General features: G+C 32.8%; 54 protein-coding genes (2 of these 54 cut by a window edge). 17 read left to right on the top strand and 37 right to left on the bottom strand.

The window, feature by feature from the left end; all coding sequences use genetic code 11:
- The 7 genes from AST02_RS12260 to AST02_RS12230 form a co-directional block, all read right to left on the bottom strand.
- On the bottom strand, window positions 1–896 hold the 5' portion of the coding sequence (locus AST02_RS12260) for a DUF418 domain-containing protein (RefSeq protein ID WP_069818017.1). 244 nt of this gene lie to the left of the window's left edge; the window shows 896 of its 1,140 coding nt (coding positions 1–896); its start codon is at window positions 894–896; the stop codon falls past the left edge of the window.
- Between the two features lie 23 nt (window positions 897–919).
- Entirely contained in the window at window positions 920–4,579 is a 3,660-nt protein-coding gene (gene addA / locus AST02_RS12255) for a helicase-exonuclease AddAB subunit AddA (protein WP_176721531.1), read from the bottom strand.
- Window positions 4,573–8,040, bottom strand: coding sequence for a helicase-exonuclease AddAB subunit AddB (gene addB, locus AST02_RS12250; protein WP_069818015.1), 3,468 nt, complete (start codon window positions 8,038–8,040; stop codon window positions 4,573–4,575). The genes addA and addB overlap by 7 nt, the downstream gene beginning before the upstream one ends.
- Window positions 8,041–8,336: 296 nt before the next feature.
- Entirely contained in the window at window positions 8,337–8,912 is a 576-nt protein-coding gene (gene lepB, locus AST02_RS12245; protein ID WP_069818014.1) for a signal peptidase I, read from the bottom strand.
- 18 nt (window positions 8,913–8,930) lie between these two features.
- Window positions 8,931–9,449, bottom strand: coding sequence for a signal peptidase I (gene lepB, locus AST02_RS12240; protein WP_069818013.1), 519 nt, complete (start codon window positions 9,447–9,449; stop codon window positions 8,931–8,933).
- Between the two features lie 4 nt (window positions 9,450–9,453).
- Window positions 9,454–10,029, bottom strand: coding sequence for a TVP38/TMEM64 family protein (locus tag AST02_RS12235; protein WP_069818012.1), 576 nt, complete (start codon window positions 10,027–10,029; stop codon window positions 9,454–9,456).
- A 273-nt stretch (window positions 10,030–10,302) separates the two neighbouring features.
- On the bottom strand, window positions 10,303–11,634 hold the full coding sequence (locus AST02_RS12230; protein ID WP_069818011.1) for a glucose-6-phosphate isomerase: 1,332 nt from the start codon (window positions 11,632–11,634) through the stop codon (window positions 10,303–10,305).
- 342 nt (window positions 11,635–11,976) lie between these two features.
- Here AST02_RS12230 and AST02_RS12225 point away from each other — a divergent pair, with 342 nt between their 5' ends.
- The 4 genes from AST02_RS12225 (at window position 11,977) to AST02_RS12210 (ending at window position 16,380) form a co-directional block, all read left to right on the top strand.
- Window positions 11,977–13,182 carry an argininosuccinate synthase gene (locus tag AST02_RS12225; RefSeq protein WP_069818010.1) on the top strand — a complete coding sequence of 402 codons (1,206 nt, stop codon included), beginning with the start codon at window positions 11,977–11,979 and terminating at the stop codon, window positions 13,180–13,182.
- The gene (argH, locus tag AST02_RS12220) at window positions 13,172–14,545 is read left to right on the top strand and encodes an argininosuccinate lyase (RefSeq protein WP_069818009.1); all 1,374 of its coding nucleotides are present in this window, start codon (window positions 13,172–13,174) and stop codon (window positions 14,543–14,545) included. The genes AST02_RS12225 and argH overlap by 11 nt, the downstream gene beginning before the upstream one ends.
- A gap of 334 nt (window positions 14,546–14,879) precedes the next feature.
- Complete coding sequence (locus tag AST02_RS12215) at window positions 14,880–15,869, top strand: glycerophosphodiester phosphodiesterase (RefSeq protein WP_069818008.1); 990 nt, start codon at window positions 14,880–14,882, stop codon at window positions 15,867–15,869.
- A gap of 130 nt (window positions 15,870–15,999) precedes the next feature.
- Window positions 16,000–16,380, top strand: coding sequence for a YbaN family protein (locus tag AST02_RS12210; protein WP_069818007.1), 381 nt, complete (start codon window positions 16,000–16,002; stop codon window positions 16,378–16,380).
- A gap of 512 nt (window positions 16,381–16,892) precedes the next feature.
- Here AST02_RS12210 and AST02_RS12205 read toward each other — a convergent pair.
- Together AST02_RS12205 and AST02_RS12200 are read right to left on the bottom strand one after the other, a co-directional pair.
- On the bottom strand, window positions 16,893–17,435 hold the full coding sequence (locus tag AST02_RS12205; protein WP_069818006.1) for a GNAT family N-acetyltransferase: 543 nt from the start codon (window positions 17,433–17,435) through the stop codon (window positions 16,893–16,895).
- A 106-nt stretch (window positions 17,436–17,541) separates the two neighbouring features.
- On the bottom strand, window positions 17,542–18,744 hold the full coding sequence (locus AST02_RS12200) for an MFS transporter (RefSeq protein ID WP_069818005.1): 1,203 nt from the start codon (window positions 18,742–18,744) through the stop codon (window positions 17,542–17,544).
- Between the two features lie 317 nt (window positions 18,745–19,061).
- Here AST02_RS12200 and AST02_RS14635 point away from each other — a divergent pair, with 317 nt between their 5' ends.
- Window positions 19,062–19,160: a winged helix-turn-helix transcriptional regulator gene (locus tag AST02_RS14635; protein ID WP_141714382.1), complete on the top strand. Its 99-nt coding sequence runs from the start codon at window positions 19,062–19,064 to the stop codon at window positions 19,158–19,160.
- A gap of 180 nt (window positions 19,161–19,340) precedes the next feature.
- Here the strand turns inward: AST02_RS14635 and AST02_RS12195 are convergent, their stop codons facing one another.
- The 5 genes from AST02_RS12195 to AST02_RS12175 all read right to left on the bottom strand — a co-directional run bounded on the left by AST02_RS12195 (window position 19,341) and on the right by AST02_RS12175 (window position 25,167).
- Window positions 19,341–20,585 carry a Glu/Leu/Phe/Val family dehydrogenase gene (locus tag AST02_RS12195; protein ID WP_069818004.1) on the bottom strand — a complete coding sequence of 415 codons (1,245 nt, stop codon included), beginning with the start codon at window positions 20,583–20,585 and terminating at the stop codon, window positions 19,341–19,343.
- Between the two features lie 110 nt (window positions 20,586–20,695).
- On the bottom strand, window positions 20,696–21,886 hold the full coding sequence (locus tag AST02_RS12190) for an ornithine--oxo-acid transaminase (protein WP_069818003.1): 1,191 nt from the start codon (window positions 21,884–21,886) through the stop codon (window positions 20,696–20,698).
- Window positions 21,887–22,465: 579 nt separating this feature from the next.
- Window positions 22,466–23,599 carry an NADH-dependent flavin oxidoreductase gene (locus AST02_RS12185; RefSeq protein WP_069818002.1) on the bottom strand — a complete coding sequence of 378 codons (1,134 nt, stop codon included), beginning with the start codon at window positions 23,597–23,599 and terminating at the stop codon, window positions 22,466–22,468.
- 168 nt (window positions 23,600–23,767) lie between these two features.
- Window positions 23,768–24,169: a S1 domain-containing post-transcriptional regulator Ygs gene (gene ygs, locus AST02_RS12180; protein ID WP_002508137.1), complete on the bottom strand. Its 402-nt coding sequence runs from the start codon at window positions 24,167–24,169 to the stop codon at window positions 23,768–23,770.
- A gap of 395 nt (window positions 24,170–24,564) precedes the next feature.
- The gene (locus AST02_RS12175; RefSeq protein ID WP_069818001.1) at window positions 24,565–25,167 is read right to left on the bottom strand and encodes a peptidylprolyl isomerase; all 603 of its coding nucleotides are present in this window, start codon (window positions 25,165–25,167) and stop codon (window positions 24,565–24,567) included.
- A gap of 67 nt (window positions 25,168–25,234) precedes the next feature.
- Here AST02_RS12175 and kapB point away from each other — a divergent pair, with 67 nt between their 5' ends.
- The 9 genes from kapB (at window position 25,235) to AST02_RS12130 (ending at window position 32,853) form a co-directional block, all read left to right on the top strand.
- The gene (kapB, locus tag AST02_RS12170) at window positions 25,235–25,615 is read left to right on the top strand and encodes a sporulation phosphorelay system protein KapB (RefSeq protein ID WP_069818000.1); all 381 of its coding nucleotides are present in this window, start codon (window positions 25,235–25,237) and stop codon (window positions 25,613–25,615) included.
- A gap of 126 nt (window positions 25,616–25,741) precedes the next feature.
- Window positions 25,742–28,159 carry a Na+/H+ antiporter subunit A gene (locus AST02_RS12165; RefSeq protein WP_069817999.1) on the top strand — a complete coding sequence of 806 codons (2,418 nt, stop codon included), beginning with the start codon at window positions 25,742–25,744 and terminating at the stop codon, window positions 28,157–28,159.
- Window positions 28,140–28,568, top strand: coding sequence for a Na(+)/H(+) antiporter subunit B (locus tag AST02_RS12160; RefSeq protein WP_141714378.1), 429 nt, complete (start codon window positions 28,140–28,142; stop codon window positions 28,566–28,568). The genes AST02_RS12165 and AST02_RS12160 overlap by 20 nt, the downstream gene beginning before the upstream one ends.
- The gene (mnhC1, locus tag AST02_RS12155; protein ID WP_057512733.1) at window positions 28,568–28,915 is read left to right on the top strand and encodes a Na+/H+ antiporter Mnh1 subunit C; all 348 of its coding nucleotides are present in this window, start codon (window positions 28,568–28,570) and stop codon (window positions 28,913–28,915) included. Before AST02_RS12160 ends, mnhC1 begins: the two co-directional genes overlap by 1 nt.
- Window positions 28,902–30,398: a Na+/H+ antiporter subunit D gene (locus tag AST02_RS12150; RefSeq protein WP_069817997.1), complete on the top strand. Its 1,497-nt coding sequence runs from the start codon at window positions 28,902–28,904 to the stop codon at window positions 30,396–30,398. The genes mnhC1 and AST02_RS12150 overlap by 14 nt, the downstream gene beginning before the upstream one ends.
- Window position 30,399: 1 nt before the next feature.
- The gene (locus AST02_RS12145; RefSeq protein WP_069817996.1) at window positions 30,400–30,879 is read left to right on the top strand and encodes a Na+/H+ antiporter subunit E; all 480 of its coding nucleotides are present in this window, start codon (window positions 30,400–30,402) and stop codon (window positions 30,877–30,879) included.
- Entirely contained in the window at window positions 30,879–31,172 is a 294-nt protein-coding gene (locus tag AST02_RS12140; RefSeq protein ID WP_069818052.1) for a Na(+)/H(+) antiporter subunit F1, read from the top strand. Before AST02_RS12145 ends, AST02_RS12140 begins: the two co-directional genes overlap by 1 nt.
- On the top strand, window positions 31,150–31,506 hold the full coding sequence (locus AST02_RS12135) for a Na+/H+ antiporter subunit G1 (RefSeq protein WP_069817995.1): 357 nt from the start codon (window positions 31,150–31,152) through the stop codon (window positions 31,504–31,506). Before AST02_RS12140 ends, AST02_RS12135 begins: the two co-directional genes overlap by 23 nt.
- 183 nt (window positions 31,507–31,689) lie before the next feature.
- The gene (locus tag AST02_RS12130) at window positions 31,690–32,853 is read left to right on the top strand and encodes an NAD(P)-binding domain-containing protein (RefSeq protein ID WP_069817994.1); all 1,164 of its coding nucleotides are present in this window, start codon (window positions 31,690–31,692) and stop codon (window positions 32,851–32,853) included.
- A gap of 35 nt (window positions 32,854–32,888) precedes the next feature.
- On the opposite strand, the gene AST02_RS12125 is transcribed toward AST02_RS12130, so the two are convergent.
- The 6 genes from AST02_RS12125 to AST02_RS12100 form a co-directional block, all read right to left on the bottom strand.
- Window positions 32,889–33,266 carry a hotdog fold thioesterase gene (locus AST02_RS12125; RefSeq protein WP_065339144.1) on the bottom strand — a complete coding sequence of 126 codons (378 nt, stop codon included), beginning with the start codon at window positions 33,264–33,266 and terminating at the stop codon, window positions 32,889–32,891.
- 29 nt (window positions 33,267–33,295) lie between these two features.
- On the bottom strand, window positions 33,296–34,612 hold the full coding sequence (locus tag AST02_RS12120) for a Na+/H+ antiporter family protein (RefSeq protein WP_069817993.1): 1,317 nt from the start codon (window positions 34,610–34,612) through the stop codon (window positions 33,296–33,298).
- 242 nt (window positions 34,613–34,854) lie between these two features.
- Window positions 34,855–36,333 (bottom strand): M17 family metallopeptidase, encoded by a 1,479-nt coding sequence (locus tag AST02_RS12115; protein ID WP_069817992.1) that lies wholly within the window; start codon window positions 36,331–36,333, stop codon window positions 34,855–34,857.
- Window positions 36,334–36,522: 189 nt separating this feature from the next.
- Complete coding sequence (locus AST02_RS12110; protein ID WP_069817991.1) at window positions 36,523–37,731, bottom strand: NAD(P)/FAD-dependent oxidoreductase; 1,209 nt, start codon at window positions 37,729–37,731, stop codon at window positions 36,523–36,525.
- Window positions 37,732–37,967: 236 nt separating this feature from the next.
- Window positions 37,968–38,327: a HesB/IscA family protein gene (locus AST02_RS12105; protein WP_069817990.1), complete on the bottom strand. Its 360-nt coding sequence runs from the start codon at window positions 38,325–38,327 to the stop codon at window positions 37,968–37,970.
- Between the two features lie 12 nt (window positions 38,328–38,339).
- Entirely contained in the window at window positions 38,340–38,576 is a 237-nt protein-coding gene (locus tag AST02_RS12100) for a YuzB family protein (RefSeq protein WP_002512218.1), read from the bottom strand.
- A 454-nt stretch (window positions 38,577–39,030) separates the two neighbouring features.
- Here AST02_RS12100 and AST02_RS12095 point away from each other — a divergent pair, with 454 nt between their 5' ends.
- Entirely contained in the window at window positions 39,031–40,095 is a 1,065-nt protein-coding gene (locus AST02_RS12095) for an NAD(P)/FAD-dependent oxidoreductase (RefSeq protein ID WP_069817989.1), read from the top strand.
- 140 nt (window positions 40,096–40,235) lie between these two features.
- Here AST02_RS12095 and AST02_RS12090 read toward each other — a convergent pair whose 3' ends face one another.
- Window positions 40,236–40,547 (bottom strand): YuzD family protein, encoded by a 312-nt coding sequence (locus AST02_RS12090; RefSeq protein WP_069817988.1) that lies wholly within the window; start codon window positions 40,545–40,547, stop codon window positions 40,236–40,238.
- A gap of 106 nt (window positions 40,548–40,653) precedes the next feature.
- On the opposite strand from AST02_RS12090, the gene AST02_RS12085 reads away from it, so the two are divergent.
- The gene (locus tag AST02_RS12085; RefSeq protein WP_002483816.1) at window positions 40,654–40,896 is read left to right on the top strand and encodes a NifU family protein; all 243 of its coding nucleotides are present in this window, start codon (window positions 40,654–40,656) and stop codon (window positions 40,894–40,896) included.
- A gap of 420 nt (window positions 40,897–41,316) precedes the next feature.
- On the opposite strand, the gene dltD is transcribed toward AST02_RS12085, so the two are convergent.
- The 8 genes from dltD to AST02_RS12045 form a co-directional block, all read right to left on the bottom strand.
- Window positions 41,317–42,462 carry a D-alanyl-lipoteichoic acid biosynthesis protein DltD gene (gene dltD, locus AST02_RS12080; RefSeq protein ID WP_069817987.1) on the bottom strand — a complete coding sequence of 382 codons (1,146 nt, stop codon included), beginning with the start codon at window positions 42,460–42,462 and terminating at the stop codon, window positions 41,317–41,319.
- Entirely contained in the window at window positions 42,459–42,695 is a 237-nt protein-coding gene (dltC, locus tag AST02_RS12075; protein ID WP_057512747.1) for a D-alanine--poly(phosphoribitol) ligase subunit 2, read from the bottom strand. The genes dltD and dltC overlap by 4 nt, the downstream gene beginning before the upstream one ends.
- Before the next feature lie 18 nt (window positions 42,696–42,713).
- Complete coding sequence (gene dltB, locus AST02_RS12070; RefSeq protein WP_069817986.1) at window positions 42,714–43,928, bottom strand: D-alanyl-lipoteichoic acid biosynthesis protein DltB; 1,215 nt, start codon at window positions 43,926–43,928, stop codon at window positions 42,714–42,716.
- A complete protein-coding gene (gene dltA, locus AST02_RS12065) occupies window positions 43,928–45,388 on the bottom strand; it encodes a D-alanine--poly(phosphoribitol) ligase subunit DltA (RefSeq protein WP_069817985.1) in 1,461 nt (486 codons plus the stop codon). Before dltA ends, dltB begins: the two co-directional genes overlap by 1 nt.
- 14 nt (window positions 45,389–45,402) lie before the next feature.
- Window positions 45,403–45,549 carry a teichoic acid D-Ala incorporation-associated protein DltX gene (locus AST02_RS12060; protein ID WP_069817984.1) on the bottom strand — a complete coding sequence of 49 codons (147 nt, stop codon included), beginning with the start codon at window positions 45,547–45,549 and terminating at the stop codon, window positions 45,403–45,405.
- A gap of 409 nt (window positions 45,550–45,958) precedes the next feature.
- Window positions 45,959–46,918, bottom strand: a complete 960-nt coding sequence (locus tag AST02_RS12055) for a 2-hydroxyacid dehydrogenase (protein ID WP_069817983.1) — start codon at window positions 46,916–46,918, stop codon at window positions 45,959–45,961.
- Window positions 46,919–46,928: 10 nt separating this feature from the next.
- Window positions 46,929–47,708 (bottom strand): TIGR01457 family HAD-type hydrolase, encoded by a 780-nt coding sequence (locus AST02_RS12050; protein ID WP_069817982.1) that lies wholly within the window; start codon window positions 47,706–47,708, stop codon window positions 46,929–46,931.
- A gap of 6 nt (window positions 47,709–47,714) precedes the next feature.
- Complete coding sequence (locus AST02_RS12045; RefSeq protein ID WP_069817981.1) at window positions 47,715–48,146, bottom strand: DUF86 domain-containing protein; 432 nt, start codon at window positions 48,144–48,146, stop codon at window positions 47,715–47,717.
- Between the two features lie 148 nt (window positions 48,147–48,294).
- Between AST02_RS12045 and AST02_RS12040 the strand changes: the two genes are divergently transcribed.
- Complete coding sequence (locus AST02_RS12040; RefSeq protein WP_002508165.1) at window positions 48,295–48,561, top strand: DUF3055 domain-containing protein; 267 nt, start codon at window positions 48,295–48,297, stop codon at window positions 48,559–48,561.
- A 221-nt stretch (window positions 48,562–48,782) separates the two neighbouring features.
- On the opposite strand, the gene AST02_RS12035 is transcribed toward AST02_RS12040, so the two are convergent.
- The 8 genes from AST02_RS12035 to sufB form a co-directional block, all read right to left on the bottom strand.
- Window positions 48,783–49,166 carry a YutD family protein gene (locus AST02_RS12035; RefSeq protein ID WP_069817980.1) on the bottom strand — a complete coding sequence of 128 codons (384 nt, stop codon included), beginning with the start codon at window positions 49,164–49,166 and terminating at the stop codon, window positions 48,783–48,785.
- A 166-nt stretch (window positions 49,167–49,332) separates the two neighbouring features.
- Window positions 49,333–50,262, bottom strand: a complete 930-nt coding sequence (gene lipA, locus AST02_RS12030; RefSeq protein WP_069817979.1) for a lipoyl synthase — start codon at window positions 50,260–50,262, stop codon at window positions 49,333–49,335.
- An 81-nt stretch (window positions 50,263–50,343) separates the two neighbouring features.
- Window positions 50,344–51,663, bottom strand: coding sequence for a bifunctional metallophosphatase/5'-nucleotidase (locus AST02_RS12025; RefSeq protein WP_069817978.1), 1,320 nt, complete (start codon window positions 51,661–51,663; stop codon window positions 50,344–50,346).
- Between the two features lie 22 nt (window positions 51,664–51,685).
- Window positions 51,686–52,510: a sulfite exporter TauE/SafE family protein gene (locus AST02_RS12020; RefSeq protein WP_069817977.1), complete on the bottom strand. Its 825-nt coding sequence runs from the start codon at window positions 52,508–52,510 to the stop codon at window positions 51,686–51,688.
- A 10-nt stretch (window positions 52,511–52,520) separates the two neighbouring features.
- The gene (locus AST02_RS12015) at window positions 52,521–53,369 is read right to left on the bottom strand and encodes a DUF72 domain-containing protein (protein WP_069817976.1); all 849 of its coding nucleotides are present in this window, start codon (window positions 53,367–53,369) and stop codon (window positions 52,521–52,523) included.
- 214 nt (window positions 53,370–53,583) lie between these two features.
- A complete protein-coding gene (locus tag AST02_RS12010) occupies window positions 53,584–54,651 on the bottom strand; it encodes an NAD(P)H-dependent flavin oxidoreductase (protein ID WP_069817975.1) in 1,068 nt (355 codons plus the stop codon).
- A 65-nt stretch (window positions 54,652–54,716) separates the two neighbouring features.
- Window positions 54,717–55,736, bottom strand: coding sequence for a hemolysin family protein (locus AST02_RS12005; protein ID WP_069817974.1), 1,020 nt, complete (start codon window positions 55,734–55,736; stop codon window positions 54,717–54,719).
- Between the two features lie 1,167 nt (window positions 55,737–56,903).
- A protein-coding gene (gene sufB / locus AST02_RS11995; RefSeq protein ID WP_069817972.1) for a Fe-S cluster assembly protein SufB crosses the window boundary here: on the bottom strand, window positions 56,904–57,671 show its 3' portion. It continues 630 nt past the right edge of the window; 768 of the gene's 1,398 nt are visible here — the last part of the coding sequence; its start codon lies beyond the right edge, outside the window; the stop codon is at window positions 56,904–56,906.

The raw sequence follows: 57,671 nt of genomic DNA, 5'->3' as shown, positions 1-57,671 counted from the left end.
ACTTTCGCAGTTTTGGCATATTGACATAAACGAACAAAGATCAAAATGTATCCCATCGCAAGAATCGGACCGCCAACCATTGAACTTATGATTGAAAATGTATTGTTTGCATAATCTAAAGCAAATGGAAGTTTAATAAAATAACCGATAATAAATAAAGTACTACCCCAAGTCATGGCACTGCGTGGGTTGTTTTGAATCTTAGTTATCAAACTTAATTTTTGTGCGGCAATACCTATAAGTATGTAAGGTAAAAGATCAAGATATGCAGCTCTTGTAACAATATCTATAACGCTATATTTACTTTCCAATCCATTAACTTGTAAGAATTCAAAGTAATGACCGTTTTGTTTGATATCAACCAATTGTGCGAGTGACTTACCTGAATAATTACTCGCTTCATGTCGTCCTTTATTCCAGTACGCTAAAGAAATTGGGATCATCAATATGACAATTTTCATTATAAATAAACCAACAGCTGATTTAATTAGAGTCTTAGGTTTCAATTTGATAAATAGCACTGCAATCATACCAGTAAAACCATAACCAAATAAAATATCTCCATTAAATAAAAAATAGCCATGTAGTACACCAAAAATAAGTAAAACTACTAATCTTCGATATATAAAAGGATAATAAGACATCCCCCTACGTTTACTATTTTCATACATAATGGCTAATCCATATCCAAATAACATTGTAAATATTGGATAAAATGAACTGATAACGAAAAGTGTAACAACGCGGAATAGCCATTCATCGGCACCATGCAATACGCCAGGTAGATATGTTTCCTCATAAGGAAAACTAAAAACTAAAATATTCATTAATATGATGCCAAACAAACTAAAACCACGTAATGCATCTAATTCAAATAATCTGCGTTGCGGTGACACAATATAGCACCTCTTTTGGAAATTTAAGTATCAATTGAAAGTTGACCAAATTTAAAGAAATATAAATATCCTTTAACTTCGGTTTTTAATATTGTTTCTAGTGTGGTGCGGTAATATTCCATTTGTATCTTATAACGCTCTCTTAATTGAGCACCAATTTCTTCATCTGACATATTCCGACGTCTATTAAATGCGTCTGTCTTATAATCTACAAAATAATATTGATTATCTTTTAAAAATATAAGGTCTATCATACCTTGAATGATTGAAGCATCTTCGTCAACTGTTTTTAAATGATCCACATTGGATTGATTCACAACGAATGGTAATTCACGATATATTTCATCACTGGATGCAATGGTTGCATATAGTTTACTATCAATAAAAGTGTAGATATCCTCATAGCGAATATCGTCTTTCGCATCTTCCGGTATGATATGTTTTTCAATCATGTGATTAATATGTGCATGTAATTCACTTTGTGATAGGCCGTCGCGTTTAAATGGTAGATGTTGCATCACTGTATGCATCAGTGTACCAACTTCATTTGCTTTCCTTTTAGAGCTATGACTTAAAAAGCCAGGTCTTTCATAAGACGATGTTCCTATACGATATTGTCTCACTCTATCATAATTTGTATCTGCTTGTTCCGTGTCTAATTGACGTTTTAATTCAGATACGGACTGCTTCGAAGGTTTATCTATAGCATCTTGATACGGATACGTATAGCTCAGCTGTTGATGAATTTGTGATTTAATTGTTTCATCATTCGTATTCATTGTCTCAATATCTTCTATCGTGCGACGTTCACTTTCTTCTACTACCGCTTCTGATGCAATATCTTGATAAAAATCTGTATTCAATTGAACATAGGGTTTCATCGTTGCATCGATGTCACCAATTGAGCGTTCAAAACGCAATTCAATCGGTAAAGCAGACGACTGATGTTTTGACAATATTGGGTAAATTATATCAATCGGTCTTTGCGCAGTTAGTCGATAACTTACAGGCAAATGGGTATCCGACACAGAAACTTGTTCAAACTGAGTTAATTCCTTCTCAGCCTTAACACGTCCAATTAAAAATAATTGTTCTTTTGCACGTGTGAGCGCAACGTATATGAGTCTCATTTCTTCAGAGACCATTTCTTTTTCTGCAATGGCTTTATACGTAACGGATGATAGCGAAGGGTACGATAAGTTACTTTCCACATCGTAATAAGTCATTCCTAAACCATAAGTTTGATTTAAAATCACTGGTCTATGTAAATCATCTCTTCTGAACTTACGAGATAACCCAGAATATATTACAAATGGAAATTCTAACCCTTTACTACTATGAATCGTCATCATTCTAACCACATCATCATTTGGACCAATAACGTTTTCTTCTCCAAAATCTTTACCACGTTCTATTAATTCATCTATAAAACGTATAAATTGATATAAACCACGGAAACTGGAATTCTCAAATTCTACTGCTTTATTAAATAATCCATATAAATTGGCGCGACGCCCTTTGCCTCCAACAATTCCACTAAAATATTGAATCACATAATGATCATTATAAAACTTATCAATCAGCTGATAAACTGGATGACTTTGGCTATAATGTTGATACATCTCTATATCTTTTAGAAACGCATTTAATTTTTTTACCAATTTTTTATTTGCAACATCATTTGCCATATAATTTTTAATTGATTGATGAAAATAATCATCATTAGGACTAAATACGCGAATATTTGATAATTCATCTTCAGTGAATTGATAAATCACAGAACGCATTAATCCTACTAAATAGATATCTTGTAATGGATTATCAACTGTTCTTAAAAATGATAATATCAACCGTATTTCTACTTGTTCAAAATACCCTTCCTTACTATTCACATGGAACGGTATATTGTGGTCTTTAAACGCCTGTTGAATCTTACGCGCCTGCCCATATGAACGTTCAAGTATCACGATGTCTTTATAGCTTGGTTTACGATATTGCTCTAATTTCATATCATATATTTCATGTTTAGCCATTATTTTTTCAACTTGCTGAACGATATACTCAGCTTCTTGTTCTGCACCGTTTAAATCAGACTCAGCATCTTCTACCAACATATTCATCTGAACATCATGAGGCTTATCATCGTAAGGGGCGCCATAATACAATTGTGCCGCATCATCATATACAATTTCCCCTACTGCTTTATCCATCATATGTTTGAATAAGTAATTAGTCGTCGTCAGTACTTCTTCTCTTGAACGGAAGTTTTGTGATAAATCAATTCTCATACCATTTTCTAAACCATCTAATGAAAAACGATTATATTTTCCTATAAATAAACTTGGATCTGCCTGTCTAAATTTATAGATAGACTGTTTCACGTCACCGACCATGAATAAGTTACCATCTGATTCATTACCTCGTTTAATACACGATAATATTTTCTCTTGAACTCTGTTCGTATCTTGATATTCGTCAACAAGAATTTCTTCAAATTGTTGGCGGTACATGTCCGCAATTTCTGAAGGCGCACCGTCATCATTCATTAACACACGCAACGCAAAATGTTCATAATCAGAAAAATCCAAGAGATTTCTACTTCTTTTTTTCGAATTAAATTGTTTTATTACATCTGCTGTCACTTGTGTTAGATATGATACTCTCGGTGCTAAGCGCTGCATATCATGTTTCAATTCTTCAGCCTCACGTGAAAAATAATCTTCCTGAACTTTTGAGACCAATGCTTTATATTGATCATAGTGTTTTTTACCATCATCATATGCATCAAGCATCATCTCATTTGCTTCTTTAATCTTCTTATTTTTAGCTGGGAAACGCGCTTCAAATTGGTGTTCAGCAATGACTTGCGTATTCAATTGACCGCCTTCCATCGCTTGATTTAAAAAGTGTCGTTCCTTCTCTAATACAGCTACTTGTTTATCTACTTCTTCTAGCATCATGAATAAATCATAACTTTTATTCAACGCTTCTAATGCTGAATTCATAAAAATCATTGCTAATTCATTCAATAATTGTAGTAAATCATCTTGTTGCTCCGCATCATAATAAGGGTCAGCTAAATTTTGCAGCCAAGTTAAAGGATTTGGATTCGCCACACTAAAATAAAACATTTGCTTAATCGTATTTCGTAGTTGGTCATCATTTCGATCAGATGATAACTGTTCCGTTAAATCTACGAAACTTGGATCTAACACATCATAGTGACTTTCCAATACTTCATCAATCGTCTGTTCAAGCAGTAAAATATTTTCCGCTTCACTGCTTGTTCTAAAGTTTGGATCAATATCTAAAACATCGTAATGGTGTTGTATTAATTTCAAACAAAAACTATGGAGTGTAGAAATTTGTGCTTGATGAATTTTGATCCGCTGATTTTTCAAATGTGCATTATCAGGTGATGCCATAGATGCTTCTTGAATACGTTGATCTACACGATGTTTCATTTCACGTGCACTTGCATTTGTAAAAGTTACTACAAGTAAGCGGTCAACATCTATTTCATCTTTGATAATCCGCTGAATAATGCGCTCAACTAAAACAGCTGTTTTTCCTGATCCTGCAGCCGCAGCTACAAGTACATCTTGTCCTTTGGCATAAATACTTTTCCATTGGTTATCGGTCCATCTTGTATCAGCTGGCTTTGCTGGGATTTGACTCATAATTCATCTTCCTCGCTTTCTAACTCCACATTTTGCACTGCTTCTAACGGATTAATCGACTCATCTACAGTACGATAACGTTTGCTATCAATCGCACCATCTACATGACATACAGATTTATAATTACAAAATTCACAAGGCAGCGTTTGATTATATTTCATCGGTGCAACTTCTGTATGGCCATCCATAATACTGGACGCAGTTTCAATAAAGTTCTTTTTATTATGCTTTATTAATTTATAAATTGTTTCTTCATCAGCAACTTTACTGTTACTTTTAATTCCTCCGTCTTTTTTCAATCCAAGTGGTACAATATCAGAATTATAACTTGGTTCTAATCTTGTATCAAAAGCGTCTAATACAGAGTCATCACTATTCAATAACCCACTTAATTTAAATGAATTTATAAACTCTGTATCTCGTTTATCTTCGTTTAATTGGTTCCACGCCAATTTAATACGCGGTTCATGAACATGAAAATATAAAAGCCCTCCTGGTTTAGTCATTTCTGTTAAACCTAGACGTGATTTATTTTGTAACACGATATCCATATACGTCATCATCTGCATTTGCATACCATAATAAACTTTAGTTAAATCCAGTGTCCCACTATATTTTGAAGACTTATAATCAATAATATTCACAAAACTTTGATCACCGTGCTGATATGTATCAATACGGTCAATTTGTCCACGAATGTTGATCGGAACACCTTGTGTTGTCTTCAATGGCTCAGCTAACAATTCACTATTATCACGTGGCTTTCTTCTAAACCCTGCTTCGAAACGTTGTGGCGTGAATTTTGTATGACTGCCTTGATATTTGAGCGCAGTCAATGTTGTCTCAACTATAGCACCGATACGTTGTGATAAATAACGGTAGTAAGCCGTTGAATTCAACAAGTTAAATTGCACTTCAGGTAGTATTTCAGATAAAGCCTCTAATGTTAATTTATGAATTTGCTTCGTGTTTAAGTTTTTAAAATCACCATTCACTTTTTCTGAAATGAATTTCAATACTTGATGGAAAATATCGCCTAAATCAAAATTTTCAAGTTTGTATTTTGTACGTTCGTTAAGTCGTAAACCATGTGATGCGAAATGTTTAAATGGACAAGCCTGATACCCTTCAAATCTGGATACACTTGCATTAATCGTCTTACCATATAAATCTGTTGACAATGATTCACTTAATTGTACTGTTTCATTATCATACGTTAATGCCGACAATAAATAACTCAAACCATCGTTTAAGTTGTCATCGTCTCTCATCACTTGATATGTGTCTAACCATGTGTCAGCGACAATTTCATCATCTAACCATGCTTTTAATGATTCAAATAATGCAATTTTAGTTTGATGTGGATGTTCCATTAATGACAACGGGTTAGCTTGGTGTTGATGATGAATATTTTCAATGTCTAAATTTGTGTATAACTGTTGAATTTGATTTAAAAATGGACTCGGTTCTTTTTCATCTCCACTTGTGCTCATCAAAGAATAAGAAAATGTTACAGCTGCACGGCTTCTTGTCATAGCAATGTAGCACACAAATGCTTCATCCATTTGTAATATATCTGCCGTTGGACTCAATTCTATCGTTGACTGTTCTTGGAAGTATTTCTTTTCATCGTCTGTAATCAAACTCGATGATGAAACGGTTTGTGGCATGACCCCATCATTTACACCGACAAGGTATACATGTACTTTGTTATCAACTTTAGCTAAATCCATTGTCCCTATGCTCACTTGATCAATCGTTTGTGGTATCATCACAAATTCTAATTGCTCTAATCCAATATCAAACAATTCTAAAAAACGTGTTTGAGTCATAGTCTGTTCGCCAAAAACAGTAACTAAATCGTCCAATGTTTGAATAAAACCATTCCATATCTGGTCAATTTCTTCTGCTTTTTTATGTTCACCCTCAACATCTAATGTGTCTCGCTCTGTCATCAATTGACTTGGTAAATCAAATGCTTCTATAGCTTCATAAAAAGCTGTCGCAAATTCAATTGCAGTTGTAGCAGTATTCATTTTTTCTTCAAACATCATCACTTTATCAATAACATCTGTTTTCATTTGAATTACACGTTCAAACGTTTCACGTTCTTCATCAGTTAATGGTTGGCGTTTTAAGCCCATTTTCCTAAATTGTTCAACATGGAAGTATTTTTCATCAATCCAACGTTTGCCATAAATACCCCGTTCAAGTACAAAGTTTTCTAAAATATCAATAAGATAATGACTATCTTTAAACTTTTTAGATAGTATATTTGTCTTAAATAGACGCATGAGTGGATCAAAATTCCAATTCGTTTGTATAACTTCAATGAGTGAGCGTATCATTTCCATAATAGGGTGATGTGTCATAGATTCTTTAATGTCTATATTGTATGGAATATCGTATTGCGGCAAAATCGATTCCATTAAATATGCATAAGATTCATCTCTATATAAAATTGCGATATCTTGAAAACGTCGACCTTGTTCGCGGTTTTCTCTCAATATACGACGCGCTACTTCATTAATTTCTTCACGCATTACAGAGGCCTCTAGAATTTCAATATTACCTTGTACCGGGATTGGCTCGAATTGCAATGCATTAAAGTTATGCTCTAAATGTGTTAAATCGTTATTGTTAAAACGCTTTGTTTCGTTAAAATGTTTAGTATTCACCTTAATATTTAAGTCATTAGCGATGTCTTCAATATGCGTTAAAGATTCAGATGGTTTTCTAAATAAACTAAACATATCTTTGTCTCCATCTGTAGTTAACACCACGGTAACCTTTTTCGCATAACTTACTAAGCTTCGAATAATTTGATATTCTAACGTCGAAAAGTTATGAAAACCATCGATATATATTTCAGCTCGCTTCAACCACTCAGATTGATCCATCATCGTTATAAAGCGTTGAAGAGAATCCTCAGTTGATACATATTCACCATTTATTCTATCTTCTAAATGTTTATAAATGAGCGCAATGTCCTGCAATTTATGTTTCGTGCGTGTTTGTAAGTGATTTGCAGCTATATATTCCTCTAATTGTTCTGGAGAAACTGCATATTTTTTAAAATCTTGTATTTGTTCATAAAGTTTTTCACTAAAACCATAGTATTTAACTTGAGAGCGATAAAGTCTCAACTCTGTTTGATGTTGTTGGATGATATCATAAATCATCATCTCTGTACCTGCTTTTGATAACTGTTGTTCCATCAAGCCACCGACTTCTTGAAACACACGGTAACTCAAACGTTCAAAGTGTAGCACTTCTGTTCTAAGACTACCACTTAGTTCAGGATCGTTTACAAATGCTTGTTCGAGTTGAAAAGTATTTTGCGTAGGAGCAATTAATACAATGGGATCACCTAGTGGATCTTGTTTCATTTTACTTTTAATTTCTTCAATGATTTCATGTGACTTCCCTGTTCCTGCTCTTCCAATATAAGCATTTAATTCCATGGCAAACTTCCACTCCTTTGATTCACATTTTAACATAGAAAAGCTTGTACATTGTGAATCTTTAACCTGATTTCTCCAACTCTGTTAAGTATGTGAACCAGTTGTTTATAAAAACAAAATGAACCTTCATATGTATTTTCAAATTCCCTAATCATCTCTAATTTAAATTATCACTACACCGATGAATGAAACTTATTTAATGTCATAGATTTTTATATAAAAAAAGTGCTAATCCATTAAATTAACAGATTAGCACTTTTTTATTATATTAGGTATCTATACCTTAAATTCAGTTATTATTTATTTTGATCTGTATCAGGATCAAAACCAAATTTCATTTCATTAAGTGGCCAGAAACTAAATGATACTTTACCAACGACTTGATCTTCATCTATTAAACCAAATGAACGGCTATCTTTACTTACTTCACGATTATCACCGAGCACAAGTAGCTTGTCTTCAGGAATTTTATTTTTTCCATCTACTTGGTTTAAATCTTTTGTTTCAAAGCTACCTGTAATATATTCATATTGTTTATTTTTTTTATTTGAATCTAAATATGGTTCTTCTACTTCTTTACCATTTACAAACAATTTGTCTTTTTTATATTCAACGTTATCGCCTGAAGTACCGATAACACGTTTAACATAGTCGCTTTCTTTATTTGCATGAAAAACAATGACGTTACCATTTTTTATATCGCCAAATTTATAACCAAACAAATTGACCATGACACGTTCGCCGTCTTTTAGCGTAGGATCCATGGAATCACCTTTAACAGTATATGGTTTTGCCACAAAATTTACAATTAGTAATACTAACGCTACTGCAACGACAATCGACACAATCCATTCCAATATCTCTTTTTTCAATTTTTACACCTCGTCTATTTAATTAAAGTTCACTGTGAATTTTTCAAATGGAAAATATCTCAAACTCACATTTCCAATAATATCTTCTTTCTGTATAAATCCAGTCGTTCTAGAATCTTGTTTATTTTCACGATTATCATTGAGTACAAAATAAGCATTCGGTGGAATGATATCTCCTTCAGATTGCTTAATATTTCTAAGTGATAAATCATTTATACTATTACTCGCATAAGGCTCATCAACTGTCCTGTCATCTCTATATAACGTCCCGTTCTTATACGCAATAGATTGCCCAGGTTTGCCGATAATTCTACTAAATTGAATTTCATCGGCTTCACGATACATTATAATATCATTATTATCTAATAAGTTAAACGTAGTTTTAATCTTATTTACAATAATTCGATCATCTTGTTTAAGGTTTGGTGCCATCTTATCATCCTTTATGACAGCACCTGTAATTACAAATGCTTGTATCAATAGTACAATAATAATCGCAAATATTATGGAAATCAAATGTTTTAATATAAATCGCACACTGTCACTCCTCTGAAGAATGCATAAAATGTTTCTCGATTTTTCGTCCTACAAACCATACTATTAAAATGACGATGATGATAGTTATCAATCTTATAGGACTTGTGAATAAAGTTGTAATATCATTCCCCAACCAACCTACAAGCCCAATCATTACGAATTTTGAAGCTATAAGAACGGTCAAATAGGCATGTGCTTTAATATGCGATAAACTCGCGACAATATTAACTAGTGCACTTGGTGTAAATGGAAAACACATTAAAATAAAAATTGGAAGGACACCTTTTCTATCAATGAAATGTATCAATCTCTGAACAGAGGTACGTTGTTGTATTTTCTTCATATAACGTGTATGCGTAAGCCTTCTAAAAAATAGGAACACAATATAACTACCAGCTACTGTGCCTATCCAAGCCAATAAAGTTCCGATGATAAAACCGTAAGCATTCACGTTAACAATGACAAATACAATGATTGGCAAAATAGGAATAAAGGCTTCAATAAATGGCAGTAAAAAACCTACAATATATCCTAAGTTTCCGAATAAATCAAACCAATATTGTACTTGTTCTTCTGTCATCTAACCCATCTCCATCATTTCTATTGATTATAATTATAAGTGTAACATCCGGTTTTTAAAACTATAAAGTACTAGATTTAATATAAATCAGTCTCAAGAACGAAAAAAGCATCATGTCAGAGACTTATAGTATTAATGACCATGATATGCTTGAAAAATTATAGTTAATTATTATACGTTTTAGCGTTATAAATATAGAAAAGACCCATTCCAAATTTATCTTTGGAATGGGTCTTTCATTAAATCATCGTTTTAATGCAATAATTTATTATATTATAAACGTTTTTCTAATTCTGCTTTTTTATCTTCAAATCCAGGTTTGCCTAATAAAGCAAACATATTTTGTTTGTATGCTTCAACGCCTGGTTGATTGAATGGATTCACGCCTAATTGGTAACCACTCATTGTACAAGCCAATTCGAAGAAGTATACGATATAACCAAATGTTTCTTCATCTAAACGAGGAATATCAACAACAATATTTGGAACGCCACCATCTGTATGCGCTAATAGTGTACCTTCAAAAGCTTTTGTATTCACTTCATCTATTGTTTTACCTGCTAAGTAATTTAATCCATCTAAATTATCATTATCTTCTTCTATAATAATGTTATGTTTTGGATTATTTACTTTTACTACTGTTTCAAATAAGAAACGACGTCCTTCTTGAACATATTGGCCAAGAGAATGTAAATCCGTTGTATAGTTTGCACTTGAAGGGTAAATACCTTTGAAGTCTTTACCTTCAGATTCGCCAAATAATTGTTTCCACCATTCATTGAAATATTGCATTGAAGGATCGTAGTTGATTAACATTTCAGTGTCATAACCTTTTGCATATAAAACGTTACGGATTGTTGCATATTGATAAGCAATATTGTCTTCTATGTTTTCTGATGACAATTCTTTACGTGCTTTAGCCGCACCTTCCATCATTGCTTTAATATCAATTCCAGCAACCGCAATTGGTAATAAGCCCACTGCAGTTAATACTGAATAACGGCCACCAATATCATCAGGCACAACAAATGTTTCATAGCCTTCGTTTGTAGCTAATTCTTTTAACGCACCTTTTTCTTTATCTGTAGTTGCAAAAATACGTTTTTTCGCTTCATCTTTGCCATATTTATTTTCAAGTAATTGTTTAAACAATCTAAATGCAACTGCTGGTTCAGTTGTTGTACCAGATTTTGAAATTACATTGACTGAGAAATCTTTTCCATCTAAATAATCAATTAACTCTTGTGTATATGTTGAAGATAAATGATTACCTACAAAGACGATTTCTGGATACTCATCACTATTTCTAAAAGAAGAAGTTAACATTTCAATAGCTGCACGTGCACCTAAATATGAACCGCCAATGCCAATTACTACAAACACATCTGTATTTTCTTTGACACGTTTAGAAGCTTCTAAAATACGTGAAAATTCTTCTTTATCATAATCAACAGGAAGGTCTATCCAACCTAAGAAATCACTACCAGCGCCTGTTCCTTCATGAATTGTTTTATGAATTGATTTAACGATATCTTTTTGTTGTTGTAGTTCGTGTTCTCCAAAAAATTCTAAAGTTTTACCATAATCTAATTGAATATGAGTCATTTGATATTGCCTCCAGTGTTTTTAGTTTCAATATAATATTACTAAGTTTATTTTGACTATTCAAACAACTAGCCTATAACCAGTCATAAATTATGACAATTTTGCTAATTATCTTTAGCGCTCCAATTTTTTTATTCATTATTATATACATATAGATAAAACCCTTCAATCAATATTTTTTCAATATTCATAACATAAATACTTCCTTTTATGAATAAGATCTTCTGGATATTTTTGCATATTTATGTATAAAAGTGGTTTTATTTTCATTGGACATCTGCTATACTATTCAATATCAAATAAAAAAACAAATTTTAAAAATATCAATTAGAGGTGGAAATTATGAAAGAGAAAATAGTATTAGCATATTCAGGCGGTTTAGATACAAGTGTTGCAGTAAAATGGTTATTAGATAAAGGTTACGACGTTGTAGCTTGTTGTTTAGACGTAGGTGAAGGTAAGGATTTAGACATCGTTCATCAAAAAGCATTAGATATGGGTGCAAGTGAATGTCACATTATTGATGCTACTGAAGAATTCAGTCAAGATTTCGTATCATATGCAATTAAAGGTAATTTAATGTATGAAGGTACTTATCCATTAGTATCTGCATTATCAAGACCATTAATTTCAAAAAAATTAGTAGAAATTGCTAGCAAAACAAATGCAGTTGGTATTGCACATGGTTGTACTGGTAAAGGGAATGACCAAGTTCGTTTTGAAGTAGCAATTAAAGCTTTAGATCCAGAACTAAAAGTATTTGCTCCAGTTAGAGAATGGGCTTGGAGTCGTGAAGAAGAAATAGATTATGCAATTAAACATAATATTCCGGTACCAATTCAACATGATTCACCTTATTCAATTGACCAAAACCTATGGGGTAGAAGTAACGAATGTGGTATCCTCGAGGATCCATACGCTACACCACCAGAAGATGCATATGACTTAACTAACGCATTAGAAAACACACCTGATGATTCAGATGAAATTGTACTTTCATTTGAGCAAGGTATCCCTACTGCTTTAGACGGTCAATCATATAAATTAAGTGAACTCATTTTATATTTAAATAAATTAGCTGGTAAACATGGTATTGGTAGAATTGACCATGTAGAAAATAGACTTGTAGGTATTAAATCAAGAGAAGTCTATGAAACACCTGCAGCAGAAGTAATTGTAAAAGCGCACAAAGCACTTGAAACAATTACCCTTACAAAAGATGTAGCACATTTCAAACCTGTAATCGAAAAACAATTCTCAGAACAAATTTATAATGGTTTATGGTTCTCTCCATTAACAGATAGCTTAAAAGTATTCGTCGATAGTACGCAACAATATGTTACAGGTGATGTACGTATTAAATTATACAAAGGTAATGCAATCGTTAATGGCAGACAATCACCACATACACTATATAATGAAAAATTAGCTACTTATACAAAAGAAGACGCGTTTAATCAAGAATCAGCAGTTGGTTTCATCGATATCTTTGGCCTACCTACTAAAGTAAATTCTATGTTACATGGTGGATATAACGATGAGCAGTAAAGCTTGGGGTGGTAGATTTAGTGAACAACCAGAAGCATGGGTCGATGAATTCAATGCTTCTATCCACTTTGACAAAGCATTAATTGAATACGATGTCCAAGGTAGTGTTGCCCACGCAACGATGTTAGCCAAACAAGGTATTATTTCTGATTCAGACTGCGAACAAATTATAGATGGTTTAAACGCTATTTTAGCTGATTATGAACAAGGTAATTTAAACTTAGATGTCTCTTTAGAAGATATTCACTTAAATATCGAGCATGAATTAATTAAACGTATCGGTGATGCAGGCGGTAGATTACACACTGGCCGTAGTAGAAATGATCAAGTTGCTACTGATATGCATTTATATACAAAAGAAGAAGTTAACTACTTAATTGAATCCATCACTGCTTTCCAACAAACAATTGTAAAAGTTGCCGAAGCACATGTCGATACCATCATGCCAGGTTATACGCATTTGCAAAGAGCACAACCAATATCGTTTGCACATCATATATTGACGTATTATTGGATGTTAGAAAGAGATAAATCACGTTTCCAAGATAGCTTGAAGCGTATCGATATCTCCCCTCTTGGTGCAGCTGCATTAAGTGGCACGACTTATCCAATTGACCGTCATGAAACGCAAGCTTTATTAAACTTTAGCGCACTTTATGAAAATAGTATGGATGCTGTAAGTGATAGAGATTACATTGTTGAAACGTTACACAACATTTCATTAACTATGGTTCACCTTTCTCGTTTTGCTGAGGAAATCATTTTTTGGTCATCAGCAGAAGCAAATTTCATAACTTTATCTGACGCATTTTCAACTGGTTCTTCCATCATGCCGCAGAAGAAAAATCCTGATATGGCAGAATTAATTAGAGGTAAAGTTGGACGTACGACAGGTAATCTTATGAGCATGCTTATGACACTTAAAGGTTTACCGTTAGCATACAATAAAGATATGCAAGAAGATAAAGAAGGTCTCTTTGATGCTGTGCATACACTTAAAGGTTCCCTACGTATCTTCGAAGGCATGATCGATACAATGACTGTGAATGTGGATCACTTACAAGAAACTGTCTACAATGATTTCTCAAATGCAACAGAACTTGCAGATTACTTAGTCAACAAAGGTGTGCCTTTTAGAAATGCACATGAAATCGTTGGTAAAATTGTGCTTTGGTCTATACAACATAACGTTTATTTACTAGACGTTCCGTTAGAAGAATATCAAAACGCACATGCCAGTATCGAAGCGGATATTTATGATTACTTAAAACCTGAAAACTGTGTAAGTCGTAGAATCAGTTATGGTTCAACGGGACAAGAAGCAGTAAAACAACAAATCAATATAATAAAGCAACAACATTAACAAAAAGAACTGGAAACCGTGCTTAAATAAGCGGTTTTCCAGTTCTTTTTTATTACATATTCTTAAGACGTTATAAACACCCGTATAGTACCCTATGACGCAATGACAGTATTACTAGTTAATAACATTCTAATAGCAGAAACGCTTCTGAGAAACAACTTGTATAAGCTCTACAACATACAGTAACATGCTTCTATTTGTAATTTTTTATTATAAATTGTAATTATATGTTAAACATTATTTAGTTTGAATAAATATGTTGTAAATCCTATTCTTATTTCTGATTTTATTTTGTACTATGAGATTACAGTTCAGATTAAGGAGTGACAACATTATGAAACACGTCAGTAAATTTATCATTTCAAGTATTGCGGTAACATCATTATTGAGTCTTGGTGCATCTCCAGACATTCAAGCTAGTGGTAAAGGCAGTCAGATGGAAAACCAGAATGCTTCTCATTCACAACAAAGCCCTCAATCAAACGGTATAAATAATAAGCAGAACGAATTACATAATTTAACAGGTGAAAAATTCACAACAATCGCTCACAGAGGCGCAAGTGGTTATGCACCAGAGCATACACTAGCAGCTTATGATAAGAGCCATAATGCTATAGGCGCATCATATATAGAAATTGATTTACAAATGACTAAAGATGGCCACCTCGTCGCAATGCACGATGAAACTGTTGATAGAACTACAAATGGTACAGGTAGAGTCGATCAATATACACTTGAAGAGCTGAAAAAATTAGATGCAGGCAGTAAATTTAATGCGGCAAATCCTCAATATGCAAATTCAAATTATGAAGGTGTCCAAGTGCCGACATTAGATGAGATTTTCCAACGCTATGGTTCAGATGCCAATTATTATATTGAAACTAAATCGCCCGATGTTTACCCTGGCATGGAAGAAAAACTTCTAGATACATTAAATAAACACAATTTACTAAATAGTGAATCCCTTGAAAATGGACATGTTATGCTTCAATCGTTTTCACAAGAAAGCTTATTAAAGCTACAAAACCTAAACCCTAATATCCCTCTTGTACGTTTATTAGATAAGGGTGAATTACCTAGTATGACACAACAAGACTTTAATGCGATCAAACAGTATGCAGTTGGTGTAGGTCCCGAACATACAGATTTAACAAAACAAAATGTGCATAACCTCAAAAAAGCAGGTCTTTTAGTGCATCCGTTTACTGTTAATGAAAAAGCAGACATGCAACGACTAAATGATTATGGCGTACATGGCGTCTTTACAAATTATCCTGATTTATATAAGCAAGTAATTAATGAAAATGAAGCACAAGTAAAATAAAAATTTTTTTTACAATAACAAATGCCTATATTAACAACCATAATAAAAACCATCCTGTAAAATGTTATGTTATTTACTATAGTGATGAATTAGTTTATTATTGATAATAGCTATCAATAGGAGTGTTTTTTTGAAATATTTTTTAATTATTATTGGTGTGTTATTTACAGTCATTGGTTTTGCTGGCGTTTTATTACCATTATTACCAACTACACCATTTTTATTAGTTGCAGTACTTTGTTTTTCTAAAAGCTCTGATAAATTTGAAAAATGGTTAGTACAAACAAAAGTTTATGTGAATTATGTTGAAAGTTTTAAAGAAAACAAAGGCTATACGTTGAAGGATAAGTTCAAACTTTTGTTGAGTCTTTATATAGTTATCGGCTTTTCAATTTTCATGATAGACCACCCTTATATAAGATTGGGTTTGTTAATAATGGTAACATTGCAGACGATAGTTTTATTTACTTTTGTGAAAACATTACCAGCAAATTTTTATGACAAAGAATAATTTGCTGGTAAAAATATCAGTGTTGAAGAAAATATTATTATATAATAACCATCCCATTACTGGATATATGGTTTAACTATTGAATTTATTAAAATCATTTACTTAAAAAGTTAGTTTTTAAATTAACTTTTTAGTGTGTGTCGACAAAGCCTGTGACTTTGTTGGCACTTTTTTTGTGCACGCTTTTCTTGGGTAGGACAGCCTAAACCTGTACTCTTTGACTAGTGCTTTATTAAAGAGTAAGGAATCGGCACAATTAACTGCCCTTTTTCAAAAGAAAACAAATTAATATATGTACTGTGTCAGCAAATAGAGACACCTTGAATTTCCAAAAAGAATTAAATAATAAGTTTCATGGATATAGAGTGTTTCGAGGATATAATATCTATAAAAAAACAAATCAAAAGCTTTTCTAGCAATTGATTTGTCTGTGTTTTTAAACGTTAGTTTAAAATCTAAGTGTTTTTTATTTGTGAACTTCGGTAACTATAATCTTCTTAAAAATTTAGTTTTTAATTATTATATTCAGATTTAAGCAAGCTAAATACATAACTATCAACGAATTTTCCATTCAATTTTTCATCTTCTCTTAAAATGCCTTCTTGTTTAAACCCTAATTTCCTGGGAATTTTTTGACTTTTAATATTTTTAGTTGCTGTTTGTATTTCAATTCTGTTCAAATTTATTTCATTGAAACAGTAATCTATTAAAAATTTTGTGCATTTTGTCATTATCCCTAAATTTTCGTAATTTTGATCAATATAATATCCTATAGATGTTTTTTCATTCAACCAATTTATATAATGTAATCCGATGACACCAATCAATTGTTCGTTGTACCAAATACCACAGTGAAACCCATCATTTTCTATAAACTGATTGAGCCCAGATTTTATAAATTGCTTAGTATCTTCACTTGTTTTCGTGAATTTTACAAAGGGAAGCCATTCATTTAGATAGTCTCTTGAATTATCAACTATATTAAAAAGTGCTTGAGTATCTCTTTCTTCTAAAATTTTAAGGCTTAAATTGTCATCAATCTTTGTCTTAAACATAGAATCCCTCCTTTTAAAATCATATAAGTGCGTTTATGTTTTGATATTTTATTTAGATGTAAAACAAATAATAAATGTATTTTCCTTTTCATTTATTATAGATTACTCAAATATCCTTTCTATTTATAATCACAATAATCGAAGATATAAATAGTAGTGTTGCAGCTAAGGTAAATGTGAATCTCACACCAAATAAGTCGGTCAAATTACCTAAAATCAGCGAGGAAACCCCGAAAATTGCAGTTATTAAAGCGTCTTTTGCGGAGTAAATATTAGGTAAAAGTCTATGAACCACACTCTTCTGTACCAAGGTCTCTTGAGCAACATCCTTAATTTGATTTACCAACCCAAATAATAAGGATAATACTAATGCCATCCACGGAGTCGACGTTAAACCAAACATTAGAGTTGTTAAACTAGCTAAGAAAGCTCCAACTAAAATAACTTTGCTGGAAAGTCGATCTACTAAATGTGACCATTTTAAACTTAAAAACCCACCTATCATTAATCCAGAGAAGAAAGTTGCGTTTATATACCCCCACCATTGTTCTCCAGTTTGCAAAACTTGATCTACATACACGTACATAATTGCAGCTGCCCATACCACATTTGCAATAGATTCAAAAAATTCTACGATACTAATAGTACGTAAAGTGGGTGTTTGCCAAATAGTTACCCATCCTTTTTTTAATACTTCCCAATTTGATAGTTTTATTGATTGTTCATCGCTCACTATATTTTTATCAATACTAGGAATTAAAAACATCATAAAACTTGATGTTACAAACAAGAAAAATGTAAACCAAAGAACGTTTACGCCCCCTATAATAGCAACAAGCATTCCTCCAACTGCCCATCCCCCTAAACGAATTGTTTGATCAAGAATAGCAAGAAAACTATTAGCTTTCACCAGAGCATTTTGTTCGACTAATATTGGAATAAAAGCATTTCTCGCTGGATTTGCCCATCCGTCTAAAAAGGAAATGGCAATTACAAAGAAAAAAATTAAAAAAGATGTACTAAAAGAAGAAAAAACTTCTATATAACCTATAAGTATAATTGTAGCTATTGTTTTACCCAATTGGGAATAAGCTAAAAGTACCTTCAACCTGACTCGTTCAATAATTAAAGGAGCGACGATGCCACTTACAAACCTTGATGCTGTTATAAAAAAAGGTACAAAAGCCATATAAGTTACAGAGCCTGTTAATTCGTATATTATTGCTATTAAACCCACCATATAAAAAACATCTCCGCTATTTGCGAGAGATTGACCAATCCATAAAAAACGAAACGATGATTTATTCATCAGATATTACTCCTTGAATTAATTTATTATTTAATTTTTGTTTTAAATTAAAGATAATCTTACATCAGCTCGTCATCCTTTTCTTTATATAGTTTATAAGGTGGAGTTTATTATTTAGCTATTAATATTCTTTTTTACAATAGCATAACTAAAAAAGTTCGACAAGTCTGATAATTCAGAAAATAAATAACATAGCGTTTTAAATTAAACCAATATTAATAACAACTATAAATTTAGTATATATTCATGTGTAACATACAAAAAACTTCAAGGTTTTCACTTTTTAAATGTCTACTTTGAAGAGAATATAAAATACAATAAATGATTATTCATTAACCGAAAGAGGATTAAAGTTTCTACCAGTACTCACAGCCTTAGAAAAATGGGCAATCGAATATCAAGAAATGGATAATTAAATCATATATACTAACCAAAAAATATCGACAAAGTCAAAAGTAGACATTTTAAAAGGAAGTTTGTCTTAAAAAATAACTTGTAATAAATAGAAAGTACCCACTATTAAAAATTAATAGTGGGTACTTTTTATTGTATCTAAATCAATAACTATTCAAACCATTTATACTCTATTCTACGTTTTATGCCCAACCACGGTAACGTGCTGCCTCTGCAGTACGTTTAATACCAACGATAAACGCAGCTAAACGCATATCAATTTTTCTATTTTGTGATAATTCATAAATTGTATCAAAAGCAGTTATAAGTTTTTCACGTAATTTAGTGTTTACTTCTTCTTCCGTCCAATAATAACCTTGATTATTTTGTACCCATTCGAAGTATGAAACAGTTACGCCACCAGCACTTGCTAATACATCAGGAACAAGTAGTACACCACGTTCAGTTAAAATACGTGTTGCCGCTGGTGTAGTTGGACCATTAGCAGCCTCAACCACGATATCAGCTTTAATATCTGCTGCATTATCTTCAGTAATTTGATTTGTAATTGCTGCCGGAATCAGCACATCACAATCAAGTTCGAACAATTCTTTATTTGAAATTGTTTCTTCAAATAAATTTGTTACTGTTCCAAAACTATCTCTTCTGTCTAATAGATAGTCAATATCTAAACCTTCTGGATCATGTAATGCACCATAAGCGTCTGAGATACCAACAATTTTCGCACCCATGTCGTACAAGAATTTCGCTAAGAAACTACCTGCGTTACCGAAACCTTGAATTACCATACGTGCACCTTTTAAATCTAGTCCTCTTCTTTGTGCAGCTTGTTCAATAGCAATTACTACACCTAAAGCTGTTGAACGATCACGGCCTTGTGAACCGCCTAAAACAATTGGTTTACCAGTAATGAAACCTGGTGAATTGAATTTGTCTAATGAACTATATTCATCCATCATCCACGCCATAATTTGAGAGTTTGTAAATACGTCTGGTGCTGGAATATCTTTAGTTGGTCCAACGAATTGAGAAATTGAGCGCACATACCCACGAGATAGACGTTCTACTTCATGAATGCTCATTTGTCTTGGATCACAAATGATTCCACCTTTACCTCCGCCGTACGGTAAATCCACTATGCCACATTTCAATGTCATCCACATTGATAGGGCCTTAACTTCTTCTTCATCAACATCTGGATGGAAACGAACTCCACCTTTTGTTGGTCCAACAGCATCATTATGCTGTGCACGATAACCAGTAAATGTTTTAACAGTACCATCATCCATACGGACAGGAATTCGAACTTCAAGGAATCTCAAAGGTTCCTTTACTAAATCATACATACCATCGTCAAATCCCAGTTTATGCAATGCTTCTTTAATAATTTGTTGCGTAGAAGTAACTAAATTATTATTCTCAGTCATGATTCATTTCGCCTCTTTTTCGTAACTAATGATTTCGCTTTCATGATAATTGTAACATAACATTTTGCTTTTTAAAGAGTTTTCAAAACTTATATTTTTTTACTATAAATTTACTCAAAAACGCTTCTTACTTTGTCTAATGCAAAGTCTAATTCTTCTTTTGAAATAATAAGTGGTGGTGCAAAACGGATCACAGTGTCATGTGTTTCTTTACATAATAAACCTTTTTCTTTTAATGATTCACAATAAGGTCTCGCATCTTCATTTAATTCAATTCCGATAAATAAACCACGACCACGAACCTCTTTGATCGCAGGATGATCTATTTTTTCTAGCTCAGATTTGAAATAATTTCCTAATTCTAATGAACGACCAGGTAAATCTTCGTCGATAATAACATCTAATGCAGCATTTGAAACTGCACAAGCTAATGGATTACCACCAAATGTAGAACCGTGAGATCCAGGTGTAAACACGCCTAATACTTCTTCATCTGCTAATACGACTGAAATTGGTAATACGCCGCCGCCTAATGCTTTACCTAAAATGTATACGTCTGGTTTAACGTCATCCCAGTCTGTAGCAAATAATTTACCTGAGCGACCTAAACCAGCTTGAATTTCATCGGCAATAAACAAGACATTATGTTCATCACATAATTCTCTAATTGCTTTTAAGTAACCTTCTGGTGGAACATTAATTCCAGCTTCCCCTTGGATTGGTTCAATTAAAATTGCAGCAGTATTTTCATTGATAGCACCTTTAACAGCTTCAATATCTCCAAAATCAACTTTATTAAATCCTTCTAATAATGGACCATATCCACGTTGATATTCAGGTTCTGATGATAATGACACTGGCGCCATAGTACGACCATGGAAGTTACCATTGAATGCAATTACTTCTGCTTTATCTGGTTCTATATTTTTAACATCGTAAGCCCAACGACGTGCAGCTTTTAATGCAGTTTCAACCGCTTCAGCTCCTGTGTTCATTGGCAATGCTTTTTCTTTACCTGAAAGTTTACAAATTTTTTCATACCATTCGCCTAGATTATCACTATGGAATGCACGAGACACTAAAGTAACTTTATCTGCCTGGTCTTTCAATGCTTGAATAATCTTTGGATGTCTGTGACCTTGGTTTACAGCTGAATACGCAGATAGCATATCCATATATTTGTTACCTTCTGGATCTTTAACCCAAACACCTTCTGCTTCCGATATGACGATTGGAAGTGGCACATAGTTTTGTGCTCCGTAATGATTTGTTACTTCTATGATTTCTTTTGATCTTGACATGATATCTCCCCTTTGAAAATATTTTAAGAGTCTTTTTAAACTCTAAAACGATACTTGTTCATAGCATAACGTATTTAGAGTTCAACTGAAACCATTTTCTAAAACTGCTCACTTGATGCAACTTATAAGCCGATACATCAACATAAATCAAGCTTTAACATATCTATAAACAACTCAATTTCTATGTAAGCCCTTACATATATAATGACATAATTCCCTACATTTATACAAGATAATTTTGTCTGATTTAAAAAATAAAATATCCTTTATTATTTTTACATAAAATTGTATATTCAATCATCAATTCATGCATTATAACAAAGGATGAATTAATAATTATACACTGTTATTTACTCGTAATTATATATAATTACGGATGAATAATACCTAGCACAATATCTACTAATCAAACAAATCCATAATAATAATTATTAATCTATAACTTTTTTTAGATTTTTTTCGTTTTATTTCATCTAATAACTGCTATTCTTTTATCTTTATTTGTAAATAAAAAAAGTAGTATAACTATCACAATATTTTAAAATGATTGTGATAATACACTACTTGTTAAACTATACGCTATTTATTATCTGTTCTTGGGAGTGGATAGAATCCTTTATTAAACTGTTCCCATAATTTTGGTGGCAGATGATGCTTATCTTTTCTATTTGGATCAAAGTGAGAAATAATTTGATCTTCTTCGCCATTTTTAATTTTACTAACAAAATTGTGATCTAATAATATTTCTCTGCCTAAAGCTACAAGTTCTACATTTGTTGATTCAATCGCTTCAATTGCTTGTTCCGCTGTAAATATTGAACCAATACCAACAAGTGGCATACGACCATTAATCCATTGTAGTAATAATTTGATACGTTCTTGACCTTTATATTGTCCTTCACGTGTTTTCGAATGAATATCCATCAATGAAACGTGTAAATAGTCTAATGGTTTTTCAATTAAATGGTTTACTAACGTTTCTGTAATTTCCATGCTTATTCCTGGTGACTCTGCTTCTTCAGGGGAAAATCTATATCCAACGATAAAATCTTTATTCCCGTGACGTTTAACTGTTTCTGTCACTTCATCAACAACTGCATTCGCGAATTTATAAGGATCTTCGCCCCATTCATCATTACGACGGTTGTAATAAGGTGAGACAAATTGATGGATTAAATAGTGGTTAGCGCCGTGAATTTCTACGCCATCGAAACCAGCTTCAATCACTCTTCGTGTCGCTTCACCAAACGCTTTAATTGCTTCTTCTATTTCTTCAACAGTAATTTCGCGTGCATGGTGTTCTTCCTGTTCTCCAAAACTTTTTAATGAAATGGGACTAGGTGCAACAACATCTCCATTAGGCGTTAAATTAGGTAATGCTTGGGCACCACCATGATGAATTTGAACAATAGCTTTTGACCCATTTTTCTTCATTGCCTCAGCTAAACGTTTCAACCCTTCTAAGTTTGAATCATGTGCTACAGAAGGTTGTCCAGGAAATGCTTTTCCTAAATCTGTTACATTACTAGCAGCAGAAATAGCTAATCCCACATCTTTTGAACGTTGTTCCATATATACTACTTCCTCATTTGAAATCGAGCCATCATCATTTGAAGATACATGTGTTAGCGGTGCTAAAACGAATCTATTATCTAATACAACTTTATTAGGTAATGTAAGCTTTTCGAATAACGGTTGAAATTTTTTATTCATTACAATTAATCCTCCTAAGTAAAATACCTTATCACTTTTTCCACACTATTTAAGTGCTTATTTATTCTAACTATCTAAACTATAAAGATAAATGAATATGCTCACGCATGTAATTTTTGATTATGTCCTCTTCACAATAAAAAAATACTGACATTTCTTATCGAAATGTCAGTATCTTGTTAAAGATGTTTTTTCATCTTTAATCGCGTTTTTGGACTGTTTAATCCAAACCGGCAAGCGTTCTTTAATTGTTTGAAACCCATATTTTTCGGTTTCTTTAATTTCATCTAACACTGATTGCTTTTCCTTCTTACGTTCATAATTTTTAAAATAGTCATTATCTTTTAAAGAAAGATTCAGTTTACCTTCATCATCAATTGAAATCACTTTCGCTCTTACAATTTGTCCTTCTGATAAAAACTTTTTCAAATTATGGACGTAATCATCCATAATTTCGGATATGTGGATTAATCCCTCAGCATTGTCCGGGGTTTCTACAAAAGCGCCATACGGTTGAATACCAGTCACACGAACTTTGATATGTTGACCTACTGTATAGTGATTATTCAACGTGATAACCCCTTATTTCGTTTTACTTAACACTATTATAATAGCATAAATTATAACTTGGTACTAACATTTAATAGAAAAATTTCACATTTTATAGATTTCATACAATAATTTAACAAAATAAAAATGTTAATCTTATATACATGGCAAGTTTCAACTCTCATTTAGCACTTGAAATTACTAGACTAGAAAAATTTTTATACATAAGTATGTGTCTAGACTATTTTTACTACATTTAATTACATTGTTAATTTTTAAGGTAGTTTCAATAAAAAAACAGGCTCAACTGCACACTCAACATAAATTCACTAAATTGGGTGTTCGATTGAACCTGTCTTACACATATTATATTTTACGTACTACTTATAATTGCAATACTACTATTTTATATTCGCTTAGTTTTGTTTTTCTTCGATATCAATTGAATCAATTTTAATATCATGCACTGGTTTATCTTGAGGACCTACTTTTGTATTTGCAATATCTTCTAATGTTGCTTTACCATCAATTAATTGACCGAAAACTGTATGTTTTTGATCTAACCAAGGTGTACCACCATTTTCACCATATGCTTTTACAATCGGTTCTGGCCAACCACCATCAGCTAATTGACTAAGCATTGATTCAGGTACTTCTGTCATTTGTACAATGAAGAATTGAGATCCATTTGTATTTGGACCAGAGTTTGCCATTGATAAAGCACCATATAAATTAAATGCTTCAAGTGAGAACTCATCTTCGAATGGACCACCATAAATACTTTTGCCACCCATACCACTTGCTGTTGGATCGCCGCCTTGTACCATGAAGTCGTTAATTACACGGTGGAAAGTCACGCCATTGTAATAACCATTTTTAGCATGTGTTACAAAGTTTTCTACTGTTTTTGGTGCCACGTCAGGTAACAATTTAAATGTCATATCGCCTTTATTCGTGTGTAATACCATTTTAATTTCGTTACCGTTTATTTCTGAGTTTAACTGAGGATAGTTCGTCATTTTTATTCTCCATTTCATGTTAAGATGATATATGTATTCTAACACAAATGAAGGGATGTATTGAACTATGTTATATCGTTTTGCACATAAAACTGGAAGCTACGGTGTCGTAATAAAGGAAGAAGATGAAAATCAAGTCTTAGTTCAAGTGGAACAAGTAATCAAACACCCAAAACAAGGTGATTTACATAGCCCAAGAGAAACTGAAAATGTATTTTTTCATGAGCGTAAAGCGTTAAGTCATTTTGAAAAACGCTATACAACTAAATCGCATCTTAAACCATTTACTGAGGATGAATTGCCTTATGAGCAATCATTACAACAAGCAATCACTAAATTGGAGATTAAATTAAAAGATCAAGATACATTACATGCAAAGAAATCACTCGACAATTTACAGCAACTTAAGAAGGATTACGCAATTCAATATAAACAAAATTTTGAATAAAAATACTGCGTTTCTTCTTATTTAAATAAACATTTAATTCATGTGTTTCATGGGTTAGCCATGTTTTTCAGAATAGTCTAATTCATGTATAATAACCTTATACTATTTTTAAAGGAGGATAAAATAATGAGTTTGTTACATATAGCGGTTCTTCTACCGTTAATATTTGCACTCATTATTCCATTTGTATATCGGGTTCATAAACGAATACATTTAGGATGGTTTGTGTTACCTATCCCCGTCGTCTTATTTATATATTTCCTCTCATATATTTCTACGACCATGTCAGGAAATACCGTAATGCAGAGAGCAAACTGGATGCCTCATTTTGGTATGAATTTCGATTTATACGCGGATGGTCTAGGATTACTATTCAGTTTGTTAATCACTGGCATTGGTAGTTTAATCGTACTATATTCTATAAGTTATTTAAGTCGACAAGAGCAGTTAGGAAATTTTTATTGTTATCTGTTGCTCTTTATGGGTGCAATGTTAGGTGTTGTTTTATCTGATAATATTATTATGTTATATCTATTTTGGGAGTTAACTTCATTTTCTAGTTTTCTACTCATTTCATTTTGGCGTGACAAACAAGCATCTATTTACGGTGCTCAAAAATCAATGCTTGTCACTGTATTTGGTGGCTTATCACTTTTGGGTGGTCTTATTTTACTATCACTCGCAGGTGGCTCTACAAGTATTCAAGAACTTATTGGGAATGCATCTGAAATCCAAACAAGTCCGTATTTCATTTTATCAATGATATTTGTATTAATTGGTGCGATGACAAAATCTGCTCAAGTTCCATTTTACGTTTGGTTACCGGATGCAATGGAAGCGCCAACGCCGGTCAGTGCCTACTTACACTCAGCTACAATGGTTAAAGCGGGTCTTTACTTAGTAGCACGTATGACACCCATCTTTGCACTTTCACAAGGTTGGATTTGGACAGTAACTGCTGTCGGTTTAATCACTCTGTTTTGGGCGTCATTAAACGCTACAAAACAACAAGATTTAAAAGGTATATTAGCATTTTCTACCGTTTCACAACTTGGTATGATTATGTCTATGTTAGGTATAGGTGCAGTAAGTTATCATTTTGAAGGTGCTGAAAGTCAACTTTATGTTGCTGCGTTCACCGCTGCTGTGTTCCATCTCATTAATCACGCTACATTTAAAGGTGCGTTATTTATGATTGCTGGTGCCATTGACCATAGTACAGGTACTCGTGATGTAAAAAAATTAGGTGGCTTGCTAACAATAATGCCTATTTCTTTTACAATTACCATAATCACCTCACTCAGTATGGCAGGTGTGCCACCGTTTAACGGTTTCCTTTCTAAAGAGAAGTTCTTGGAAAGTATGATTGAGGTCACAAACGTTAACCTATTTAGTTTAAATACGCTTGGCTTATTAATTCCAATCGTAGCAATTATTGGTAGTATATTTACATTTGTATATTCTATAAGATTTATAGGCCAAATCTTCTTAGGTAGCCATAAATCAGATGCTTTACCGAAAAAAGCACATGAAGCTTCTATACTAATGTTGGTTTCACCAGCTATTTTAGCAATATTAGTTATTGTATTTGGGTTCTTCCCTTCTATATTAACGGGATCAATTATTGAGCCTGCTGTTAATTCAATCAGTCAAAGCACTGGAACGCATGCAGAATTCCATATGTTCCATGGTTTTACACCAGCATTTTTCTCTACCATTGGTATATATATTGTTGGTATATTACTGATTTTATCGTTTGGCTATTGGGTTCGCTTATTACGCGCACATCCTACAAAACTTACAATCAATTACTGGTATGATAAGTTCGGTAACGATTCGCCAGGTTACTCAAGTAAGTTCACAAATGCTTATGTGACTGGTTTTACGCGTAACAACTTAGTAATTATATTTATTTCTTTAATTTTAATTACTTTAGCTACATTATTAGTAACACCATTTAGTATTAACTTTAAAGACGTGAGTGAAGTACGTCCATTTGAATTAATCATTGTAGTACTTATAATTACATCAGCTTCTATGATTATATTTGCACGTTCAAGATTGTTCAGTATCATTATGGCAAGTGCTGTAGGTTATTCTGTCGCTATCTTCTTCATATTCTTTGGCGCACCAGATTTAGCCCTTACACAATTTGTAGTTGAATCAATTTCTACAGCGTTATTCTTATTGTGTTTCTATCACTTACCAAACTTAAACAGACATAAAGAGACGCGTTCGTTCAAACTTGTAAATGTTTTAGTTTCAGTTGGTGCAGGTGTGGTTGTTACTGTGCTTGGACTAATTACTTATGGTAATAGACACTTTGGTTCTATCGCTGAATTCTATAAAGAACATGTATATGATTTAGCACACGGCACTAATATGGTAAACGTCATACTTGTCGATTTCCGTGGTACCGATACTTTATTCGAAGCCTCTGTGCTCGGTATTGCAGGTTTGGGAGTTTATACAATGATTAAACTCCGCACAAATAATAAATCAAATGATGAAGGAGGTAAAAACGTTGAAAAGACAGAAGAATAATATCATCTTTCAATATTCAGCAGTTCTTATCTTCTTCCTCATCGTAATGTTTGGACTTTCATTATTTTTAGCAGGACATTACACACCAGGTGGTGGCTTCGTAGGTGGCCTATTACTATCTAGTGCCCTAGTCATCATAGCTGTAGCTTTTGATATTAAAACTATGAGGAAAATCTTTCCTTGGGATTTCAAATTATTAATAGGTGTTGGTTTGCTATTTTGTATAGCAACACCTATGGCGAGTTGGTTTTATACTAAAAACTTCTTCACACACACACCGTTTGAAATACCTTTAGGAATTTTACAACCGATGGAAATGCATACGGCAACGTTCTTTGACTTAGGTGTAATGTTTGCAGTTATCGGTACAGTAATGACTATAATTTTATCGATTGGAGAGAATGAGTAATGGAAATAGTGATGATTTTTGTTTGTGGTATTCTCACAGCAATGAGCGTCTATCTCATTCTTTCTAAGAGTTTGATACGCATCATTATTGGGACTACTTTGCAAACACATACAGCCAATTTATTTTTAATTACAATGGGTGGATTAAAAAAAGGAGAAGTACCGATTTATGAAAAAGGTATATCTTCCTATGTTGATCCAATTCCACAAGCGTTAATTTTAACAGCAATTGTAATTTCATTTTCTGTAACAGCGTTCTTCTTAGTACTAGCCTTTAGAAGTTATAAAGAATTAGGAACTGACAACGTAGAAAGTATGAAAGGAGTGCTAGATGATGATCGAGAGTAATCTCATTATTTCACTACTCGTCATACCAATGTTGACTATTATTGCACTTGTGTTCATTGGTAAGCGCCCTATTATTAAACGATACGTTGCACTAAGTGGGACAGCTGTCACATTAATTTTTGCATTTATTAACTTAAACAACGTATTAAAGCATGGGATTATAACTTTAGAACTTGGTTCATGGGAAGCACCATATAGTATCGTATTAGTGCTCGATATATTTAGTATCCTTCTCGTGATTTCAAGTTTAATCGTAACAATGCTGATTATTTTATATTCTTATCAATCAGTGGGCATAGAACGTGAAACGTATTATTACTACTTCGCAGTAATGTTCATGCTAACAGGTGTCATAGGTTCATTTATCACAGGTGATATTTTTAACTTATTCGTATTCTTCGAAGTATTCTTACTGGCATCTTATATTCTATTAGTTATCGGTGGTACGAAAGTACAATTAAGTGAAACGATAAAATATGTACTTATAAATGTTACATCATCCGCATTCTTTGTTATTGCGGTAGCAATGCTCTACTCTGTAGTTGGTACGTTAAATTTAGCCGATATTGGTGAAAAATTAGGACAACTACCTGCTGCAGATACTGGGATTGTAAATATCATATTCATCATGTTTATCTTTGTATTTGCAACGAAAGCCGGCGTTTTTCCAATGTACATTTGGTTACCAGGTGCTTATTACGCCCCACCAATTGCAATCATTGCCTTTTTCGGTGCATTATTAACAAAAGTTGGTGTCTATGCAATTGCTAGAACATCAAGTCTTTTTATTCATGATACATCAAGCTTTCCGTTCTATATTATTCTTTTCTTAGCACTACTAACCATTATCTTTGGTTGTGTAGGTGCAGTCAGTTATTTTGATACTAAGAAAATTATTATCTACAATATAATGATTGCTGTCGGCGTTATTTTAGTCGGTGTAGCTATGATGAACCAAACTGGTATGATGGGCGCAATTTATTACACGTTACATGATATGTTAATTAAAGCAGCACTATTTTTCTTAATTGGTGTTATGTACAAAATTACTAAAACCCATGATTTACGCAAATATAGTGGTCTCATTAAAGACTACCCAGTTTTAGGTTGGTCATTCTTTATTGCGGCACTTAGCTTAGCTGGCATACCGCCACTCAGTGGTTTTTATGGTAAATTTTATATTGTACAGGCTACCTTCGAAAAAGGTTTCTATTTGAGTGGTATTGTCATACTACTTTCAAGTCTTGTTGTACTTTATTCAGTCATTCGCATATTCTTACAAGGATTCTTTGGCGAATCAAAAGGATATAAAGTAAATCCTAAATTACAATATAAAGGGATACTGGCGATTGCTATGGTCTCAGTTGCAATTTCAGTAGTTTTCGGATTATCTGCTGACTTTCTACATCCAATTATAAAAGATGCTGCAGAGGCATTCTATAATCCTAGTGTTTATATTGATGGCGTATTGGGGGGAAAATAATATGGCAGTCCAAATATTAGTAAATTTACTTTTATCTGTTTTTTGGTTGTTTGTAACAGGGAGTTATACTTTTAATAACTTTATACTAGGCTACTTATTTGCCCTATTATTAGTATACCTAATGCGTGGTATTTTACCTGGAAGATTTTACATTATTACAGTTTATAAAATAGTTAAACTCTTCTTCGTTTTCATCATAGAATTAATAAAAGCCAACGTCGATGTGATACGCATTATTGTTAAGCCAAAGATAGACAACGAACCAGCATTTTTCACTTATAATACAGATTTGAAAACAGACTGGGAAATTGCGTTATTATCTAACTTAATTACCTTAACACCTGGTACAGTCGTGTTAGGCATAAGTGATGATCGTACTGAAATTTATATACACTGCATTGATTTTAGTACTAAAGAGGAAGAAGTGGAAGGTATTAAATCTTCCCTTGAAAAAGTCGTTAGAGAGGTAGGCGAAAAATGATGAACTATAATATAATTTTAATTATCGCATTAGTCATCGTAGCGTTGTCTATGCTAGGTATGCTTGTACGTGTAATCATAGGCCCTTCTCTAGCTGACCGTGTTGTTGCACTTGATGCAATTGGTATTCAACTTATGGCCATCGTCGCATTATTTAGTGTGTTCTTAGGTACTAAATATATGATGGTCGTTATTCTAATGATTGGTATTTTAGCCTTCTTAGGTACAGCAGTATTCGCGAAATATATGGATAAAGGTAAGGTGATTGAATATGATAACGACGATCGTCATTAGTATCGCACTTATTTTAATTATCCTTGGTTCACTCATTAGTGCACTTGCAGCGATTGGCCTTTTACGTTTAGACGATGTCTATTCAAGAGCACATGCTGCTGGTAAAGCAGCTACATTAGGAGCGATGTTATTAATTAGTGGTGTATTCTTGTTCTTTATTGGACGTGAGGGTTACGCAAGTATGCAATTACTTATCGGTATATTATTTATCTTAATCACTGGTCCACTATCAAGTCACCTTATTATTAAAGCTGCATATAATTTAGATACACCTGCTTCAAAACGAACAAAACGTAATGATTTAAAAGATGAGTTAAAAGATACAAAAATCTAATATAAATTGCTTTTTTCTACATTATGAAACACTCAGCTATCATTAAATAGCTGAGTGTTTTTTATTCTTTATAGACGGAGACTAAGACAATTTGACCAGTATGTTTATTTCTATTTGTCATAAGTTAAATTTAATGATATATTAAATCGTAATCATTTCGTTTTAAAAGGAGTTTGAATGCTTATGACAACTTGGACAATTATCGGCGGTGGTTTACATGCAGCTACAATAGCTATCAAATTAAGATCGAAGGGGTTAAAAAGTGACCATTTAAAAATGATAGACCCTCATCATAATCTCTGTGAACAATTCAATAATTATACTAAACGTATAGACATGCCCTATTTACGTTCTCCATGCGTACATCATGTCCATCCTAACCCATTTCATTTGAAACAATATGCTAAGAAAATGCACTATACAAACCCAGCCTATGGGCCATACAAACGACCAAATCGTGACATGTTTATGGATCATACACATGAGCTTATTCATTACTTTGAATTAAACCAAAGTCATATACAAAGTTATGTCAATAAAATAGAAAAAGACGACAAGCAATGGTTAATACAATTAAACAATAGTGAATGGATACATACAGATAATTTAATTATTGCTTTTGGCTGTAATCATGATACATACACGCCTGAACTATTTGTACAACAACCCGATATATCCCATGTGTTCGATGACGATGGATCTTATGATTCAGAAACCTCACATGTCGTTGGTAGTGGTATATCAGCTGCACATCTATGTTTAAGACTATTAAAAGCAAATAATAATAAAATTCACTTGTGGACGAATAAACCCATAGATGTACATGATTTTGATGCAGACCCAGGATGGCTCGGTCCTAAAAACATGACGTCTTTTAATGCGATTCAATCTTCTAAACAAAGATTTGATATTATTAAACGTGAACGACATAAAGGGTCTATGCCTAAAGAACTCGAATTAAGGCTTAAAAAGCACATCAAACAAAACAGATTGAGTATACATGTCAATGAACTTACAGATATTCAACAGCATCACATTTGCACTGAAAATGATTGCTTACACTATGACCGCATTTTATTAGCTACAGGATTTAAAGAATCAATCATGCAACAGCCTATTATTAAGCAACTCACAGATCACTTCCAAGCACCTATAACATCGTGTGGCTTGCCATTTATCTCATCAACCTTAGAATGGTTACCTAACCTGTTTGTCACAGGCGGTTTAGCTGATTTAATGCTTGGTCCATTTTCGCGTAATATTATGGGCGGACGAGAAGCTGCACTTCGAATTGCAGAAGCTTATGATGAAATTGAAAATAAAAGCAAAATAAAAAGATCGATATAAAGTTAAATAACTTTATATCGATCTTTTTATTTTTATTAACGCTTCAAAGGCTTTATAGCAATTGTTCCGCGCATAACACAAATTAATCTATCTGTATCGTCTTTAATATCTATATTCCATACCTGTGTTGTCTTACCTTCATGTATGATAGATGCCGTTGCGTAAATTGTGCCCTCTGTGGTAGAACCAATATGATTTGCATTCATTTCTAATCCTAGCGGTACATATTGATCCGTATCGATTAAATATGCTGCACCCATAGAACAAGCTGTCTCTCCTAATGCTAAACTTGCGCCACCATGTAAATAGCCAAATGGTTGTTTAACTTGATCAGTTACTGGCATTGACATAATTAATAAACCCTGTGCTTCTTTTTCTATTTTCATGTTTAACGCTTCTAACATATTAGTCATTGCTGTCACTCCATTTTCACTTAATAGCTTTATAGTACCATAGCAGCAATTGTACCGAAAATAATTAATGGTATATTGTAAAACATAAAGTTAGGAATACACGTATCTCTAATATGATCATGCTGACCATCAACGTCTAAACCTGCAGTTGGGCCTAGTGTTGAATCACTTGCTGGCGAACCAGAATCACCTAATGCACTTGCTGTACCAATTAAAGCTATAAGCGCCATCGTGCTTAATCCTAATGATTCACCTAAAGGAACAAATAATGTAGCTATAATAGGTATCGTAGCAAATGATGAACCAATGCCTAACGTGACAACTAATCCAATCAAATACATTACGATAATACTTATAAGTTTGTTATCTCCTATCACACCACTAATACCGTTCACTAATTTAGCAATATCTCCTGTTTCATTCATCACACCCGCAAAACCATTTGCAGATAAAATAACGACACCGATAAAGGACATAATTTGTATACCATCTACAAATTTTTTATCTAATTCAGTCCATTTATATGCTCTAGAAATAAAGAATACTAGGACACCTGCTAATGCACCAAAGATCATTGAATCTGTAAACAATTGTACGAGGAATGTTGCAATGATTGAAACTACTGTAACTATAAGTATATAAGGTTTAATTTCAGTTTGAGTTGTATCTTTTACTTCATCACGCTGAATATATTTTCTTGGTTTTCTATAATAGTATATACCTGCAATCAAGCCGACAATATACCCTAGCGACGGGATGAGCATTGATTTCCATATCATACCCATTTCAATTGGGTGGCCTGCTTTTGAAAAACCACTTTGAATAATTTGATGGAAAATTTGACCGAAACCAAATGGCATAAGTACATAAGGAAAACATAAACCAAAGCCTATAATAATCGCTATTTGTCTTCTATCGATATTAAGTTCATTAAACAAACTAATGAGTGGTGGTATAACAATTGGAATAAATGCAATATGTACAGGAATTAAGTTCTGACTCATTATACTTATCGCTAATAATGCAACAATAATAATAATTTTCACTTTTATTCGTGACATTTTACTATTTTCAGCATGGATAGCATCTATAATTTTATTCACTAAATAATCGGTGATGCCACTATAAGAAATAAGTGCTGCAAAACCACCTAACAAAGCATAACTAAGTGCTACTTCAGCACCATCCACTATATTTTTACCAAATACGGACACAATTTCAGTGATATTCATTCCTGAAATTAAGCCACCTACGAGCGCACTTACAAATAAACTTATCACTACGTTTAATCTACATAAACATAAGACAATCATCAGCAAGACTGCTATAACTACTGCATTCATCACAAAGCATAACTCCTTTACCACGTTATCGAACTAAAGCATTACGAGATTTATAATATCAATATCTACTTCAATTGTCAATGACATTTACCCAAAGCGTTCTCATATTTTTCAACACATTAATCATTCATCACCTGCCGTCAAATGATTGTTGAATGTTCTTTTCATATTATAAATAAAAAAATGGAAAACTCTATAAAATGATTTATGAGTTTTCCATTTTAATAATAACAAAAATATTTAAATTACTTTAATGTACGCAACCATTGAACAATGGTTGGTATTAAATAGCCTGTCGGTCCTTTTGGTCCTTTATGTGTGTTGCTATGAGTTGTTGCAGGCCCTGCAATGTCAAAATGTAAATGAGGTGTCTCACCTGCGAAATGATTAATAAATGTAGCAGCAAACAAAGCTTTTCCATGACCATTCGTATGATTAACTAAATCTGCGACTTCACTTTTACGGATTAAACTTTGTTCTGTAGCAGTCATTGGTAATTCAAAAACATATTCGTCTACTAATTGTGCTTTAGCCAATATAGCCTCAAGTTGTTGTTCTGCATTATGTTTAAAAACTGCAGCTTTATCTTCACCAAGTGCGGCTACAGCTGCGCCAGTTAAAGTTGCAAAATCAAGAATGACTTGTGGTTGAAATTGATTTGCATAAAATACTGCATCTCCTAATACTAAGCGTCCTTCAGCATCCGTATTTAATACTTCAACAGATTCACCGCTTAACGCTGTATAAACATCGTCAGGTTTCATAGCTATTTCATTTACCATATTTTCAGCGGCTGCAATAACCCCTACAATATTTACTTTAAGTTCTAATTGACGTGCCGCTTCAATCATTGCGATCACATTCGCAGAACCACACATATCATACTTCATTGTTTGCATACCTACTTTAGGTTTAATAGAATAGCCACCAGAATCGTAAGTGATACCTTTACCTACAAGTGCGATAGGCTCAGCATCCGCATTGCCTCCATTATATGTAAGTGTAATAACTCTAGGACCATGCTTTGAACCCTTACCAACTGCATGTATCAATCCAAATCCTTCACGTTGTACCGTATCGCTATCTTTAATATCGACAGCAACGTCTGTATCTTTAAAGTGGTTTTGAATGCATTCAGCATAATAACCTGGTGTTAATATATTAGGCGGTATATTACTATAATCACGCGCTAAATTAATCGATGAACCAATAATTAATCCTTGCTTAACAAATGTGTGCACTGTTGAACTTTCTGTATGTATATCTAAATCAAGTTGATAAGGCGGCATTTTATTCGTTTTATAACCATCAAATTGGTACGTAGCTTGTTCACTTTGCTGTCCTAAAATTTCTGCAACCGTATCTATCGTGATTACCTGAGAGCCAAACGTATCAAATAAGAGCGAAGCCTGAGTAATTCTGTCTTTTTTTAAATATTGGAATAAGTTACCAAATACTTTTAAAAAATCACTATAGTTCGTTGTTTTTAAATTGCCTAAACCAACTGTGATGAGTTTTAATTTTTTACCATTTAATGAAAACAGTGTACTAGAAATTGTCCCAACATTTGTATTAATAATTTGATTACGTTTTAGTTCTTCTAATTTTTCAATTATATTTTCATCTTCTACAGTTAACTCGCTAATTTGATTCAAGTGTTCCGGCACACCAACTACTAAAGTTTTATTGTTAATATTAGTATTGCTTTGCATTGTTACTTCCATTGCGCATCCCTCTTTTTAAATTAAATTTTTAATGTGTCATTGTCTAACAATTATTTTATTAAAAATGATACTACGGTTTATATGGCTTAATGCTTTTTTATTTAATAAAAAGACCTATCTATATACTAGACAGGTCTTTTTAAGTACAGAATCACATAGTGCATGCGCCTGTATTATTTAATTGATATATTAAAATTTACCTTTTTTAAATGCTAAGCCGACACCGCCAAGTTTGTATACTGCACGTGTATCGATAACTTTTTTCATGAATGCAGCTTTTTTACCTTGGATATCTTTACCGTAAACAACGCCTACACCATCATTAGAACCTAATGAACATACAGTACCACGATCAACATATTCAAATTCTTGAGTTGGTTGACCTTCTAAAATATTTTTAACATTTTTAGCAGTTTGTTCACCTTGTTGCATAGCAATTTGTGCCGTTGTTGGTAATGGACGTTCTTCACCAGCTGGGATAAATGCAGAAACATCACCAATTGCAAAGACATCGTCATAACCTTCTATAGTTAAATCTTGTTTAGTAACGATGCGTCCACGTTTAACACCTTCAAATGATTCTTCCATTAATTTGCTACCACGAACACCAGCAGCCCATACAACTGTATTAGCTTCTAATTGTTGCTCTTCATCGTTAACTTTTACTACGAAACCTTTTTCGTTAGCTGCAACGATTGGAGTACCAATTTTGAATTCTACGCCTCTATCTTCTAAGTAACTTACAGCATGGTTAACTAATTCATCAGAGAACATTGGTAACATTTTTGGAGCAGCTTCGACACAAGTTATTTTAACTTTGCTTTGTTCTACACCATATTTATTACATAATTCAGGGATGCGGTCAGTTAATTCACCTAAGAATTCCACACCAGTAAATCCTGCGCCACCAACAATAATAGCTAAATCTTTGTCATCTTTTTGTTTAGAAGATGCATAGTTAGCAAATTTGTCTTCGATATGACGAGATAATTTACGAGCAGTTAAAACGTTTTCAATTTGGAAAGCATGGTCTTTCATGCCTTTGATACCAAATGTTTCAGTTTCGAAACCTAATGATACAACTAAGATATCGTAATCAAAGATACCAGCGTCAGTTTCTACTTTTTTAGCATTGCGGTCGATTTTTGTAACTTCTGCTTTAACAAAGTTAACTTTGTCTTTGTTTACTACACTTTCAACCGGATATAGTAAATCTTCATAGCTAATCGTACCTGCTGAAGCTTCATGTAACCAAGTAGCTTCATAATGGTAATCATTTTTATTAATTAATGTAACTTCAGCTTCATCTGCTGAAATTTGCTTTTGTAATTTTGTAATAGTTTGTAAACCTGCATAACCCGCACCTAAAACTAATACTTTTTTACGATCTTGAGCCATTTCATTCACCTAAGCTTTCATAATTTTTTTGTTGCCATAGTCTTTTGCTATACCCTATATTTTAATTAGTAATTCACAAAAAAGACATTTTTTACCCAATACTAATTTTATAGTTTTTATAGCTTATTTTCAAGCGCTAATGCCCATATTGTTTATTATTTCACATAAACTTATAAAAGGCTATAGTTCACCTTGGATATTATGCGAACTATAGCCTTTAAATTTTAAAAATCAAATTAACAATCTTCTGGAGAACCAGCAACTTTGGCTGTTCTAAATGAACTACCACAACCGCAAGATGCAACTGCGTTTGGATTATCAATTTGGAAACCGCCGCCCATAAGTGACTGTTTGAAATCAATTCTAGTACCATCTAATACAGGTTTGTCATATTTTTCTACAAGTATTTTCAAACCGTGGACTTCCAAGACTTCATCGTTGTCACCTGGCTCTGCTTCAGCTGACATGCCATAAGTAAGGCCTGTACAACCGCCACCATTTATTTTAATTTTTAAATAACCATCTGCCATATCATTTTGTTGTAACATGTCTTTTACTTCATATGCTGCTGCTTCAGTTATTTCAACTACTGCCATTATAATTACCTCCTAAAAAATCCATGTTTCTTCTATATGTGCGTAAATTTTTTGTAATAAGTCATCTGGCGATTCACCTTCAACGATATCACCATTCACTAGTGCGTACAACCCACTTGAACATAGTCCACAATTTTGTAGACATCCATATTCTAATACGTCTACTTCAGGGTCATTTTCAAGTTGATTATATACGTAGTCCCCGCCTTTCGCTAAATTCGAAATGCAGAACTCAATTATTGGATTCATAATACACCCTCTCATAAATTATCAGTTAAACAATTATAACAAATACTGGACATAGTTGACTACATACTAGCTTATAATATCTACATTTTTAAACTGACTTATCGAACAGAATAAGTAGTTGATTATAGATATATAATAACTCTGTTAAACATATTTATTTATCAAATAGATCACGTCAAAACAAGCCATTATTACTTAAGTTGATGAAATAATAAATTCTGTTTCAAATTAAATGTAATTACAAATAATAAAGTATCTACTTTATTTGTAGAAGTATTCAAAAAGGCTTATAATGTATCTAAGTAAGCAGATTATAGAAAATTGGTATATCGATGAAAGACGAAATATGATTTAACCACATTATATTTAATAACTTACATTGACGAGTTTAAGATAAAATACATCTCATTTTATCTTATTGCTCAATACAATTTTTACTAGAGGGGTATCACAAATGAAAAACTTAGTATTATTAGGTGGCGGTTATGGAAATATGCGTATTATGTCACATATTTTACCATCTGCACTTCCTGAAAATTATTCGGTCACATTAATTGACCGTATGCCTTACCACTGTTTAAAGCCAGAGTTTTATGAGTTGGCTGCTGGTACTAAATCTGATAAGGATGTTCGTATGAATTTTCCTGATTCTGATCGCATCAACAATGTTTTTGGCGAAATTAATGATATTGATTTAGAAGATCAAATTATTTCCGTTGGCAATACGAAAGTAGATTATGATGAATTAGTAATTGGTTTAGGCTGTGAAGATAAGTATCACAATGTTCCAGGTGCTGAAGAATATACACATAGTATTCAAACGCTATCTAAATCTCGTGAGACATTCCACCATTTAAGTGAATTACCAAATGGTGCCAAAGTAGGTATCGTTGGTGCTGGATTAAGTGGTATCGAATTAGCAAGTGAATTACGTGAAAGTCGTGAAGATTTAAAAATCTACCTCTATGACAGAGGCGAACGTATTCTACGTCGTTTTCCTGAAAAGTTAAGTCAATATATTGAAAATTGGTTTAAGAAAAATGATGTAACTGTAGTACCAAACTCTGATATTAACCGAGTGGAACCAGGTCGTATCTATAATAATGATGTACCTGAAGAATTAGATTTAATCGTATGGACAGCAGGTATTCAACCTGTTGAAGTAGTAAGAAACCTTCCAATAGACATTAGTAAAGGTGGCCGTGTTATTTTAAATCAATATCACCAAGTGCCTACCTATAAAAACGTCTATGTGGTAGGTGACTGTGCAGAATTACCACATGCACCAAGTGCACAGCTCGCTGAAGCACAGGGTGATCAAATTGCAGATGTTATGAAATTACAATGGCAAGGCAAAGCACTTCCAGAAAAAATGCCTGAAATTAAAGTTCAAGGTTTCCTTGGCTCACTTGGAGATAAAAAAGGTTTTGCTTATATAATGGATCGAACTGTTACCGGCCGCTTAGCTTCTATTTTAAAATCAGGCGTACTATGGTTATATAAATACCATAACGGTTAAATAGCCCTCTTTCCTCAATTTATACTATTAAGAGAAACAAATTTGGACAATAAAGCGCTTAAGACATTATAATTAAATGTCTCAAGCGCTTTATATTTTTTAAAAACGTAATATTAAATGAAAGACTAAACAGTAAATGATTAATGCGAATCCATAAATTTCGTGATATCTTTTAATTGAACATAACCATCTGATACATATGCTTCATTTATAGTAACTAATGGATAGAATAATTCATCTTCTTGAATGCGTTCAATGTACTGTTGATCATGATCTGTTAAGTTCTCAGTATCTTTTTCAATATCAATATATGTGAATTCAAACTGAATATCTGGATACTTCCTTTTTAACAATGGTTGTAACCAATCATAAGTATTGCGTGCTGTTGGTGCATTAACACAACTTGCACAAACAATATCTGCACCATAAACGATTACACTAGCTTTATTCATTTTAACATTCCCCTTTTGTATCGATTGATAGATTTTTCCTTACATTTCTATTATAATAAAAAGATAAGTAGAATATGAAATAACTCACTTGAAAGGAGGCATTTCCATGCCAACTGAAAACGTAACAATGTTTGATCAAGTAGCAGAAGTAATTGAAAAACTGCGTCCCTTCTTACTACGTGATGGCGGTGACTGTTCACTCGTTGATGTAGAAGATGGTATTGTTAAACTACAATTACATGGCGCTTGTGGTACATGCCCTAGTTCAACAATCACTTTAAAAGCAGGTATTGAACGTGCTTTGCATGAAGAAGTACCAGGAGTAATCGAAGTAGAACAAGTATTCTAATTGATATATTCATATATAGATAACATCTAAAGATCAAGTTTCTTTCGAGCACTTTAATTAACTATTTCACTTTTGCAATGCGAATAGTTTCAAAGCATAGACAAGCTAAACGAATAACATCGTTTAGCTTTTTTGTTTTGCTAAAATTACAAGTGCTTTAATATAGATGTATGCTTTGTCATAATATCAATTTTCTGACTGATTATACAATATTACGGACTTTTTTCACCGTGACGCTCTAATAAATGCATCATAAAAATAGTATAGGGAATACGAAATCAATTTCTGATTCGCATTCCCTATACTATTTCATAAATGGAGAAGTAATTTTTAAAAACTTAATATAAATACATGCTCAGTTTAGACATCTAATCTACTGATTTATTAATTCGGTCGGAGACTTGTTAATAAATCGCTAAATTATTCTTGTAAGTGTTGATTAATTCTTTCGCTTATATACACCCAGCCTTTCCAGCCAATATGTACTGCATCACTTACAACATATGGTTCATAATCTTTATCTGACATATCATAAACCTCCCCGCCATGTTCTACAATTGTTTGGTTGATTTTTTTATAGATGCCTTGTCTTCTGTGTTTATCAATACCAATATAATCATACCATTTACCATTAGATGGTATGATTATATATTCAACATCAGCACCAGCTTCGTTTAGTGTATCTACTAACAATGCTAAATCATTAAACTCAGGCGAGTTAATATTGAACTCATAATCTCTATTTATTTTACGTTTATGGCTTTTAATTAAATCCCAATATTCATCTCTAATACCAAACTCATTTGATTTTGTTCGTGCTTCTCCATATTTTTCTGCTTGCTGTTGAATATCTTCCCATGACTGGTCTTCTTGAGTTACAGGTTTAACTTGCGCTAATGGAGAGGAAGTTAACGGAAACATAGCTTTTATTAATTCAATTTTTTTAAATTGATTATCTTTGAAAGATGAAATATAAGCATCATTAACATTTGTGGGTTGTTGCGCTACTTTTTCCAAGTACGACTTATTTTCAGCATCTTTAAACTGTAACAACCTTTTAGCAAATCGTTGTTTAAGTTCAGGGCTTAAATTATTTTGTTTAAACAGTTGATTTAACTGCGCTTTAGAAATACGTGCTTTAAAATTTTCAGAGGTTAAACCATTATTAGTAAACCATTGTGGTGATACAATAAAGGCCATTTTTTTACCTTTAAGATTATCATATTGCGAACCAAGTTCTACTGCGTTAACTAAATCTGTTGAACCACCCGTTCCAATTAAAAATGGTTTGCCAGAAATATTTTTATCATTGTTTATTAATATAGCTGGGTTAAAAGGATCATCTTTTTCAAGTTCACTCGAACCGTAAATTGGATAATATGCATCAGATTCATACATTTTATCTTGAATTAACGTTCCTTTTAACACTTGATCTGATAATGATATACGTTGTGCTTCTAACGTTTTTGAATTGACCAATCCTGTAAACCAATTCACTGGTATAGCTAAGAAAATCCCAAACAATATAAGACTTACGATAATTGGTATAAATGGCTTTAATTTCATCTTAATTCTTCTAAAACCGCTACAATTTTATTTGGTGTTTCCCATTCGTCTCTATCAAAATCCATGATTGAAACCTCAATATCTAATTTGTTTTGTATTTCTAGTAAAAGCCCCACTGTTTGAAATGAGTCTATTATACCTTCTTCAAATAACTCAACATCTGGATTCTCTTTAACAATACTATTTTCAGCTACTTCTTCTAATAAATCTAAAACTTGCTCTCTAAATTCCATGAAAATTCCTCCTATTTTTTAAAACAGTTTTCCAGAAAATATCAGAAAACCAAATGTCACAAAATGAAATGTGATAACGATACTTAACATTGTGGTAAATTGATTTTGCCATCGTGGTGGGTGGTTTTTCCGCCACTTTTCATAATAACCGTAGCCAATAAAGAGTGCCGCATGATACAAACCATATAAAATATAATGAAATTCAATACCATGCCACACACCCATGATTAAAAAGTTAAGTGAGAACGCAATATTCGACATCGTAAATTGGCTTTTCAATAATTTTTTCTTTGACATAAAGAATAAGGCCCTCATATATATACAATCTCTAAACCAAAACGATAAAGACATATGCCATCTATTCCAAAAATCCTTAATATTTTTAGCTTTAAAAGGTTGCTTAAAGTTTTGAGGCGTTTGTATGCCATACAAATAACTAAATGCAATTGCAAACAACGAATAGCCTGCAAAATCAAAAAACAAATATAAACTATAGGCATACATATACAACCATTTTGCAGAAAAGCTCGTAAAATCTAACATAAGTGGATTGATTGCATACATTTGGATTAAGTAAGCAATAATATATTTATACAAAAATCCTAGCATTATAAAATGAATTGCTTTAACTAATAGTTCACGATAACGCTCACTATTAGTTACCTTATTATCATCTTTTACAAATCGTTTATATCGATCAATAGGCCCTGATGAAATGGTTGGAAAGAATGAAATAAATTGTATGACTTTCCAACTTTTTATTTCTTTAATTGAGCCGTCACGTATTTCCATCAATAATTGAACACTTTTAAAAGTTACATATGAAATACCTAAAAATCCTATGAACTCTATAACTTTATTTTCATGAAGTTTCATCTGTGCAGTTCCAAACCAAGAACTTTGCATCACTTTCACAATAATTAACGGTAATATAGATAATGTGATTACCATAAAAAATTTGTTGAATGTATTATTTTTAGCTCTAGATTTCCAATAATACATAATAATTACGACTTGCCAAATCGTATAAAGCACAAAATTTATAACCTGAACACTTAAATAATCCTGTCCAAATAAATTGTGCTTTTCAGATGAGAAAATAAGTACAATCATTATCGCAGTACTCACACCATTATATATACGACTTCTTTTACCCATAAGACCAAGAATAATGACCGGTATTAATACTATAATTGCTATGAGAAAAAACATAAATGTGCCATATGGAATCATTACATTACATCCTCAGCAATCTTTTTACGATCTAATTTACCATTTACTGTTAGAGGCAATTTATCTTGGAATATAACTTTCCTTGGTATCATATATTCTGGTATATGCTGTTTTAATTCATATTTGATGCCATGAATTGCTTCTTGTTCATTTTCAACACGGTCCGCTTCATTTACTACGATTACCGCATTTAAATGTATAACTTTATTACCTTTGTATATTGGCACTACTATAGCTTCCTTGATACATGCTATTTGGCGTAATTGAAATTCTATTTCTTCTAATTCCATTCTGTAACCATTTAATTTAATTTGAAAATCTATGCGACCATTAATAAACCACTGGTTATCTCTTAATTCTGCCTTGTCACCAGTGTAGTAATGTTTTTTATTATTATTTATTTTAAAAACTTCATTAGAACGTGCCTCATCTTTGACGTATCCTTCGCTTACACACTTTCCAGAAATAACAAGCTCGCCTTTATCTGTAAGTGATAAAGATGTACCTGGTCTTGGCACTCCTACCGGTAAAGGATTATATTGCTTAATTATCGCTTCAGTAATCAATATGCTTGTAACAGCTACAGTTGCTTCTGTAGGACCATATGTGTTGTATATATAAGCAGATGGAAAACGCTGTAATAACATTTCGGCAGTTCTATGCGTCAAAATTTCACCACAAAAGAAAAATTCTTTTAAACTTGTGTATGTTGTCTCAGATAAATTAGGTAGCATTAAACACATCTCCATAAAGGATGGCGTTGAAACCCATATATTTATGTTTGAGTGCTCCAGCATTTCATTTAATAGTTTAGGTTTATTAATCATCGTTTTATCTACTAAATTTAATGTGCCTGCGGTAGCGATACATGGATACACTGCCATTACTGATAAATCAAATGAAAATGGTGCTTGATTCAACCATTGTTGCTTATAACCTAATGCATTAAGGTCAACCATCCATTCAGTGAATTCTTTTAAACTTTCGTAGCTTATTTGAACTCCTTTAGGCTCACCTGTTGAGCCAGATGTGAATATCGTATAAGCAATATCCTCACCTACCATTTTAGAATCAAATTGTTTCATGTTTAATGTACTTATTATCATACTGTGATCTATCACATCAATTTTCTTTATATTTATATCATTGTCAGTTGTATTGAATATAAATTGACCTTCTATTTTTTCAATAATGGACTGAATACGATCTTTAGGGATAGATGTATCAAGCGGTACATAACCACAACCTGCTTTAATACTTGCTATCATGCCGACAATCATAAATGGAGACATGTGGCCATATAAAATGAGCGGTCGCTTCGAATCTTTAATAATGTCAGCGAGTATATTTGAATATTGGTTTAATTCACGATACGTCAAACTTTCATTATTATGTTGAATTGCTTTATGATCTGGGTGATTTTGGGCATTTTCAATTAGTGAATGTATAATATCTTTCATGCTTCTCTCCTCTATTAAAATTCATTATAAATAAAGTTGTTATGAGTATCGCCAGTACCATATATGAGATACAACGCTATAAAAATAGCAAAATAAAGCAGCGTTATGAGCCAGGGTTTTAACTTATGAAATAATAAATCTTGTTCTATTTTTTTACTCATTGTTCACCTCTTCTGTTTTAATTCAGACTACACTATAATCAAATTATGTAATAAATAAAATTTTATTAACCTAAGCAATTTACATTGCTTTAACATTTTACTAATATATTATACATTTTTTACCACTGTTTGACAATTGAATAAACAAATTTATATATAACAAAAATGTTATATTGAATGACGCATAAAAAGAGAGGAATTAATTTTTATTAAATATTGATATAACAAAATGAGCCTCATTAAAAATTAATGTTCTGTTATTTTATGTATTTAAACTTACGAATGTTCATCGTTTATTAAATATGAGTATTTATTACCTCATTTTTATAATCAATTCAAATTTGAGCAAAAAAACTGCTAACAAAGTCATTGACTTTGTTAGCAGTTCTGAAAAACATATAATTTAATTTTATGAAATCGGTGTTTTAGCATTTTTATGACTTAACACTAAGCGTATATTATCAACGCAGAGTTGAATCATACGATTTCTCGTTACTACAGATGCACTACCAATATGTGGTAAGATGACTGCATTTTTCATTGATAACAATGGATGCGTCATTTCAATCGGTTCTTGACGTAAGACATCCAAGCCACATGCAGCAATTTCTCCATCTTGTAAAGCATTGACAAGTGCTTGCTCATCCACAACTGCGCCTCGTCCAATGTTAATGAATATTGCATCATTTTTCATCTTTTTAAATGCAGCAGTATCAAATTTATTTCTTGTATCTTCAGTAAGTGGTGCTGTACAAATAATAAAATCACTATGCTCAAGCAATGTATCAAACGGCACGTATAAAGCGCCTAACGCTTCTTCAGCGTCTTTATGTCGTGATCTATTGTGATACATAATATTTGCATTGAATCCTTTCAAGCGTCTCGCAAAGGCTTTACCGATATCACCCATGCCGTAGATACCCACCTTAGCATTATATAAATCTTTACCTGCCAAAAGATATGGTCCCCAACTTTGCCATTCACCTTTTTGTACGTATTGTTCCGCTTCAACAATGCGTCTTGCCACGGTCAACATCAAAGTGAAGCCTAGTTCTGCTGTTGTCTCAGTTAACACGCCAGGCGTATTCGTAACAACTATCCCTTTACTTTGTACAAGTTGCACATCTATATTATCAAAACCAACTGCCATATTTGCAATCACTTTCAAATGAGGTGCTGCTTCTATAACTTCTTCGTCAATTTTTTCACTTAAAGTTATAAGACAAGCAGTTGCATCCTTTAAAGAGGCCAAAAATTTATCTCTTGGCATTGGTGTATAAGATTCATTCCAAACTTCTACATCCGCAAGTGTTTCTAATTGTTCTATAAATGACTTAGGTATTTTTCTACTAACGACTATTTTATTCATACAATCACCCCTACATTTTGAGTTCTTTGATCACTTCATTCAAATCTTTAAACGTATAAGTCGGAGGTATTTCTTTTAGCACGATTTGTTCCTTAGTTGTGACGCCAGTTTGTACATGTATCGTATCAATGTCCACATTAATCCCTGAAAGAATATCCGTATCATATAAATCTCCAACCATAGCTACTTCTGAGCGCTCTAAATCTAAAATTTCTAATGCTTTTTTCATAATAATAGGTTCAGGTTTACCGATAAATGTCGGTTGAACACCTGTAGATACTGTTACAACACTTGTAATAGCTCCGTTACCTGGTAAAAAACCTCGTTCTTTAGGTATCGATACATCTTGATTCGTTGATATAAATTTTGCACCATTGCGTACGCCTAATGTTGCAGTGGTTAATTTTTCATATGTCACTGCTTCATCTAATCCAATTACTACGTAATCAACAAACTCATCGTCTTTCAATATTAATCCATGACTAGTGAGTGCTTTTTCAAGGCCGCTACCACCTAACATATAAACAGTAGCACCTGGTGATGCTTCTGAAATGTATTCAGCAGTTGCAAGTGCTGAAGTAACTACTTCCTCAGCCTTCGCATCTACACCCATTGTATGTAATTTAGAAGCTACTTCTTCTGGTTCTTTCGTAGAATTGTTCGTTACATATAAGTGTGGAATTTGTTGTTGGTTTAGATATTCTATAAATTGCGTTGCACCATCAATCGTTTCATTACCTTTATACATCGTGCCATCTAAATCAATAAGATAAGCTTTGTAATTTTTCATTAATACTTACTCTCCTTTTTTACCAAAAGCTGTAACTGGCACATCTTCACTTTTTAGAAAACGTATGACTTCTTCAATAAATTGTTGATAATAAGACACCGTCTCATCAAAAAGTGGTATAAGACTGGCCGTATCAAGTTCATCATAATAGTGGACGAATTGCTTTCTTACATCGACCGTTTCATTGATGTGAACTTGTGTGTCTTTAGAAATCACTTTTTCTAATTCTAAAATATCGATAACATCTTTATAGTTACCTGGGTCTCTTAATATAAAGCCATCAATTACCATATTTCCAATATCTACAGCTGACTCTATAAACATTTGTGCAATACGTTCAAACGCATAGTGATTATCTTTATTTTGAGGATAATCTGTAATTAATTGTTGTAAATAATTTAACTTTGTATTCAATTTTTCTTTATTAACAAAATACATCATCGTCACCCCTATCACTCTAATCATACCATACCTTTGCAGTCGAATTCATTTATCGTTATACTGTGAATTAAGACTTTTTAACCATAGAAAATAAATTAACTATTGCATTATATTATAAGTCACACGCTACGAGGAGTGTAATAAAATGATTGATATGTATCTATATGACGACGACGAATCAGCTCAAGTCCAATTTGTCGGTTTTGTAGGCGAACATAGTCGTTACGATTTGATGTTAGTCCAAACCAATCGCCATTTTGGTAAAACTATCGTATTAAATATGCAAACAAATAAATTTGGGATTATCGGCACAGATGATTTAGAAGAAGAAGGTTACATCTCGTACATACTTGGTGTTAATGAAGATGAAGGAAATGAAATCACCGAATATTTAAATGAAGTCATTCAATAGTTATTAACTGTTGGAAAAGTTCATCGTTCTTTTATATCCCTTTTTCATATGAAAGGCCTGAGGAAACAACGCGAGCAACAACTACAGATCCAATCCATATTCCTGAACATGTACAATCAACATATTTTAATATATCAAAAGAACTCATCCGTAAATTTTAACGGATGAGTTCTTTTTAAAATGGGAGATTTAGGTTCTGCTCCCGTTTTATTAATCAATATTTATTTTTCTGTATCTTGAATACTTGGCTTAATCTTTACATCTTGCAATTTATTTTCTTCAAAATCAGGATCAGCCTCTTCAGTTTCATCTACATATGCTTTGAGTTCTTGTTCCGGAATACGTCTCAAGATAAAATATGGGCAACCAAAATTACAGTATTCTAATAAATAATCCTGTATTGTCGAAAAACGTTTGCTCAACTCTGCCTTTTTGTTTTTATCAGTATAAAAACCTTTTAATCTTAATTGTTCGTAACCAAAGTCACCTACAATATAATCATACTTATCTAATATGTCAGAATAACGATTTGCGAATGTTTCCTCGTCAAAACATTCTCTATACTCTTCTATGATTTCAAAGTAGTGTTCATTCACTTTTATCATTTCATTCACCTAATCTAAGTATACTATCCATGCATTCAATGAACACCAAACTGCTATAGTTAGTCTCATGCGATGTATATATACTTTATATTTCTAATAAAGACTTAGTCCATAAAGTGAAGCTAAAATAAGCACACTTAACAAATGAACTAAGTCTTTTTCGCTATTAAATCTTTGTATCAGTACCCAATTTTTCTTCACCAATACGATGTCTTTCTTTTGCTGCTGCATTCACTTGCTCATCTGCATGGTATGAACTTCTTACAAGCGGTCCAGCTTGGCAATGTTTAAAACCTTTATCCATCGCAATTTTTCTTAATTTACCAAATTCTAATGGTGTATAGTATTTTTCAACTTTTAAATGTTTACGTGAAGGTTGCAAATATTGACCTATTGTTAAGATATCTACATCATTTGCTCGTAAGTCATCCATTGTTTCATAGATTTCTTCATGTGTTTCACCTAAACCTACCATTAAACTTGATTTAGTCGGAATATCGGGTTGTAACTCTTTTGAGCGTCTTAAGAACTCTAACGTACGATCATACGTTGCTCTTGCACGAACTGTCGGCGTTAATCGGCGGACTGTCTCAATATTGTGGTTTAAAATATCTGGTTTTGAATCCATTAAGGTTTCTAATGCTTCAAAATCTCCACCCATATCTGATGGCAAGATTTCTATTGAAGTAAACGGATTACGTTCACGTACCTTACGTACCGTCTCAGCATAAACATTTGAACCAGCGTCTCTTAAATCATCGCGTGCTACTGCTGTTATAACAACATGTTTTAAGTTCATTAATTCAACAGATTCAGCCACGCGTTCTGGCTCATCTAAATCTAACTCGTTAGGTAATCCTGTCTTAACTGCACAGAAACGACAAGCACGTGTACATACTGCACCTAAAATCATAAATGTAGCAGTACGACGTTCTCCCCAACATTCATGTATATTGGGACACTTTGCCTCTTCACAAACTGTATGCAAATTCTTTTCGCGCATCATTTTCTTCAGTCCAGTGTAGTTCTCATTAGTGTTTAGCTTTATTTTCAGCCAATCTGGTTTACGTAAAATTTCTTCGTTTTTAGTAGCCATATCCGCACAATCCTCCTGAGTTTGAAATCTGTAATCATTATAACGAAATTTTCAATAAATTTAAACGTATATTGTTAGTTTTTAAAATTCTAGTAATTTTTCCTTGAAGATATCTCTTAAAAATTCAGGCATTAAGTAATCTATAGCCTCATCTTTTAACATTGGGAAATAACGGCCGAATGTGTACATATCAATTGTTCCTAGAATGTAAGTCGCTTCATCATCGATTTCTTCGCCGTTAATAAAGTAACGTGATTCAGACTCAATAAAACCTAAATTATATAATATATATCCACCAAATATATTACCTCTAAAGCCTAATCCTTGTGCATGCTCATGAATATACTCTTGTTTTTGGCTTTTTATTATAACGTTTTTCAATTCTTGACCACTTAATTTAACTCGTACTGCATTAATTGGATGAGGTAGCATCTGATGAATATCATATTCAGTGACTTGATCAGCAATGACACCTTTAACGATTAATCCAGCATTGATAATCGTACAGTCAGCATTCGTAAATTCAAATATACTTTCAGCTAGCATATGCGATGTTTGTGTAATAACATCTGTTCTACGTGGTAGCTCTATTTGTCGATCGATAATAGGATCACTTAAAAGCGCCTTGCCTTCCGCTTCAAAATTTGTTTCAACTTCAGGCAAAGTTTCGACTGGATATATCGTAGCTTCTTTTTTAACGACTTGTTTGTTTTCAATTTCAAGGGTAACTTCACCTAAAAAATTACCGTATTTGCCTGCAGCTGCCATTAATACACCATTATTCATTTCACCATTTTCAAAATAATGATGGGTATGACTACCTAAAATAAGATCAATTTCAGGAATTTCTTGGCATAACTTTTCATCGAAGAAAATACCAACATGACTCATAATAATTAATAAATCATACTCACCTTCATTAGCACTAATTTCATCTTTAATGGCTTCTAAAGGATTGGTTACTACCCAATCAAGTGCTCTATAAAAAGGCGTGAATGGTGCAGTAGCTGCAATAAATAAAATGCGTACACCATCTATCACTTTAATTAAAGATGGTGATATATGATTCGGTAATTGGCCTTGTTCATCAAAAACATTTGCACAAGTCACTTCGAAGTTCGCATCATCATAAAGTGTATTTAAAGCTTCATGTGAAATTGTCATGCCTTCATTATTTCCAATCGTGGCAATATCACACTGTGCCTTATTTAACAATTCAACATTTTTTATACCCATCGTTGCCTCAGTAACTGGCGCAGATAAATCAACATGGTCGCCAATATCTAAATAGAGTGAGGGATGATTTAGTTTCGGTCTATCTTCGGCTAAATATTTTGAAATTCGTGCATATTCATGTAAATGACTATGTATATCATTTGTATGATAAATCGTTAGTTTCATCTATATTTCCCCTCCTCTTACTTTATAGGAATGATTTTATTATTAAATATATACCCATAATTAACATAAATGTACGTAATAAAAAGACTACTGTATCTGATTTTATGGATTGATTCACTTTCACGCCTAGTTTAGCGCCAAAATAACTTGCAATAATTAGAACAATAGCATACGACCATGCTACATGGCCTTGTACAATATGTCCTGCTGAACTCATTATACTTGTGAAAAATATCATCATCATACTTGTACCGACTGCCACATGAGGTGGGAACCTAAATACAATAAGCATTAATGGTGTCATTAATGCACCGCCACCAATGCCGAATAATCCAGTTAAAGTACCAATAAATAGCGTCGCAATAAATGCTACTAGCGGTGGTACACTATAATGATATTTTTTACCAGTACCATCGACATAACTGCGCTCAAATTTGGGTTTATCAAATATTTTAAATGGTTTAATCTTATTTCTTATAATAAGTAAGATGGCTACAATAATTAAGAATATACCGAAATATAAATTAAAAGATTCTAACGTTAAATAGCGACTTAGTAGTGCTCCAATTAAAGAACCAGGCAATAAGCCAAATAAAAATATTGATCCGTTTTTCACATCTACTTGCTTTGTTTTTAAATAACCTAACGTTGAAGTTAAACCCGTCACTATTAAAATAACGGAAGATGTTCCTATAGCGATTTGAGGCGTAATACCTTCTAATAGGTTATTCTCTACCCCAAGATATATCAATGTTGGCACGATAATGATACCGCCACCGATGCCCACAATAGAGCCTAAAACTGCTGATAACCCTCCAATTAAAATCAATAATATAATTGTAAACATGTAATCTCTCCTAGAATAATTTTAATTGTTGCGGTGCTAATCCTTGATAATCTATGCCTAATATTTTTTGATAAGTTTTTGCATTTTGAGCAGCATGGCCACCAGAATTATTATTAAAAACAACATAAATGTTTTTAGCTTTGTGTTCTAATACTTTCACTTTATTTACTAAATCTTTTAATTCTTGTTCATTATAATCATATAAATACCTTACATCTCTCCACGCTTCATCGGTCATGTCTTTTTTAGTCCAGCCGTGAACATTTCTCCCATGATACCTAACAAATGCAGTTTCATGCGTAATGCGATTAACTAACGGAATCGAACCTTGACCTGCTTGCGGTTCATCACACACAGAATGAATTATTTGTTGCTGCGTTAAAAAAGCTAATGTTTCTTCTTTATACGCGTCATTAAACCATGATCGATTACGAAATTCTACACACATAGGAAATGCTTTGAGTTGCTCACGAATATAACGTATATATGTAATATTTTGAACTGTACAATCAAACCATGGTGGAAATTGCACTAATACCATAGCAAGTTTATTTTCGTCTTTTAATGGTTGTAACATCGCTTTAAATTGATCAAATAATGTTTGTCTGGTTTCTGCATAATCATGATAATCAGCATGTAAAGTTAATGCTTGATGTATCTTTACGACAAATTCAAAACGTTCAGGTGTTTCTCTTATCCATTTTCGTATAATTCTTTCAGGTTGAATTGCATAATAAGTAGCATCTAATTCTACTATCGGGAAATGACTTGCATAGGTCACTAGTTTATCTGTCTTTCGTTGCAAGTCTTCATATAATGAATCATGATCGCCCCAACCTGTTAATCCAATATTTATCATAGTATCACCAATGTAATGATACCATATATGTTTTATTGGATTCACTTGATTAAATTTAATTTACTATAACTTTAAAAAGTAAGAAATTGCTATATAATACAGAGTTCACTTAGCCTATTTTACTCATTCCTATATTATAGAAAAACGATTGCTCATAATGTAAGGATACGAGCAATCGTATAGCGTAAGGCATCTATATTATTGATATAACAATTTAACTATTCAATAGTGCTTTTGATTCATTAATTATACGTTGAATTAACAACGTAGCGGAAACATTTTGAGCAAGTCGTGGACTTTGACCGCTCCATAAGTGTGTCCACTGTGCGTCGCCTTTTTGAGCTGCTTTTTTACGAATCGCACTCGTTAACTGGTTTTGAATTGGATAATCTGGTATATCATCGTCATATTCATCCATTTTATGGATAAAATCATTATCAATACCTCGAGCGAACTTTCCAGTGAATACATTAGTGACAACAGTATCTGTTTCTTTACTTTGTTGTATCATATTTTTATATAGTGATGATGCGCCACTTTCTTCAGTAGTTAAAAATGCAGTTCCCATTTGAACTGCTTCTGCACCTAAAACGATACTTGCAACAAGTCCACGACCATCCATAATACCGCCAGATGCAATAATTGGTATATCAATTGCATCAGCAATCTGAGGGACAAGTGACATCGTTCCAATTAATGGCGTCTGATTACTTCCAGTCACAGTAAACGAACCTCGATGACCCCCTGCTTCACTACCTTGTGCAATAATAGCATCTACCCCTGCACTTTCATTAGCAATCGCTTCATCTACAGAAGTTGCAGTACCCACAATGGTTATATCTCTTTCTTTTAATTTTGCAATCGTTGTTTGATCAGGTATACCAAAAGTAAAAGTAACCACCGGCACGCCTTTTTCAATAACAATATCAATCGCATGGTTAAATTGATGTGTTTCATCCATATTCAATACTGGCTCTTCAAGGTTAAACGCACGACGATACGGTTTTAACCAAGCATTCATATGCTCTACCTTGTCTGGAATATATAATTTTTGGCTAGGTACAAACAAATTAACTGCATACGGTAAATCAGTCAGTTGTTGTACATAGGTGATTTCTTTTTCAAGTCTTTCAGGTGTAAAATAACCTGCGCCGATACTTCCCAATCCTCCACTATTACTCACAGTTGCTACTAATTCAGGCGTTGTGTTACCTGCCATGCCTGCTTGCAAAATAGGAAATCTAATACCTAAAATCTCAGTAATTCTAGATGATAATTTCATTTAGCACACCCCTTTTCAACACTTATGTTTAACTGCAAAATAAGTATGAAAGTATTATAAAAATGTTATTTCTTGCTGTATGCTTTCATTTGTTCTTCTATTTTTTCATTTTCTTCTTCATCCATTTCATCTTCGATTTCCATACCTAACATTTCTTCAATAAGATCTTCATAGGATACAATCGCATCTGTGCCACCGTATTCATCTAATACAATCGCCAAATGTTTACGCGATACAGTCATTTTTCTTAACACCCACTCAGCCCTATTATGTTCATTTACAAATAAAGCTTCAGAAGTATATTGTGACATATTGTTATCAGTCTCACGGCTCCACGCTAATAAATATTTAGAATGGAAAATGCCAATAACATTATCTATATCTTTATCATAGACTGGATAGCGGGTATATGGATTTGAAACAACTGTATCATATGCCTCTTTATAGGATACATCTGATGAAAATGCTGTGACATTTATTCGAGGTGTTGTATTAATATCTTTAATTTTCAATTTTTCAAAATCCATAACTCCTTGTATACGGTTACGTTCCATTTCATTAAATGCACCTTCACTACCTGCAATCGAAACCATCTGTCTGATTTCCTCTTTTGAAAATCGTTGCTGGTCTTCATTGCCTTTGGAAAGAAACTTATTTATTGCGTCAGTCATACCATTTAAAACTAACGTTATTGGTTTAAATATAATAATAAAGAATGAAATCGGTGTATAAACTAAACGGGAGATCCTATCAGGGTATGTTGCGGCAACCGATTTGGGGATAACTTCAGATATTACAATAATTGTTACTGTTGTCACTGCTGTTGCAATACTAACACTTATGCCTAAATCTACAGCTAAAATCGTTATTAATGTAGGTAAAACAATATTTGCTATATTGTTACCAATAAGAATGGTGGTAATAAATTGACTTGGTTTAACTAATAATTGTGATAATTTTTTAGACTTTTTATCGCCTTTTTGACCCTCTGTTTGCATCTTCATCCTATTCGCAGCTGTTAATGCGGTTTCACTGCCTGAAAAGAAAAATGAAGCAAACAAAAGTATGATTATCGCTATAATCATATATGCATTACTCCTTTAGTAAAATTTATAATAAAAAAATTTATAAGTTGTACTTTAATTCCCTTCTTTCATAATTTATAAACGTTACAAAAGGATTAGTATTTTGAATCATCTAATTGTGAAGCATTAACTAAATTAAATTTTAAATAAGTTAATTAGCAAATATCATCCTTTAGTACTATTTCTTTTCATATATATATTATGAATTTTATAGCTATGCTAGAATTAAAATAAGCGTGACACTTAGGTACGCTAAATTTGGGAAACTCTTCACAAACTCACTAATAAAAGTGAGTTTTTTAAGCTAACTCTACAAGGAATGTTTTATTTATGGGAAATTTAATGATGTATACGGCTTTTGCCTTTTTCTGTATATTATTCTTAATAATAATTTTCAGTATCCTATTTGATATTAGCAAACTCGGAAAATGGATTATTATTTGTACAGTAATGATACTGCTCTTATCAATTATCGTTTTGTACAGAACAGGTGCAGACCTGCGAAGAGAAAATATCAGTACGCTCCAATACGGCACTAGCCATACATAAAAATAAGTGCCCGACCAATTCATATGGCTGGGCACTTGTTTTCTTATCCTTCTTAAAATTCGTCAAACCATCACTCTATTAATGGTAAAATATTCGAAATATATCTTAACTTCATTCTATTTTTTCAAGAAAATATTTCACGAATAGTATGTTTGATGTATACCTATGCTATAAACTTCCCTTGTTTTTTGAAATTTTGATAGCCCACAAAGTTGTTTCTTCATTAAAGGGGTGTTTTTTATTAAGTATTATATGACATTAGTTTCTGCTTTTGCTACATTAGTCGCCTATTTCATACCTATATTATCTTTTAACAAAGTGTTTAATGGCAACTTATATTTTTACAGCGGCTTTTTTATCATCATAATATTAATTATGATTAATGTCATTTCAGCTATTAATGGTGATCGCATCGTAAATAGCTTACTGTGTTTATTAACACTGGTAGCATTACTTATTTTCACTTTTCCAATATGGAAGATTTTAATTTTCTAAAATTATGCATAAAAAAGCACGAGATGATACGCCTGCTTCGATACCATTTAAAGAATAAATGGTATTGAATTTGTATCTCTCGTGCTTTTATTTTATAAGAAATTGTTGAATCAGTAGCTATGACTAGCCAATTGATCCTTCCATTTCGAATTTGATTAAACGGTTCATTTCAACAGCATATTCCATTGGAAGTTCTTTTGTAAATGGTTCAATGAAGCCCATTACAATCATTTCAGTCGCTTCTTCTTCTGAAATACCACGACTCATTAAATAGAATAATTGTTCTTCTGAAACTTTAGATACTTTTGCTTCATGTTCTAACGAAATATTGTCATTAAATACTTCATTATATGGGATAGTATCTGAAGTAGACTCGTTATCTAAAATTAACGTATCACATTCAATGTTTGAACGTGCGCCTTTTGCTTTACGGCCAAAGTGCACGATACCACGATAAACAACTTTACCGCCATCTTTAGAAATAGATTTAGAAACAATTGTAGAAGATGTGTTTGGCGCTTTGTGAATCATTTTCGCCCCAGCATCTTGTACTTGTCCTTTACCAGCAAATGCGATAGATAATGTACTACCTTTAGCACCTTCGCCTAAAAGTACACAGTTTGGATATTTCATAGTTAACTTAGAACCTAAGTTACCATCAACCCATTCCATATTACCATTCTCATATACTAAAGTACGTTTTGTAACTAAGTTATATACGTTGTTCGCCCAGTTTTGAATCGTTGTATAACGCACATGCGCATCTTTGTGTACAATGATTTCAACAACAGCTGAGTGTAACGAGCTTGTTGAGTATACTGGTGCCGTACAACCTTCTACATAGTTCACAGATGCGCCTTCATCAGCAATGATTAAAGTACGCTCAAATTG

The organism is Staphylococcus equorum, assembly GCF_001747895.1.
Lineage (GTDB): Bacteria > Bacillota > Bacilli > Staphylococcales > Staphylococcaceae > Staphylococcus > Staphylococcus equorum_A.
Note: the sequence above shows the minus strand (reverse complement) of the source record. Positions and strands in the feature narration are given on the sequence as shown.

Bases quoted from the DNA above. Each gene is read 5' to 3' on its own strand.
- AST02_RS12215 (WP_069818008.1), top strand. From the start codon at position 14,880: ATGAAACACGTCAGTAAATTTATCATTTCAAGTATTGCGGTAACATCA.
- dltA (WP_069817985.1), bottom strand. From the start codon at position 45,388: ATGAAAGATATTATACATTCACTAATTGAAAATGCCCAAAATCACCCA.
- AST02_RS12130 (WP_069817994.1), top strand. From the start codon at position 31,690: ATGACAACTTGGACAATTATCGGCGGTGGTTTACATGCAGCTACAATA.
- argH (WP_069818009.1), top strand. From the start codon at position 13,172: ATGAGCAGTAAAGCTTGGGGTGGTAGATTTAGTGAACAACCAGAAGCA.
- AST02_RS12115 (WP_069817992.1), bottom strand. From the start codon at position 36,333: ATGGAAGTAACAATGCAAAGCAATACTAATATTAACAATAAAACTTTA.
- AST02_RS12095 (WP_069817989.1), top strand. From the start codon at position 39,031: ATGAAAAACTTAGTATTATTAGGTGGCGGTTATGGAAATATGCGTATT.
- AST02_RS12145 (WP_069817996.1), top strand. From the start codon at position 30,400: ATGGCAGTCCAAATATTAGTAAATTTACTTTTATCTGTTTTTTGGTTG.
- AST02_RS12185 (WP_069818002.1), bottom strand. From the start codon at position 23,599: ATGAATAAAAAATTTCAACCGTTATTCGAAAAGCTTACATTACCTAAT.
- dltC (WP_057512747.1), bottom strand. From the start codon at position 42,695: ATGGAATTTAGAGAGCAAGTTTTAGATTTATTAGAAGAAGTAGCTGAA.
- AST02_RS12040 (WP_002508165.1), top strand. From the start codon at position 48,295: ATGATTGATATGTATCTATATGACGACGACGAATCAGCTCAAGTCCAA.
- AST02_RS12200 (WP_069818005.1), bottom strand. From the start codon at position 18,744: ATGAATAAATCATCGTTTCGTTTTTTATGGATTGGTCAATCTCTCGCA.
- AST02_RS12230 (WP_069818011.1), bottom strand. From the start codon at position 11,634: ATGACTCATATTCAATTAGATTATGGTAAAACTTTAGAATTTTTTGGA.
- AST02_RS12010 (WP_069817975.1), bottom strand. From the start codon at position 54,651: ATGAAATTATCATCTAGAATTACTGAGATTTTAGGTATTAGATTTCCT.
- AST02_RS12165 (WP_069817999.1), top strand. From the start codon at position 25,742: ATGAGTTTGTTACATATAGCGGTTCTTCTACCGTTAATATTTGCACTC.
- AST02_RS12025 (WP_069817978.1), bottom strand. From the start codon at position 51,663: ATGAAACTAACGATTTATCATACAAATGATATACATAGTCATTTACAT.
- kapB (WP_069818000.1), top strand. From the start codon at position 25,235: ATGTTATATCGTTTTGCACATAAAACTGGAAGCTACGGTGTCGTAATA.
- AST02_RS12190 (WP_069818003.1), bottom strand. From the start codon at position 21,886: ATGTCAAGATCAAAAGAAATCATAGAAGTAACAAATCATTACGGAGCA.
- AST02_RS12005 (WP_069817974.1), bottom strand. From the start codon at position 55,736: ATGATTATAGCGATAATCATACTTTTGTTTGCTTCATTTTTCTTTTCA.
- AST02_RS12225 (WP_069818010.1), top strand. From the start codon at position 11,977: ATGAAAGAGAAAATAGTATTAGCATATTCAGGCGGTTTAGATACAAGT.
- AST02_RS12205 (WP_069818006.1), bottom strand. From the start codon at position 17,435: ATGTTTAAGACAAAGATTGATGACAATTTAAGCCTTAAAATTTTAGAA.
- AST02_RS12055 (WP_069817983.1), bottom strand. From the start codon at position 46,918: ATGAATAAAATAGTCGTTAGTAGAAAAATACCTAAGTCATTTATAGAA.
- AST02_RS12045 (WP_069817981.1), bottom strand. From the start codon at position 48,146: ATGTATTTTGTTAATAAAGAAAAATTGAATACAAAGTTAAATTATTTA.
- AST02_RS12150 (WP_069817997.1), top strand. From the start codon at position 28,902: ATGATCGAGAGTAATCTCATTATTTCACTACTCGTCATACCAATGTTG.
- AST02_RS12125 (WP_065339144.1), bottom strand. From the start codon at position 33,266: ATGACTAATATGTTAGAAGCGTTAAACATGAAAATAGAAAAAGAAGCA.
- dltB (WP_069817986.1), bottom strand. From the start codon at position 43,928: ATGATTCCATATGGCACATTTATGTTTTTTCTCATAGCAATTATAGTA.
- addB (WP_069818015.1), bottom strand. From the start codon at position 8,040: ATGGAATTAAATGCTTATATTGGAAGAGCAGGAACAGGGAAGTCACAT.
- AST02_RS12195 (WP_069818004.1), bottom strand. From the start codon at position 20,585: ATGACTGAGAATAATAATTTAGTTACTTCTACGCAACAAATTATTAAA.
- AST02_RS12085 (WP_002483816.1), top strand. From the start codon at position 40,654: ATGCCAACTGAAAACGTAACAATGTTTGATCAAGTAGCAGAAGTAATT.
- AST02_RS12060 (WP_069817984.1), bottom strand. From the start codon at position 45,549: ATGAGTAAAAAAATAGAACAAGATTTATTATTTCATAAGTTAAAACCC.
- AST02_RS12135 (WP_069817995.1), top strand. From the start codon at position 31,150: ATGATAACGACGATCGTCATTAGTATCGCACTTATTTTAATTATCCTT.
- AST02_RS12015 (WP_069817976.1), bottom strand. From the start codon at position 53,369: ATGATAAATATTGGATTAACAGGTTGGGGCGATCATGATTCATTATAT.
- AST02_RS12140 (WP_069818052.1), top strand. From the start codon at position 30,879: ATGAACTATAATATAATTTTAATTATCGCATTAGTCATCGTAGCGTTG.
- mnhC1 (WP_057512733.1), top strand. From the start codon at position 28,568: ATGGAAATAGTGATGATTTTTGTTTGTGGTATTCTCACAGCAATGAGC.
- AST02_RS12110 (WP_069817991.1), bottom strand. From the start codon at position 37,731: ATGGCTCAAGATCGTAAAAAAGTATTAGTTTTAGGTGCGGGTTATGCA.
- AST02_RS12020 (WP_069817977.1), bottom strand. From the start codon at position 52,510: ATGTTTACAATTATATTATTGATTTTAATTGGAGGGTTATCAGCAGTT.
- AST02_RS12105 (WP_069817990.1), bottom strand. From the start codon at position 38,327: ATGGCAGTAGTTGAAATAACTGAAGCAGCAGCATATGAAGTAAAAGAC.
- AST02_RS12100 (WP_002512218.1), bottom strand. From the start codon at position 38,576: ATGAATCCAATAATTGAGTTCTGCATTTCGAATTTAGCGAAAGGCGGG.
- lipA (WP_069817979.1), bottom strand. From the start codon at position 50,262: ATGGCTACTAAAAACGAAGAAATTTTACGTAAACCAGATTGGCTGAAA.
- AST02_RS12090 (WP_069817988.1), bottom strand. From the start codon at position 40,547: ATGAATAAAGCTAGTGTAATCGTTTATGGTGCAGATATTGTTTGTGCA.
- AST02_RS12235 (WP_069818012.1), bottom strand. From the start codon at position 10,029: ATGACAGAAGAACAAGTACAATATTGGTTTGATTTATTCGGAAACTTA.
- AST02_RS12175 (WP_069818001.1), bottom strand. From the start codon at position 25,167: ATGACGAACTATCCTCAGTTAAACTCAGAAATAAACGGTAACGAAATT.
- AST02_RS12050 (WP_069817982.1), bottom strand. From the start codon at position 47,708: ATGAAAAATTACAAAGCTTATCTTATTGATTTAGATGGCACGATGTAT.
- AST02_RS12035 (WP_069817980.1), bottom strand. From the start codon at position 49,166: ATGATAAAAGTGAATGAACACTACTTTGAAATCATAGAAGAGTATAGA.
- dltD (WP_069817987.1), bottom strand. From the start codon at position 42,462: ATGAAATTAAAGCCATTTATACCAATTATCGTAAGTCTTATATTGTTT.